Raw genomic sequence first — 56,653 nt, 5'->3', positions numbered from 1 at the left:
TAGGAACGGAGCAGCCGTGGTGCGCGCTGTCTGGGCCGCATGGAGTCCCCGAGCAACCCGGATGCCCCACACGGCGCACCTCGGACCCGCCACCCCGTGCGGACCGGGACGCCTTGTCCGGTACGTCGGCCGCCGCGCCGCGGGCCGCGCGCTCCGCTTCCGGCGGCCCGCTCCGCGGGGCGCCGGGCCGGACGGCTCACCCGGAGGGCAGCGTCGGCTGGACGCGGCGCAGAAACGTCGCGTTGTCGGGGGTCTCCCGCATCCGCTCCAGCAGGGTCTCCACATGCGCAGGCCCGCCGTCCCTGCCCCGCAGGGCCCGGCGCAGGCCGCGTACGGTCGTCAACTCCGCGGGGGGCAGGAGGAGTTCCTCGCGGCGGGTGCCGGAGGCGGGCAGGTCGACGGCCGGGAAGACGCGGCGCGCGGCGAGCTGCCGGTCCAGGCGCAGCTCCATGTTGCCGGTGCTCTTCAGTTCCTCGAAGAAGAACTCGTCGGCGCGGGATCCGGTCTCCACCAGGGCGGTGGCGAGGATGGTGAGCGAGCCGCCCTCCTCGGCCTGGCGGGCGGCGCCGAAGAACCGTTTGGGGCCGAGCAGCGCCGCCGCGTCGACGCCGCCGCTGAGGGTGCGGCCGCTGCCGGCCGCCGCGTTGTTGTGGGCCCGGCACAGCCGGGTCAGCGAGTCGAGCAGGACGACGACGTCCGCGCCGTCCTCGACGAGCCGCTTGGCCCGTTCGATCACGAGTTCCGCCAGCGCGATGTGCTGCTTGGGTGAGCGGTCGAAGGTCGAGGCGTACACCTCGCCGCGCACCGAGCGCCGCATCTCGGTGACCTCCTCGGGGCGCTCGTCGAGGAGGACCACCATGAGGTGGCACTCGGGGTGGTTGCCGGCGACGGCGGCGGCGAGCTGCTGGAGCAGCACGGTCTTGCCGGTCTTGGGCGGGGCCACGAGGAGCCCGCGCTGGCCCTTGCCGACGGGCGTGAACAGATCGACGACCCGGCCGGCCGGACCGGACGCGGGATGCTCGAGCCGGAGCCGTTCGTGCGGGTGCAGGGGGGTGAGGTCGCGGAAGTGAGGCCGACCGCGCAGCTCTTCGGGCGCGCGGGCGTTGACACGACCGACGGCGGTGAGCGCGCGCTGCGGCCCGCGGACCCCTTCGACGAGGTCGCCCTTGCGCAGGCCGTGCCGGCCGATCAGCGCGGCCGGCACCTGCGGGTCGGACGGTGTGGGCAGGCAGTCCCCGGCCCGCAGCCGGCCCTTTCCCTGCGCGTCGATGTCGAGGACACCGGTGACGGACCGGTCGGCCGTGGGCTGTGACGGCACCGGGGGATGGTCGAGTGTGAGGGTCATGTGGGTGGTCCTTTCGCGGACGCGAGGCCCGGCATCGGCCGGGCGAGAAAGGGAGAGAACGGAGAGGGAAGGGAGGGGAGAGGGGGAGGGAGAGAGCCGCGGGGAGGGCGCGTGAGAGCGCCTGGGCGGCGGACAACACCCCGGCGAGGGCAGGGCCACGGCCACTGCCGACGAGGTGTGCGGGACGCCGGGCGCCGACCGGAAGACGGCGGCCGCATCGGCGAACCGAGGAGAGAACCGCGGAGAGAACCGCGGAGAGAACCGCGGAGTGAACTGAGGAGAACCGCACCGGCGCCCACGACGGGGCGTACACAAGTGCTGACGAGACCCTACCACGCGCCGCGAGCCGAGGGGAACTCCCGGCACCCGAGCCCTGGGCGGAGGAACATGGACTCCGCGGCGGCGCGCGCCGGTACGGCACCGGCTGCGGCTGGCCGCCGCCCCATGGCCTCGTTGAGCAGCGCCTCGACGGCGTCGAGGCCGCGCCGCGCGCCTTCACCGCCGAGCCGCCCCACCGGCCCACCGCCCTCCGCGACCAGCCGCTGATCCAGATCCAGGCCATGGACGACGGCGCCCCCGACGGGGCCCGCTCGCCCCTGGAGAGGACTCGGCCCCTGGAGAGGGCGCGCGGTGGTGCGCCGGCCGGCGAGGAGCACCCACGCTGGTGCGCACGCCTGCGGGCGGTGCCGAACCGGCGCCTGCCCCTAGGCTGAGGGCATGTTCCGCCCCGAGGGTCCCAGCCTGCGTGAACTCGCCGCCCAGGCGCTGTCGTCGGTCGAGCACGGCTACGACCTGCTCGCCCCGAAGTTCGACCACACCCCCTTCCGCACCCCGGACGACATCCTGGAGGCCGTGGCCACCGCGCTCGGCCGGCTCGGCCCGTTCGACGACGGGCTCGATCTGTGCTGTGGCACGGGCGCCGGGGCCCAGATGCTGGCGCGGGTGTGCCGGCGCAGCGTCACCGGTGTCGACTTCAGCGCCGGCATGCTGGCCGTGGCCGGCCGGCAGGCCCACCCGGCGGGGCCGCGCCGCCACCTGGTGCGCGGTGACGCGCGTGCCCTGCCGTTCGCCCCCGTCTTCGATCTGGTCGTGAGCTTCGGCGCGTTCGGCCACTTCCTGCCGCGCGAACTGCCGGGGCTGTTCCGGCAGGTCCACTCCGTGCTGCGGCCGGGCGGCGGCTTCGCGTTCCCGGTGCTCGCCCCGCCCCGCCCCACAAGTGCCTGGTTCTGGATCCTGCTGGGCTTCGACACGGTGATGCGGGTGCGCAACGCCGTGTGGCGCCCGCCGTTCGTCATGTACTACCGGGCCTTCCGACTCGGCACCGTGCTCGACGAGTTGGAGCGCGCCGGCTTCGGCACGCGGCTGTACGCCCTGCCCGAGTTCGGCCGGCGCGCCGACGGCAGCCCCCGCGCCCGCCTGGTCGTGGCACGGCGGCTGCCCTGAGCGGCCCGGGCGCCGAAGCGCGGCGCCCCGCGCTCAGGCGTACGGGCGCAGCCAGCGCACCTTCGCCGCGTCCTGGAACGGGCCGCCGCCCTCGTGGTCGTTGAAGTCGTACACCTCGATCGACTTGTCGTCGTGCGCCCAGGCGTTGTACGCGGCGAACACCGTGGACGGCGGGCAGGTCTGGTCCTCCAACGCGGCCGAGAACAGGGCGGGGGCCCGGCCACGGGCCGCGAAGTGCACGCCGTCGAAGTAGGACAGGGTGCGCAGCACGTCCGCGGAGCGCCCGCGGTGCGTCTTGAGGTAGAGGCCTATCTCGCGGTACGGGTGACGGTCCGTCAGCTTCGTCGCCCGCGGGAAGTCGCACAGGAACGGCACGTCCGGGGCGACGGCCACCAGGTCGGGCACCAGTCCGCCCACGGCGAGCGTGATGCCACCGCCCTGGCTGCCGCCGACGGCCACGGTCCTGGAGGCGTCCGTCAGCGGATGCGACCGGGCCGCCTCGACCGCGCGCACCGCGTCCGTGAACACCCGCCGGTAGTAGTAGTTCTCGGGCGCGTCCACGCCCCGGGTCATGAACCCCGGGTACGCGGGCCCCGCCCCCACGGGATCGGCGGTACCGCCCCCGCCGCCCCAGCCGCTGCCCTGCCCGCGGGTGTCCATCACGAAGTGCGCACGGCCCGTCGACGCCCACAGCAGATGCTCGTACGGCAGCCCGCGACCGCCGCCGTAGCCGACGAACTGCACGACCAGCGGCAGGGGTTCGGCGGCGCCGGCGGGCAGCACCAGCCAGCCCTTGACCGGATGGCCGCCGTACCCGGCGAACGTCACATCATGGACACGCAGCGCGGACAGACCCGTGTCGGCCGGTTCGAAGCGGGCGTCGAGGTCGTGCTCGCGCGCCTCCTGAAGCGTCTTGGACCAGAAGGCGTCGAAGTCCTCGGGCTCCGCGGACGCGCTGCGGTACTCACGGAGTTCATCGAGGGGCAGATCGAACAGGGCCATCGGCAGCCGCCTTTGTGAAGGGTGAGTGCGGGCGATCACCGTACGTCGGTGGCCGCGGCGATCGCCAGATCCGTGCGCGTACCGCCGGCCTCGTGACCGCCGTCGAACCGCTGGTCAAGGCGCAGGAAACGCTTGCTGTGGACGGCGGCCGACCGCCCGAAGGGCCCGGTGCGGCCGACGGCCTCAGGTCCGTCCGCGGCTCCAGTTCGGGCCGGTGCGGGCCCACTCCCGTTCCCACTCCAGCAGCCGGCGGCGCAGCGCGATGCGCCGCGCGACCCCGTGGGCGAGGAGGATCACCGCCGCCGCTCCGCCCGCCGTGCACATGCCGATGACGACGCCGTGCTGCCGGACCGCGGTGTCGTCGGGCGGCGCGCCGACGCCGCGTCCGCGGGAGTCGAACCAGACGTCCACCATCTGTCCGGTGCGCGTGCCCGCCGGGACGCGGGCCACGGCCGTGCGCTCCCGGGCACCGGGCTCCGTCCAGCGCACCATGGCCCGGCGGGCGCCCACCTGTCCGTCCTCGGTCACGGGCAGCGGCAGAGCCGTGCCCCCGACCACCCGTGCGCGCACCATGTGCCGGTCGGCCCGCTGTGCCGCGGCGATCGCCGCCGCCTGGTCGTGCGCCCATCGGCCCGCCCACACCCCGGCCAGGGGCACGCCCACGAGCAGCAGCACGGCGACGCCCAGCGCCGTCCACGCCTCCACGACGTCCGACCGGCGCCGCAGCGGATTGCCGCGCCGGCGCCGGCCGCGTACCAGGACCCGCATGTCGACCTCCTCGCCGTCACCGGAGCCGGTCACCCGACGGCACCCTGCCGCCGCCCGCGCACCGCGCACGCCCGCGAGCGTCCACATCGCTCTCGTACCCCGTTCGGCGCAGCTCGCCCACCTCGCGCACATCAGGGACGGTGCGGTCGTGGCGAGGGAGCCCGTCGCGGCGCTCGACGCCCGCGGACGCGCCCCCGAACCGGGCCGCGGGAGCAGACCTCGGGAGGGGCCGCGCACCCCCGGAACGTCAACCCGGGACGGGGCCGAACCGTCCGAGGAGCAGCGGCCCCCGTCCGAGGAGCCGCAATCCCGGCCTCAGCCGAAGCGCTCGATGCGGATGCGATCCACCGGCTGGCCGGCCTCGACGAGCAGCCGCGAGGCGTGCTCGGCGAACCCGTTGGAGCCGCACACATAGGCCTCCCACCCACCAGGCGGCTGCTCGGCCAGGAGTGGCGCCACATGTGCGGCCGCCAGACGTCCGACCGGCACACCCCGCGGTGCGCTCCGGGTGAACACGGGGGTGGTCTCGGCGCCCAGCTCCCGCGCGTAGATCAGCTCCTCGGGACGGCGCGCCGACACCAGCAGCCGCAGCGGCACGGTGAGCCCGCGCGCCCGGTGGTGCCGGACCATCGACATCAGCGGCACCACCCCGGACCCGGCACCGATCAGCAGCGCCGGACGGTCGCCCGGCCAGGCGAAGAAGCCGCTCAGCGGGCCGCGCACCTCCACCGTGTCCCCGGGCCTCGCCACCGTGTGGAACCAGCCGGACACCTCGCCGCCCTCGATGTGGTCCAGGGTCAGCTCGATGTGCCCGGAGTCGTCCGGCGCCGACGCGATCGAGTAGTGGCGCTGCGCCACATAGCCGTCGCCGGCCGTGAGCCGCAGCGTCAGATGCTGGCCCGGCAGATGCCCCGCCCAGTGCGGCACCGCGAGCCGGAAGGTCGCGGCGCGCGGGGTCTCGCGCCGCACCTCCGTGACGGTGGCCCTCTGCCACACCGACGCCGCCTGACGGCCGACGACGATGCGCCCGGGCACCGCGAACCGGGTGCGGGAAGCGAAGGTCTCAGTCACCGGAGTACCGCTGCTCCTCCCAGGGGTTGCCGCGCGCATGGTAGCCGTTGCCCTCCCAGAAACCGGACTCCTCGTGGTCCAGGAGGGTCAGACCGGCGATCCACTTGGCGCTCTTCCAGAAGTACAGGTGCGGCACCAGCAGCCGCGCCGGGCCGCCGTGCTCCCGCGCCAGCGGTGTGCCGTCGTACTCCCAGACGATCCAGGCGCGCCCGCCGCTGAGGTCGGCGAGCGGCAGGTTCGTGGTGTAGCCCGTGTGCGAGTACGCGACGGCATGGGTGGCGGACCCATGGGGCCGGACCACACTGAGGAAGCAGTCCAGTGACACGCCACCGAACCGCACCCCGAACTTCGACCAGCCGGTCACACAGTGAATGTCACCCTCGTATGCGGACGCGGGCAGCGCGTGTGCCGCGTCCCAGTCCCAGGTGTGCGGCTCGGCCACCAGCCCGTCCACGCGGAACGACCAGTCGGCGGGCGCCAGGTCCGGGGTGACCTCCGCGGAGAGCACCGGCCAGTCGTCCCCCGCGTCGTACTGGCCGGGCGGCAGTCCCGGATCGAGGACGCGCGGGCGCCCGGTGAAGCCTCGGGTGACATTCATGAGGCAACCGTAACGCCGCCGCCGGCCGGGCTCCGTCCCAGCTCAGCCCCCCGAACATTGCGGCCTCGTGAACTGCGCGCCGGATGGGGAATAGCCGCCGCACGCCCGTCCTTGGCGCTGAGTGCCGGCACCAGTACACCGGTGACAGCGCAAGGAGAGTGAGGAAACAGATGCCCAAGGCGTACGTCTTCACACGGTACGGGGGACCGGAGACCGAGGCGTTCACGGAGGTCGCCCGGCCCCGGCCCGGCGCCGGGGAGGTACTGGTCGCGGTGCGCGCCGCCGGGGTGAACCCCGTCGACTGGAAGCTGCGCGAGGGCCTGCGCCGCCCCGGCGACGTAGGGGAACGCACGTTCCCGGCCGTGTTCGGCAGCGAGGTCTCCGGTGTCGTGGCGGAGGTCGGCGACGGCGTGACCGGGTTCGCCGTCGGCGACGAGGTCTTCGGCAACACCGTCGCCGGTGGATACGCCGAGTACGCGCTGCTGCCCGCCGCGGTCACCGCGCACAAGCCCGCCGGGCTGTCCTTCACCGACGCGGCGACCCTGCCGGTCGCGGCGGCCACGGCCTACGACGGCATCCGCCAGCTCGACCTGTCCGCCGGAGTGACGCTGCTGGTCACCGGGGCGGGCGGCGGCGTGGGCGCGGCGGCCGTGCAGATCGCCCGGTCCCTCGGGGTGCGCGTGGTGGGCGTGGCGGGCGAGGGCAAGAAGGACTTCGTGGAGTCGCTGGGCGCCGTGCACGTGCCCTCGGGCCCGGACCTGGCCGGCCGGGTGTCGGCCGCCGCGCCCGACGGGATCGACGCCGTCTACGACCTGGTCGGCGGCGAGGTGCTGACCGAGGCGGCCACCCTGCTCACCGACCGGACCCGGCTGATCACCGCGGGCGCCCCGCCCGAGACCGCCGCCGCGCTGGGCGGCGCCCGGGTCGCCCGGGCCCGCACCGCGGCCGTGCTCGACGCGCTGGCTCAGCTCGTGCTGACCGGTGTGCTCGACCCGCACGTCACCCGGACCTTCCCGCTGGAACAGGCCGCGGCGGCCCTGCGCGCCGTCGAGGACGGCCACGCCCGCGGCAAGATCGTGATCGAGGTCGCCCGGTGAGCGAACCGAACCCGCCGGCCGGCGCCGGCCCCGAACACGTCCTCGACCACCCGGCCCTGGCCTCGCTGACCGGCCCGCACGCCCGCTTCGCCGAGCGCCGCGGCCGGGTGCTGCGCTACCCGCTCGACGTGTCCCCATGGCTCGCGCTGCCCGAAGATCCCGACGCCGACGACTGGGCGGACCTCGCGGCGCTCGCCGGACCGGGCGCCGAGGTGCCGCTGGCCGGCTTCGGCGGACAGGTGCCGCGAGGATGGGAGGTCACCTTCCGGATGGCGGGCGTCCAGTTCGTCGACGAGTCACTCGCCGCCGCCCCGGACGCGGAGGCGGTACGCCTCGGGCCCGCCGACGTCCCCGAGATGACCGACCTTGTCGAGCGCACCAAGCCGGGCCCGTTCCTGCCGCGCACCGTCGAACTCGGCACCTATCTCGGCATCCGCCGCGGCGGGGCCCTGGTCGCCATGGCGGGGGAGCGGCTGCACCCGCCCGGCTGGACCGAGATCAGCGCGGTCTGCACCGATCCCCTCTTCCGCGGCGAGGGCCTGGCGACCCGGCTGATCCTCGCCGTGGCGCACGGCATCCGGGCGCGCGGCGAGACACCGTTCCTGCACACGGGCGCGGAGAACACCAACGCCATCCGGCTCTACGAGTCGCTGGGCTTCCGGCTGCGGCGCAGAACCGTGTTCCTCGCGGTCCGGGTACCGCAGCGCCTGGCGGACGGCCGGGAAGCCGTGCCCGTCTGACCGGGACCCGGTCAGACCGGGGCGGCGGGAGCGGAGACAGCCGCGTGGTGGCGCTCCAGATATCCGGCGAACCGCGTCGGATCCTCCTCGGGCCGGTCCGCGAGCCGCTGACGGAAGGCGGCCCGGCGGCGCCGGGTGACCTGGGCGAGGATCTCCCGGCCTGCCGGCGTCAGATGCAGCAGCTGGACCCGGTGGTCCCCCGGGTCCAGCCGGCGCTCGACGAGCCCGGCCCGCTGCAGAGCGGCCACCTGGTGGCTGACCGTGGACTTGTCCAGGGCGTAGTGCGCCGCCAGGTCCGTGGCCCGGCAGCCGTCGCTCTACCCCAGGTGGCCGAGCAGGGTGTACGACACCGGGGACAGCTCGGGGTGCATGCGTCCGGCCGAGGCCCGGGCCCGGCGGGCGAAGACCGTCATCTCGCGCTGGATGGTCTCGATGGCCCTCTCCGCTGCCGTCACGGTGCTCCGTAAGTTGTTGGGCGGCCCGGGGCGTCCCCGGCCGCCTCCGCCCGTCACCGTCCGCCCCGGGACCGCGCCCCTCCGGTTGCACCCGTACAACTTGATCCGGCCGTCGTCCGCCCGTGATCCGGCCGGTGCCGGGGACGCGCTCCGGGCAACGGGGGGGGAGAGACAGCGAGGACGGTGAGGCGGCGAGGAAGACCAGGAGACGAGGAAGGTGACGCGGCGAGGCGGCGGTCGAGACCGCCGAGGGCCCGAAGCGGCAGACGGTGCCCGACCGTTGGTGTCCGACCGTTGGGGTAAGGTGGCCGTCCGGCCCTGGAACGTCCCGGCCGTGACATGAGGGAGGTGAGACCCATTACCGCTGTGTCAGCTCGGGTGCTCACCCCCCACCGCGGCGTGCGTCACCGCTAGCCGGTGCCCGCGGGAGCGCCCTTCGGCCCCAGGTCACCGAAAGGCCCTCGGCTTCCATGCCCCTGCTCACCCCCTCCGCCGTCGTCACCACGCTGCGCGCCGCCGGCTGCGTCTTCGCCGAGGACGAGGCGGAGTTGATCCTCGCCACCGCCCGCACCCCCGACGAACTCACCGCCATGGTGGACCGGCGCGCCGCCGGACTGCCCCTCGAACACGTCCTCGGCTGGGCCGGGTTCCACGGACTGCGGATCACCGTCGAACCCGGCGTCTTCGTGCCGCGCCGCCGCACCGAGTTCCTTGTCGACCAGGCACTCGCCCGCTCACCGGGCGCCCGGGTCGTCGTGGACCTGTGCTGCGGCTCCGGCGCCGTCGGCGCCGCCCTGGCCGCCTCGCTCGGCCGGGTCGAACTGCACGCCGCCGACGTCGACCCGGCCGCCGTGCGCTGCGCCCGCCGCAACCTCGCCGAGTACGGCGGACACGCCCATGCGGGCGACCTGTTCGAGCCGCTGCCCCGCACGATCCGGGGTCGCGTCGACATCCTCGCGGCGAACGTGCCGTACGTCCCGAGCGGCGAGGTGGGGCTGCTGCCCGCGGAGGCCCGTGAGCACGAGCCGCTGCGCGCCCTCGACGGCGGCACGGACGGCCTGGACGTGCTGCGCCGTGTCGCCGGCGCCGCGCCCGACTGGCTCGCCCCCGGTGGCTGCCTCCTCATCGAGACCGGCGAGCAGCAGGCACGAGAAGCCGTCGGGATTTTCGCCCGCGCCGGTCTGACCACCTCCCTCGCCATCTCCGAGGAGCTGTACGCGCACGTGGTGATCGGCGTCGGCCCCTACTAGGCGCGCCCTAGGCGATCGGGACCGGGGGCGGGGCTCGGCGCACCGGCCCGGCGGGCGGTGCTCGGCGGCGGGACCGTGCGTCACCGCTCACCGCTCACCGCTCACCGCTCACCGCTCACCGCTCACCGCTCACCGCTCACCGGCGGTTCCGGGATCCAGGGAGCGTGCGATGAGGAGCGCCACGTCGTCGTGGTTGTCGGGGTGGTGCAGCGTCCGCAGTAGCAGGTCGCAGACCTCTTCCAGCGGGCGGTCCGGGCCCTCCAGCAGGGCCAGCAGCGCGGCCAGCCGTTCGTCCAGCGAGTGCCGGCGGGTCTCCACCAGCCCGTCGGTGTAGAAGACCAGCCGGTCGCCGGGGGCGAAGTCGACGGTGGTGGCGGAGAAGGCGACACCGCCGACGCCGAGCGGCACGCCGGTCGGCAGCGCGAGCAGTTCCGGCGGCCGCCCGGCGCGGACCCGGACCGGGGGCAGATGCCCGGCGTTGGCGATGCGGCACTGGCGCAGCCGGGGGTCGTGGACGGCGTACACACAGGTCGCGATGGTGTGGTCGGGACCCGGGGTGATCTTGTCGAGGTGCTGGAGGAGCACGTCAGGGTCGAGGCCGAGCGAGGCGAGGGTGGTGGTGGCGGTGCGCAGCCGGCCCATGGTGGCCGCCGCGCCGATGCCGCTGCCCATGACGTCCCCCACGACGAGCGCCGTCCTGCCGCCCTCCAGCGGGATCACGTCGAACCAGTCGCCGCCGACCTCGACGGCGGCGCCCGCGGGCTGGTAGCGGGAGGCGACCTCAAGGCCGGTCGTCACGGCCGGCCGGCCGGGCAGCAGGCTGCGCTGCAGGGTGAGGGCGGTGTCACGGGCGTTCTGGTACCAGCGGGCGTTGTCGATCTGCACCGCGGCGCGACCGGCCAGCTCCCGGGCCAGCAGCACGTCGTCCTCGGCGAAGGGCAGCGGATTGCCCACGCGCTTGAGGTCGAGGGCGCCCAGCACCTCGCCGCGTGCGATCAGCGGCACCGCCAGGTAGGAGTGCACACCCGCCCGGCGCAGCTGTGCGGCAGCCTCGGGGGAGCGGGCGATGCGGTCGAGGTCGCCGTCCGTCACCCGCGGCACGACGACCGGGCTCGCGGTGCGTACGCACGCGGTGACCAGCCGGTCGGGGGCGTACCGTACCCGCTCTCCCGGCAGGTCGGCGGCCCGCAGCGCGTCCGTCTCCCGCTCCGCTCGGACCGCGAGGGGCCGGATCACCGCGGACTCGGCCGGCCCCAGGGTGCTGGGGCGGCCCTCGGCGACGGCGTCGAGCAGGTCCACGGCGGCGATGTCGGCCAGTTCCGGCACGGCTACGTCGGCCAGTTCACGGGCGGTGCGGTTCAGGTCCAGGGTGGTGCCGATGCGGACGGAGGCGTCCGCGACGACGGCCAGCCTGCGCCGCGCGGCCTCGGTCTCGACACGGGCCCGGTACTGCTCGGTGATGTCCACGATCGACGCCGCGACGCCGAGCACCCGGCCCATGGCGTCCTCCAGCCGGTACAGCGACACGGACCAGGCGTGCTCATGGCCCGGGTCGGCCGCCGTCCGGCCCACGGCGGCCTGGTCGACCAGCGGGCAGCCGGTCTCCAGGACCTGGCGGAGCGCGTTCTCCAGGGCGGCGGAGTCCAGTTGCGGCAGCACCTCGTGCGGGGTCCGTCCGAGGAGTTCCTCGGCCGGGATGCCGTTGATCCGGGTCAGCGCCGGGTTGACCGAGACGTACCGCAGCTCCGTGTCCAGCACGGCCAGCCCGATCGGTGACTGCTTGACCATCCGCTCCGAGAGGGCCACGTCCTGTTCGAGCCGGCGCACCGTGGAGCGGTCGGCCGCGAGCCCCAGCGCGAACACATCGCCCCGGTCGTCGGTCAGCCGCATGTTGCGGAACTCCACCAGGCGCGTGCCGCCGTCCTTGGTCCGGATGGGAAACGCGCCGGCCCAGCTACGGCCGGTCGCCATCACGTCGGCGAACAGCTTGCGGACCAGCGATATGTGCTCGTCGTCCACCATCAGGCGGGCCGCGTACCGGCCGAGGGCCTCCCGCGCCGAGTAGCCGAACAGTTCCTCCGCCTGGGGGCTCCACAGCACGATGCGCCCCTCGACGTCCAGCACGACCGAGGCCACGCCCAGCACGTCGAGCAGACCGCTCGGCCGGACCGGGCCGCCGCCCTCGGCCACGGGAGCCTCGGCTGCACTCATCGCACGCACCGCCTTAGACCGTCCTTGCGGCACAGCGCCGCCCGCGTCGGCTCCCATGTGTTTCGCGCCCACACCCGACTGTGTTTCGCGCCCACACCCGACTCTCCGACGCCGCCGTTCGCTATCTCCACCATCCCTCAACTCGGGAGCCGGTGTACGGCGAACCGGCCAACCATCGGTCGGGCACCGCTGCCGGCGGTCACCGGTTCCCTCGCTCACCCGTTCAGTCGATCGGGCCGTTCACGGGCCGCCACGCGCGTGTTCACCCCCGCGTTCCTCCATTGGTCTGTACATGCTCATCGCGGCCGGGCCAGACTGTCCGCCGAACGCGCCAGCCACCCCCCACCATCGAGGAGTCGGCCTCCATGCCCGTGTCCGCCCGGCAACGTTGTCACGCAGTCCTGACCGGACTCGTCGCCCTCGCCACCGCCGTCGTCGTGTCCGTGTCCGCCGCCCCGCCCGCCTCCGCCGCCGACACCTGGACCGAGGTCGGCTCCGACCGCGCCGACCCGCTCACCGAGAGCCAGGGCCTGGCCTCCGTCGAGGTCCCGGCCGGCAGCCCCAACCGGTACACCGGCATCGGCACCATCCCGCTCGACCTCGCCGCCCGCGGCTGGAACCACGTGGGTGACCCCGACACCTCCTACGACGGCTACTACATCGAGCCCTACCAGCGGGACTCCGGCACCACCAAGATGTTCCGCGTCCAGGCGCCGGGCGGTGCCCGCTCCGAGTATGTGCACACCCTCGATCCCGGCGAGGCGCTGAACAACTCCTGGGTCGCCGTCTCGCCGGGCGGGCAGTGGATGCTGGCGGGCGAGTACGGCACGATGAGCCGCCTCCTGGTCTTCCCGACCCCGGGCGTCAACCCGGGCACATCGCCCGCCGCGAACCTTCCGCGGGCCACCACCGTCAACCTGGACCATGCCGTGCGCGACGTCCAGGGCTGCGACTTCCTTGCACCCACGACCCTGCTGTGCTCGTCCGACGATCCCGAGGGCAGCCTCTTCGGCGTCACCAAGCCGCTCCTGCGGATCGATCTGTCCGCCGAACCGAACGGCACGTCGGATGTGTCCGGCCATGTCACGGCGCTGCGTCAACTCCCGCTGCGCAGCGCCTGTTCCGGCACCTTCGAGGCGGAGGGCATCGACTACGACCGGCGCACCGGCACCCTGCGTGTGATCGTCGTCTCGCCCGGCTTCTGTGTGCTCACGGACAGCAAGACATACCGGTTCACCCGCGGATGAAGCCGTGCGCCATGTCGCCGCCGGGCACCGGTAGTGCTCGGCGGCGGGTGGTGCTTTGCTGAGGGATGGGCGCGGTTGCGCGGGGTACCCCCGTTCCACCGCAGCGCGGCCACGAGAGGAGCGATCATGAAGAACACGCAGCGGTCGCACCCGGAATCCGTCACGGTGGAGATCAGCGGGTGCTCCAAGGAGGACGCCCGGATCGTGTTCGACGCCCTGAGGGCCTGCTTCACGTCCGACCGCGGTGCCGAGGAGGTGCCGCAGCAGCTCCACGAGACGCGTCCCATGGTGTGGCTCGGCACCTATGACGTGGCGGACGCCCATGGGGTGCCCGCACCGCCCGCCCGGCTCAGGTCGCCCGTCCTCGCGGACGTCCAGGGCGGCTACTGGGCCGTCGACCGGTTCCGCACCACCCTGGGCTCCCTGTTCTCCGTCCAGGAGACCTGCACGGCCTCCGGCGACCAGGAACGGGACCTGCACCTGCGGCTGGAAAGCCGCTGACGTCCCCTCACCCGCACGCCCCGGCCGGCCACCCGCCGACCGGGGCGCGGCCCACCACTCCGTTTGTGCACCTGGTTGCACAAAGCGCGGGCGTCTTCTGGACCGGAGACGACTTTGGACGTGCTGCGCGAAGGCGCCCCGGCGGCGACCGCGTCGCGATCCTCGGTGCGGGCGGCATCGGCTCCGACGTGGCCGCCTGCCGCACTGACGGCGGCGACCGGGCGAGCCAGGACCCGGCGACGTACCTCCGGCCCGGGGGCGTCGACCCGGACCACCGGACGCCCGGCGGACTGACCGCGCCCCGGCGGCCCGCCCCGCCACGCACCGTCCACCCGCTCCAGTGCAGCACCGCGAAGGCCGGCGCCGGCCGCAGTTCCCCACGCCCCTTCGTTTCGGGGCGCTGCCGGACCGAGGCCCCCGGGCACCGCACCGCGTCACGTGGTCGGGCGTGTCCGGGGGCGGGTGGGTTTCAGAGGCGGCGGGGCTTTGACCGGCGTCGCAGATACCAGGCCGTGGCGATCACCCCGCCGCCCACGAGGGTCGCACCGATGCCGAGGGTGAGCGGTCCGTAGTCGTGCACGGTGCCGCCCTCACCGCCCGCGACGCCCCGCTGCGGCGCGGGAGTCGCGGCGCCCTGGGGGGCCTTCGTGGGAGTCGCCGCCTTCGCGGAGGAGACGATGACGGACTGGGAACCGGCGGTGCCGCCGTTCGAGCACACCACGACGACCGTGTAGGTCCCCGGGGCGACGTTCGACCAGGCCGCGGACTGGCTGACGGTCGTGCCGGTGAGCGCCGCCTGGCGCCCCTCGGCGAAGTTCGCCTGGCTGCCGGTGAGCAGGGAGGCGTTGCCCCAACTGCCGTTGATCTGGGTGCAGGCGCTGGTGACCACCGACACGGTGGACCCGTTGGTGCTCACCGAGATGCCGGAGGCCGCGGGGGACGGCCCGGCGAGCCCGATCGGCAGCGCCGCGGCGGCGGCCAGAACCGGGCCGGAGCGGGAGAGGAGTCGAGTAGTGCGCATTGGGCTGCCCTCCGGCGGCACGGTTGGCGGAACGTCCCATGCGCCGCCGAGGGTCGGGAAACGTCCGTGCTGCCTCACCGGCATCCCATGCGGCGCCGGGCCGTCCCGCAGCCGGACCGATACCGTCCGGGTGAGCGGATGCTCCGTCCGGGGCACCTTTTGCGCGTCCAGGGGGCCGCTCCGGATCCCGGGGCCCGTCGTCACCGTCCGCTCCGCCGAGAACCCGCCCCAGGTGCCGTCCCGCAGCCTCGCCCGGATCCGCACCCGGTGTCCGGCCCCGCCCTCCCGGCCGACGTAGAAGCCGCGCGTGGCCCGGCTTGTGGCGCTGCCGGCCTGTGCGGTCACGCCCGTCGGCGCACCGGGCGGCCGTTCGCCTCCGTCGTCCGTCGTCCGTCGCTGCGCCCCAGCCGCAGGCCGTGACCAGCGCGAGTGTCGCCAGGGCCGGCGCACGGCCGGTGCGACCTCATCAAGAGGGCCGTGTTGGTGACCACCCGGGGGCGTTACGTATGCTGAAGCTCCTCATGGTCGAACTCTCCGGAAATGCAGGGGAGTTCGCGCCTGTGGCGCGGAACGCTGTCGTCGCTGATCCCGCGCCGTGCGCGGGTGGTCGGGGGTGGCCGGGGCCCACACGGGCCCGGGCCCCCGACCCCTGTTGGCCCCGGCCATGGGGCGCGACCATATTCCCGTGCCGTGTGCCGTGGTGCGCGCGCCCAGGGGCCCTGGCGGGCGTCAGACCGCCGACCAGCCGTTGTCCACCGGAAGGATCGCGCCGTTGATGTTGCTCGCCGCGTCCGAGGCGAGGAACACGATCGCGGCCGCCTGCTCCTCCGGTTGACTGACGCGGCCGACGTTGCCGAAGTACGGGCCGAGGGCGGCCGGTCCGTGCGCCCCGTCCTGCGCGTCCACGGTGATGGCGGTCCTGGTCCCGCCCGGGGCGATCGCGTTGGCGCGGATGCCCTGCTTGCGGTACATCACCGCGAGGGACTTGGTCAGGCCGATCACCCCGTGCTTCGAGGCCGTGTACGCCGCGCCCGCCGCGCTGCCCCGCAGGCCGGCCTCGGAGGCGGTGTTCACGACGACGCCGTGCCCCGCCGCCAGCATGTGCGGCAGCACCGCCCGGGTGAGCAGGAAGGGGCCGGTCAGATTGACCCGCAGGACCCGCTCCCACTCGGCGTCGCTCACCTCCCCGAGGGCCGACATGCGATCCATGATCCCGGCGTTGTTCACCAGGACGTCCACCCCGCCGAAGTGCTCCGCGGCGGTCGCGACCAGCCGGTCCACCACCGCCTGCTCGCTGAGGTCGCCGGTCACGGCCACGGCCGTGCCCCCCGCCTGGGTGATCTCCTCGACGACCGAGCCCGCCCCTTCGGCGTCGAGGTCCGCCACCACGACCCGGGCGCCCTCCGCCGCGAAGGCCAGCGCCGCGGCCCGCCCGATCCCCGATCCCGCGCCGGTGACGACGACGCTCTGGCCGTCCAGTCCGCTGGCCATGACCCGCTCCCCATCAGTTGGTTCTTCTGACCTGACGCGCCGGACCGAGCGCCCGGCGCACGGCCACCCTACGACTTATTGTCTGTGAGTGACGTAAAGTCGGGGTGCAGAATTCCCGTAGCAGCAGCCCGAGCCGGAGGGACAGATGACCGCAGCCAGCGGACGCACGGGACGGCCACCCCTGACCGAGGAGCGCAAGGCGGAGATCCGGTTGCGGATCGCGCGGGCCGCGGTCGACCTGTTCGTCGGACAGGGGGTCGCCGCGACCACGGGGGAGCAGATCGGGCGGGCCGTCGGCGTCTCCGCGCGCACCGTGTGGCGCTACTTCCCGAGCAAGGAGGCCTGCGTACGGCCGCTGTTCGAGGCCGGGATCGAGGGGATCGCCGCCCGTCTGCGCGCCTGGCGCCCCGGCCGGCCCCTGGAGGACGTCCTCGTCCGCGCGGTACCCGCCGACAGCCCCCCGGCGACGGGACCCGACCGTGCCACCCTCGGCGCACTGGTCCGGCTGACCCGCGACGAGCCGGGGCTGCGGGCGGTCTGGCTCCAGTCGTACGACGCGGCCGAGCCGGCGTTCGCCCGCGCCCTCGCCGAACGCGCCCAGGTCCCCGCCGACGTGCTGGGCCCGACCGTCCAGGCAGCCATGTTCAACGCGGCGCTGCGCGCGGCGATCGAGCACTACGCCTGGCGCATCGACGAGCAGTGCGCCGACGCCACGACGGCGGAGGCCGAGCTGACCGCGACCCTGCGCTCGGCCCTCGCCCTCGTGGCGTCCGGACTCCTGTGAGCGTCACCCACCCCGGGCGGGGGCTCACACTTTCCGGTAGGTGTACGCCTCCTGCGCCGCCGCCTGAACCGCGTCCAGGTCGCCGCCGGCGGACGCGGTGACGACCGCCGCCACGGCGCCCTCCACGAACGGGGCGTCCACGAGCCGCGTGCCGGCCGGGAGTTCGTCGCCCTCCGCGAGCAGCGCCTTCACCGTCAGCACCGCGCTGCCGAGATCCGTGAGGACGGCGACCCCGGCGCCCCGGTCCACGGCCGCCGCGGCGGCGGAGATCAGCTCGGCGCTGGTGCCGAGCCCACCGCCTTCCGTGCCGCCCGCCGACCCGACGGGCACCCCCGCGGCCCCGCCCGCCAGGCCCTTGGCCAGCTCGGCGACCGAGGCGGCCACCTCGGCGCTGTGCGACACCAGCACGATGCCCACCCGCTGCTCGTCACTCATCGGCGGCCTCCGCGAGCCCGGCGATCAGCAGCGCGGACGAGGTGGCCCCGGGGTCCTGGTGCCCGATGCTGCGCTCCCCGAGGTAGCTCGCCCGGCCCTTGCGGGCCAGCAGCGGAACCGTGGCCACGGCTCCCGCCTCGGCGGCGGCCCGCGCCGCGCCGAAGCCGTCGCCGAGCGCGTCGACGGCCGGCCTCAGCGCGTCGATCATGGTCTTGTCGCCCGGCGCCGCCCCGCCGAGCGTCATGACACCCTCCACTCCCGCCCGCAACGCGGCGGCGAGCTGCTCCTCGCTGACCTCGGCCGCGTCCCCGAGCGCCTTGCCCGCGCGCCGCAGCAGCGTCCCGTACAGCGGTCCGGACGCGCCGCCGACCGTGGAGATGAGCTGCCGCCCGGCGAGCGTCAGGACATCGCCCGGTGTCTTGGGCACCGCCTTCTCCAGCGCGGCCGTCACGGCCGTGAACCCGCGTTGCATGTTGGCGCCGTGGTCGGCGTCCCCGATGGCCGAGTCGAGAGCGGTGAGCCGTTCCGCCTCACGGTCGACGGACGCGGCGGTGGCGGCCATCCAGCGGCGGAAGAAATCGGCGTCGAGCACGGGATCTCCTTGCGTCGTAGGTACGTTGGTCGCTGCGAACGCCGGGTCACATCCCCCAGCGCAGGGCCGGCGTCCGCACCGGCGCGTCCCACAGACGCAGCAGTTCCTCGTCGACCTGGCACAGGGTGACCGAGGCGCCCGCCATGTCCAGGGAGGTGACGTAGTTGCCGACGAGGGTGCGGGCCACCGCCACGCCGCGCTCGCCGAGCACCCGCTGCACCTCGGCGTTGAAGCCGTACAGCTCCAGCAGCGGGGTCGCGCCCATGCCGTTGACCAGGACGAGGACCGGGTTGCGCGGGGGCATGTCGTCCAGGATCGCGCCCACCGCGAAGTCGGCGATCTCACCGGAGGTCATCATGGCCCGCCGTTCGCGGCCCGGCTCGCCGTGGATGCCGATGCCCAACTCCAGCTCGCCGGGCGGCAGATCGAAGGTGGGGCTGCCCTTGGCCGGGGTGGTGACCGCACTGAGGGCGACACCGAAGCTGCGGGCGTTCTCGTTGACCTGCCGCGCGAGGGACTCGACCCGCTCCAGCGGCTGCCCCTCGGCGGCGGCGGCGCCCGCGATCTTCTCCACGAACAGGGTGGCTCCCGTACCGCGCCGCCCCGCCGTGTAGAGGCTGTCGGTGACCGCCACATCGTCGTTGACGAGCACCCTCGCCACCTGGATGCCCTCGTCCTCGGCCAGTTCGGCCGCCATGTCGAAGTTGAGGACGTCGCCCGTGTAGTTCTTCACGACGAACAGCACGCCCTGGCCGCTGTCCACGGCGGCGGCGGCGCGCGCCATCTGGTCGGGCACCGGCGAGGTGAACACCTCGCCCGGGCAGGCGGCCGACAGCATCCCGGGCCCCACGAAGCCGCCGTGCAGCGGCTCGTGCCCGGACCCGCCGCCGGAGACGAGCGCGACCTGTCCGGCCACCGGGGCGTCCCGCCGTACGACCACCCGGTTCGCCACGTCCACGGTCAGCTCGGGATGGGCTGCCGCCATTCCCCGCAGCGCGTCCGCCACCACGGTCTCCGGGACGTTGATGAGCATCCTCATGGGTACCTCCAGTTGACGCTAACAGATGGCCCTCTGACCTGCATTTTCAGCGGGTCGGTACGGGTGGGCCCGATGGCCGGCGCGGCGGGCCGCTGCGCTCGGCAGCGGGCCCGGGCGGTGGTGGCGCGGACTCGGTGCTGTCGTGGTGATGGCCTGTCAGGTGGTCGGAGCGGTCGTTCGGGCTTGGCGCAGGTGTTCCCCTGGCAGTATCGGCCTTGGGGCAGCGAAGGTCACGGTGGGCGGCGATACGGGTGGCGGTCAGCGGGCCGCGGGCCCCTGTCGGAGCGCCGGATCGGCCCCGCCGGCCGCGGCCACGGCCCGGAACTCGGCCGGCGACTCGCGCAGCACCTGTGACCGTTCGCGCTCCTCGGCCGCCGCGGTCCAGCGCTCCACACCGACCGCGAAGACGGCCCCCCACCTCGGCGGTCAGGCTCGCGGCGGGCTCCGCGACGCCGCGCCGGCGCAGGGCGTCGGCGAGCACGGCCGACAGCGACGCGAGCTCGATCAGCTCTGCGCCGCTGGACCGGCGGCCCACCGGTCCCGGGCTGCTCGAAGACCTCGGCAAGGGCCACTGCTGCCACACCCCGCCACCGCTCCCCGACCGCAGGGCCCCGGCCGCGCGCGCCGACGGCCCGGCACTCCTGCCACCCCGCCCGGCGGGAGGCCGGTGCCATCCGTTCGCGCGGCCGCAGCCGGCTCCCGGCGGGCGCTCCTGCTCCCCGCCGCGTTCGTCGTGCCCCCCGCGTACCGCGCTCATCGCGGCCGCGTACGGTCTGGGAGCATACGGAGCACAAGAACGCGTACGGTCTGGAGCACACGGAGCACAAGAAGGGGACGCGCCGGAAGGAGGTGGCCTCGTTGATCGACGAACTCGACCGGAACATCGTCCGGTCCCTCACCCGCGACGGACGCACCCCCTACACCACGCTCGCCCGCGAGCTGGGCGTCTCCGAGGCCACGGTGCGTCAGCGGGTGTCACGGCTCCAGGACAGCGGCGCGCTGCGCATCGTCGCGCTGTGCAACCCGCTCACCCTGGGCCACCAGTCCGTCCGGCTGATGATCCGGGTGCGGGACCTCACCCCTCGCGCGGTCGCCAAGAGCCTCGCCGACATACCGATGATCAACCATGTGGCGCTCTGCGCCGGCAGCCAGGACATCTTCCTGGAGGGGACCTGCCGGGACCAGGCCCAGCTGGTGCAGCTGCTCGACGAGATCAGGATGCTGCCCGGGGTGTCCCGGGTCCAGGTGCTGCTGCTCCTGGAGCTGTTCAAGGACTACTCCTGGAACGGGCTCAACAGCGCCGTGGGACAGGCCGTCGCCGACGACTGAACGGCCCGCCGGGCGGCCGCCGCCCGGATCACGGCGGCAGGATGCGCTGGTCGGGCGAGGCGGGCAGATCACGAAAGCCCGCCCACAGATAGCTGTCCTTCACCACTTCGAGCACGGTCAGCGCCTCCGCGTGCGCGACACCGTTCACCCGCCGCACCCGCTCGGTGAGCAACTCGGACAGATGCGCCAGATCGCGGCAGCGGACATCCGTGATCAGATCGTAGGGGCCCACACAGGACGCCACATAGCGCACCTCCGGCATCCGCGACAGCTCCCGGGCGACCAGCGCCACCGGGATGTGCTGCACCCGCACCGCGAGATGGACCTCCACCTCGCCGAGCCGGACCGCGTCCGTCATCCCCACCACCTGAATCGCGCCGCGCCGCTGCAGCCGCTGGAATCGCGCCCGCACCGAGGCCTCCGACAGGCCTATCGACCGGCCGATCTCCCCGAAGGACCGCCGGCCGTCGACGCGTAGCTGGTCGATGATCTGCCGGTCCAGGTCGTCGATCACCGTGGTACCTCCGTTCCCGTGCTTCCCGCCATCATCGCCCTCGGTTGTCGCGCGGCGATTGCGAGATGCGCGGAATTCAGGCTGCGTTTCCACTGGATTCGATGCACATGCCCCTGTTCGGGCCGCACGGGCGGGCGGAAGCTGGTGCGCACACCACGGCCGGGTGATCACTTGGGCCGTGCGGGACCGCTCGCGAGGAGGCACAGCCCATGCAGGAACCCCCGTCCGCCGCGCGGCGTCTGCGGTGACCGTGACCGCCGCGCCGCCGGCGCTCGCCACCGCGCCGCCGACCGCCCCGGCGACCCGCAGCCGCCTGCGGTACCACGGGACGACCCTCGCCCTGCTGGCGCCCGCCGGGGTCACCGTCGTGGCACTGGTGCTGCTGCCGCTGGTCCTGGTGGTGCGCAACAGCTTCGCCGCGCCGGACGCCTACGGCGGCGTACAGGGCGGCTTCACCCTCGCCAACTACCGCGAGCTGATCGACCCGGTGTACCTGAAGGTCTTCGGCTACAGCCTCGGCATGGCCGCCCTGAACACCGCCGTCTGTGTGGTCCTCGGCTATGTGGTGTCCACCTACCTGGCCGGCCGGCCGCCGCGCCGGCAGGGCATCCTGCTTCTGCTGATCATCGTGCCGTTCTGGACGGACTTCCTGGTACGCACCTTCGCCTGGATCAATCTGCTCAGCCCGGGCGGCCCGGTCAACGCGCTCACCGACGCGGTCGGCCTCACCGACGGACCGGCCCGGTGGATCCCCAGCCAGGGCGCCTCGTTCATCGGTCTCGTCTACGCCTTCCTGCCCACCGCCGTCTTCCCCGTCTACGCCACCCTGCGCGGCGTCGACCCGTCGCTGGGCGAGGCCGCCCGGGACCTGGGCTGCGGCTGGTGGCGGGTGCACACCAAGGTGCTGCTGCCCCTCGTACGGCCCGGTCTGCTCGCCGCGGCGCTGCTCACCTTCATCCCGACACTCGGTGTCTTCGTGATCCCGGTGCTGCTCGGCGGCGGCAAGGACCAGCTCGTCGGCAACCTGATCGTCACGCTGTACACCGAGTTCCGCAACCAGCCCATGGGCGCGGCGGCCTCCGTCGTGCTGCTCGCCCTGATGACCGTGTCGGTGGCGGTCCTCGGCACCGCGGCCCGCCGGCTGAGGAGGAAGGCGTCATGAGAAGCCGCGCCGCCCGCACCGGGCGCCTGCCCGACGCCGTGACCGGCTGGCTCGCCCGGGGCGTCATCGTCTTCCTGTACGTGCCGATCGTCGTCGTCGTGGTGCTCTCGTTCAACGACTCCGACCTCACCTACAAATGGGGCGGGTTCAGCACCCGCTGGTACGGCGTGCTCGCGGGGGACACCGATCTGCTCGCCGCGCTGCGCGTCAGCGCGGAGGCCGGGGTGGTCTCGGCGACCCTCGCCACCCTCGGCGGACTGTTCGCCGCGATGGGCATGGCCCGGCTGGGCCCGCGCGGGCGGGCCCTGTTCTCCGGCAGCCTGTTCCTGCCGCTGGTGATCCCGGAGATCGTGCTCGGCGTCGCCCTGCTGTCCGTGTTCGGCACCCTGCGGGCGAGCCTCGGCATGACCTCGCTCGTCCTCGGCCATCTGGTGGTGACCCTGCCCTACGCGGCCCTCATCGTGATCGGCGCGCACCGCGCCCTGGACCCGTCCCTCGACGAGGCCGCCGCCGACCTCGGCTGCGGCGCCTGGCAGCGGTTCCGCCTGATCACCCTGCCGCTGCTGAAACACGCCCTGCTGGCCTCCTGGCTGCTGTGCTTCACCATCTCCTTCGGCAACATCGTGATGTCCACCTTCACCGGAGGTGTCGGCACCACGACCCTGCCGCTTCGGGTGTACTCCCTACTCAAGACGGGACTCACCCCGGAGATCAACGCACTGGGCACCCTCCTCGTGCTGTTCACCTTCCTGATCATCCTCGGCGCCGGGCTGCGACAGATGCGCCGCGTCCTCGTCGACGACCCCACCTGACCGGCCACCGCGGCCCCGCGCCCCTCCGGCACCCCCGCTCCTCCAGCACCACCGTGCTCCTCCGCCCCCCGGTCCTGCACCGTCCGTCCCGCGCTCGTGGGCCGCATCGCGTCGGTCCGCACCATCTGTTCCGCGTCCGGCGCGCCCCACCGCCTCGGCCCGCACCGTTCCCGCCCGCGCCAGCGCCCGCGCCCTTCCCGCACCCCCTCTGCCCCTCCCCGACCCGCCGCGGGCCCGTCCGTCCCACGTCCGTCGCGCCGCATCGCGTCGGTCCTGCACCGTCCGTTCCGCGTCCGGCGCGCCCCACCGCCTCGGCCCGCACCGTTCCTGCCAGCGCCAGCGCCAGCGCCCCGTACGTCCTCGTACACCCCGGCACGTTCCCGAAAGGTCTCGTCATGCCCCGTACCACCGTCCCGAGAACCCTTCTCGCCACCGGCGTGCTCACCGCCACCGCCGTGCTCGCCACCGGCTGCGGCGGCTCCGGCTCCGACGCCGTCTCGTCCACCGGCGGCGGCAAGGAACTGCACGTCTACGCCTGGGCCGGGGAGATCCCCGATTCCGTGGTCAAGGGCTTCGAGAAGGAGACCGGCATCAAGGTCACGATCGACACCTTCGACAGCAACGAGACCATGACCGCCAAGCTCGGCTCCGGCTCCTCCGGGTACGACCTGGTCGAACCCAGCCAGTACACCGTGCAGCAGCTCGTCGGACAGCACCTCATCCAGGAGCTGGACCACTCGAAGATCAAGGGCCTCGGCAACCTGGCGCCCAAGTTCCGCACCGCGTCCTACGACCCGGGCAACAAGTACAGCGTCCCGTGGATCTGGGGCACCACCGGCTTCGCCTACAACGACACCTGTATCAAGTCGGCGACCAGTTGGAAGACGCTCTTCGACGACACGTACAAGGGCAAGCTGTACATGCTCGACAACATGCTCGCGGCGTACATCGCCGGCCTCCAGGTCACCGGACACCGGGCCACCAGCACCGACAAGGACGAGATCGCGCAGGCGACCGAGGCGCTGCAGAAGCAGAAGAAGATCCTCGCCGGCTACAACTCCACCAACTACCCGCAGCTGCTGTCCACGGGCCAGGCGTGCGCCGCCGAGGCGTGGAGCGGCACCGCCATGGCCAAGGTCGTGGCGTCCGACCCGCATGTGCACTACGTCATCCCGGAGGAGGGCGGCTCCATCTGGACGGACGGCCTCGCCATCCCCAAGGGCGCGAAGAACCTGACGTCGGCGTACAAGTTCATCACCTACGCGCTGCGCCCCGAGGTCGCCGCGAAGGCCACCGATGACGGCTCCTCCGCCAGCGCCAACCAGGCCGCCCGCAGGCTGATCAAGGACAAGGCGGCCCTGAAGAACACCGCGATCTACGCGCCCGACGCGGCCATCGCCAAGGCGGACTTCCTGCTCGACCCGGGCACCGCGATGCAGTACTTCCAGCAGGGCTGGACCAAGGTCAAGGCGTCCTGACATGGCATCGCCTCACACTGTGTCCGCCGACCCCAAGACCGTGGCCGTCCGTCTCCTCGGCGTCGGAAAGGCCTTCGGCACCACACACGCCGTGCGCGATGTGACCCTCGACATCCAACGGAACGAGTTCTTCTCCATCCTCGGCCCGTCCGGCTGCGGGAAGACCACCCTGATGCGGATGATCACCGGCTTCGAGGAGCCCACCGAGGGCAGCATCGAACTCGGCGGCACACCGGCGACCGGTCTGCCGGCGCACAAACGCGACCTGAACATGCTCTTCCAGAGCTACGCCCTCTTCCCGCACCTCAGCGTCGCCGACAACGTCGCGTTCGAGCTGAGGGTGCGCAAGCTGCGGCCGAGGGCGCAGCTCTTGGCCGCGGTGGACGAGGCCCTGGCCCTGGTCCGGCTGACGGGCTTCGGCGACCGGGCCGTCGCACAGCTGTCGGGCGGCCAGCGCCAGCGCGTCGCCATCGCCCGCGCGCTCATCGCCCGCCCCTCCCTGCTGCTGCTCGACGAACCGCTCGGCGCCCTCGACAAGAAGCTGCGCGCCGAGATGCAACTGGAGCTGAAGAAGATCCAACGCGAGGTCGGGGTCACCTTCGTGACCGTCACCCACGACCAGGAGGAGGCGCTGACCATGTCCGACCGGATCGCCGTCATGAACGGCGGCCGGGTGGTCCAGGTCGACACCCCCGAGGGCGTCTACGAGCGGCCCGCCACCCGCTTCGTCGCCTCCTTCATCGGCACCTCCAACTTCCTCACCGGCACCACGGACGGCACCCGTCTGGCCGTGCCGGGGCTCGGCACCCTGCCGGTGCCCCGCACGGACCTCACGGGCGAGGCACACCTCGCGGTGCGCCCCGAACACATCCGGGTCTGCCCCGAGGAGAGCGCGATCCCGGCCGGCCGTGCCACGCTGCCGGGCACCCTGCGGCAGTCGGTCTACCTCGGCAGCGCCGTCCGCCACCACCTCACCCTCGACGACGGCAGCGCGTTCGTCGCCGAGACACATCCCACGGACGCGGCCCATCCGGCCCCCGGCAGCCGGGTGTGGGTGCACTGGAACCCGGACGCCTCCCGCGTGCTCGCCGAATGACCGCCCCGCTCCCGGCCCCGCCCGACCACCACCACAGCAAGGAGACACGACCGTGAAGGTCGCCGCCGCCCAGTACGCCCCCACCGCCGACATCGCGGGGAACCTCGCAGTCGTCGAGACCATGGCCGGTGAAGCCGTGGCCGCGGGCGCCGAACTCGTCGTCTTCCCCGAGGAGGCGATGATCCCCGCGGAGGCCGCCGCCGGGCCACTGCACCGCACCGCCGAGGCCCACTGGCCCGTCTTCCTCGGCGAGTTGTCGCGGATCGCCGCCGCCCACGGCATCGCCGTGATCGCCGGCGGCTACGAACCGAGCGGCGACTCCCTGCCGTACAACACCATCGCCGCCGTCTCCGCGGACGGCGAACTCCTCGGCCGCTACCGCAAGATGCACCTCTACGACGCCTTCGACCACCGCGAGTCCCGTCAGGTGCAGCGCGGCGACGAGGGACCCTGCGTGGTGCGGATCGGGGAGTTCAACGTGGGCCTGGTCAACTGCTACGACCTGCGCTTCCCCGAGTTCACCCGGACCCTCGTGGAGATGGGCGCCGATCTGCTGTCCGTGTCCGCGGCCTGGGTGCGCGGCCCGCTGAAGGAGGACCACTGGACGACGCTGCTGCGCACCCGCGCCATCGAGAACACCTGCTGGGTCGTGGCCGCCTCGCTCACCACGCCCGACTGCATCGGCATGAGCATGGCCATCGACCCGCTGGGGGTCGTGCGCGCCGCGCTCGGTGAGGAGGAGCGCGCCCTGTGCGTGGTCGAGGCGGACAAGCACCGCATCGACCGGGCCCGCACCATCCTGCCCGTCCTGCGCAACCGCCGCATCATCATCGGACCGAGGTGACGACCATGCCCCTGGACATTCGCGATCTGGAGCAAGTACCGCCGCTGGACGCCGAGTTGGCGGCGCGCCTCGCCGACGTCGACTTTCCCACCCTCGGCCACTACCTGGAGGAGGGATTCTGTGATCCGGCGCTGCGCCGCCTCGCCGGCCGGGGCAGGCTGGTCGGCCGCGCCGTCACCGTACGGATCACCGCCACCGACTCCACCCTGCTGCACCATGCCGCGTCCCTCGTCGGACCGGGCGACGTCGTGGTCGTGGACTGCGGCGGCGACCGCCGTCATGCCCCGCTCGGCGAGGTCGTGGCGCACGCCCTGGCGGCCCGTGGCGCGGCCGGCGCCGTCGTGGACGGCGTCTGCACCGACATCGGCGCCCTGCGCGAGATCGGCCTGCCCGTCCACGCGTACGGCACCTCGCTGCTCACCACCAAGCTGCACGGCATCGCCGACGGAGCCCTGAACGCGCCCGTCAGCTGCGGCGGCGTACCGGTGCGGGCCGGCGATCTGGTCCTCGGTGACGACAACGGCCTGCTCGTCGCGCCGGCCGCCCGGCTCGCCGCCGTCGTCGACGAGGCCCTCGCCGACGACGCCGAGGAGCCGGATCTCATCGCCGCGCTGCACCGGGGAGAGCGGCTGGGAGCCCTCACCGGGGCCACCCGCACCGTCGAGAACCTGCTGCACCCCGCCTCCACCCCAGCGTGACCACGGCCCGTTCCGGCCACCCACCCCTTCGCAAGGAAGCACCCATGTTCCTCAAGGCAGCCATCAACGGCGGGCGTACCCGCACCGAGCACCCCGCCGTGCCGCTGACCCCCGAGGAGATCGCCGCGGACACCGCCGCGGTGCTCTCCTTCGGCGCCGATGTCGTCCACTTCCACGTCCGCACCGCGGACGGCGGCCAGACGATCGAGCCCGACGCCCTCGCCGACGTCCTGCGCGCCATCCGCTCCGTGGCGCCCGCCGCCGTCGTCGGCACCACCACCGGACTGTGGACCTGCTCCGGACCCCAGGAGCGGTACGACCTCGTCAAAGCCTGGGAGGTACTGCCGGACTTCGCCTCGGTGGCCTTCAGCGAGCAGGGCGCGGCGGAGACCGCCGCGCTCGTCACCGCCCGGGGCATGACGCTGGAGAGCGCCGTGTGGAGCACGGACGACGTGGCCGCGCTGCTCGCCTCGCCGACGCTGGCGGACAACGCGCGCATCCTGATCGAGCCGATGGACGAGGACCCGGACACGGCGGTCGCCCACGCGCGCGAGATGGCCGCCCGTATCCGCGCCGCCGGGGTCGGCTGCCCGCTGCTCTACCACGGCGAGGCGGCCACCACCTGGCCCGTGCTGCGCGCCGCCGTCCACGACGGGCACCAGGCCCGCATCGGCTTCGAGGACGGCATCCACCTCCCGGACGCCACCCCGGCCAGGCGCAACACGGACCTGGTCACGGCCGCCCGCGCCCTCGCCGCGCACTGACCCCGGCCGGGCTGTGGTCCGGCCCCCGGCGGCGGGTCGCCCGGTCGGTTAGGCTCCGCGGCATGCGGATCTCTGTCTCCTCGGACATGGACGAACCCGTCGCCCGGCTCGTCGTCGCGGAGCTGCGCCGGCGCGGGCACGAGGTGCGCGCGCACGGCGCACTGGAGCCCGGCGCCGACCCGCGGTGGGCGGTCTGCTCCGAGGCGGCGGCCCGGGACGTCGCCGCCCGGGCGGCGGACCAGGCCGTCGTGTGCTGCTGGACCGGAACCGGCGCCTCGATCGCCGCGAACAAGGTGCCGGGCGTACGGGCGGCGCTGTGCACGGACGCCTACACCGCCGAGGGCGCCCGCCGCTGGAACGACGCCAATGTCCTGGCCCTCGGACTGCGTCTGACCTCCGAGCCGGTCCTCAAGGAGATCCTCGACGCCTGGTTCACGACGGCTCCCAGCGAGGACAGCGAGGACCGCGACAACATGACCCACATCAACCGCCTCGACGCAACCCGCCCCCCTTCCTGACACCCTCCCCCAAGGGACCCGCCGCTGTGTCGGCCCCCCAAGGCCCAAGGGTCGCGGGGAACTGCGCGCTCAGCCACGACGCCGCCGCACCCGGCCGACGGCGTCCCGTGTCACGGCGAGCGCCCGACCTCGCCGGGTTGGCCCGGGGGGCGCGGGGAACTGCGCGGTCAGCCACAACATTGCCGCACCCGGCGGACGGCATGCCGCGCCTCGGCGAGTCGCCGGCCCCGGCAAAACCACACGGCGCCGAGCGCGAAGACCGCTGCCGAAACGCCGTAGGCGTCAGTGGGCGCCCAGCCCGCCCCCGCCGAACGAACCGCTTGAGCCCTTGCTCCACCGCGGCCGGTCCTTCGACTCGCTCGGGCGGGTCTGCTGGTTGCTCAGCTCGTACGGGGTGAGCGGACGGCCCCCCTCGGGGGTCCTCGGCACCTCTTCGGACTCCCGGTTCTGCCGGACCTCGCGCACCGCGCCGCCCGGAGGCAGGTGCGGCTGCTCCTCGGGGCGCGGCCGGGGCGGTTCGTGGTACTTGACACGGGAGCCCAGCCAGAAGCCCCCGGCGAGCAGCGCCAGGACGGCCACAGCCACCACGAAGAGCCCGAGACTCAGCAGGCCGCTCGGTGCGGCCATCTGCATCGATACGGTACTCATAGCACTGGCGTACCCCTGCCATAACCGGATGAACCAGCCGCTTTCCGTCGTCCGTCGCCCACGTCCGGTGACGCTGCCCCCAACGGTTTTGACCGACCCCCGGCCCGAGCCGACCCGCACCCGAGCCACCCGCACCGGCCCGGGTTTGACCCGTCCCGGCCGGGCTACCCGGGCCATGTGACACCGACGACTTCCGAGCAGGAGCTGTACCGCTTCCTGGAGGACCGCTTCGCGTGTGCGCAGGCGTGCACGGAGTGCGCCCGGGCCTGCGCGGTGCGCGCGAGCCTCCTGGACGCGGACGGGACCGAGGGGCCGGAGCGGGTACGGCGGCAGGGCATCCTGTGCGCGGAGGTGTGCGACACCACCTGCCGCATGCTGTCCGAGCAGAACTGCCAGGACCAGACCGGCGTGCGGATCCAGCTGGAGTGGTGCCGCGCGGTCTGCCTGGACAGTGCCGAGGCCTTCGAGGGGTGGTCCGGCGCGCGGACGGCGGCGGAGGCGTGCCGGGCGTGCGCCCGGGCCTGCACCGACTTCGTCGCGGCACTCGGCTGACGTAAGCGACCGCCCTGACACACCGCGACGGCCCAGCCCCCTCGCGCCCCGTCTGCCCTCTCGCGCCGACTGCCCAGCCCCCTCGCGCCCTCGGCTGCCCAGCCCCCTCGCGCCTCCCGGCAGCGCTCGCACCCGTGCCCTGCCCTCGCGCCTTCCCGCGGTCATCCGGCGAGGCGCGCGACCGTCCGCGGGCTCGCGCGGCCTGTGGGCTTGACGTGACTTCCGCGGGGGCCGCCATTCCCAATTTCTGCAACACGTTCTACGGTGTGCGCCGTCAGGACCGGCCGACGGGAACCTGGAGGCGCCGTGCATCTCGACCACACGCCCGAGCAGCAGCGGCTGCGCACCGAACTGCGCGCCTACTTCGCGGACCTGGTACCGGACAACGCGTACGCCCGCTACGCCGACCCGGCCGCACAGAAGCGGTTCTACCGTGACACGATCAGGCGGCTCGGCGCGGACGGCTGGCTCGGCGTGGGCTGGCCCGAGGAGTACGGCGGGCGCGGCCTGACGGCGATGGAGCAGTTCATCTTCTTCGACGAGGCCGCGCAGGCCGGCGTACCGCTGCCGCTCATGGCGTTGAACACGGTCGGCCCGACCCTGATGCGGTTCGGCAGCGACGAACAGAAGGCGTACTTCCTGCCGCGGATCCTCTCCGGCGAGATCGACTTCGCCATCGGCTACAGCGAGCCGGACGCCGGCACGGACCTCGCGTCCCTGAAGACCCGCGCCGTACGCGACGGCGACGAGTACGTCGTCAACGGGCAGAAGATCTGGACCACCAACGGCGACACCGCGGACTGGGTGTGGCTGGCCGTGCGCACCGATCCGGACGCCCCGCCGCACAAGGGCATCACCATGCTCCTGGTGCCGACCTCCGATCCCGGCTACTCCTGCACCGTCATCACCACCCTCGCCTCGCACGACACGACGGCCAGCTACTACGAGGACATCCGCGTCCCCCTCTCCCGCCGGGTCGGGGCCGAGAACCAGGGCTGGCGGCTGATCACCAACCAGCTCAACCACGAACGCGTCACCCTCGCCGCGCACGGCACGACGGCGATCCGCGCCCTGCACGACGTCCAGCGCTGGGCGCGAGGGACCAAGCTCGCCGACGGCCGCCGCGTGATCGACCTCCCCTGGGTGCGCAACCGGCTGGCCAGGACCCACACCAGGCTCGACGCGATGAAGCTGCTCAACTGGCGGATGGTGAACGCCGTGGAGGACGGCAGCCTCACCCCCCAGGACGCCTCCGCGGTCAAGGTGTACGGATCCGAGGCCCGCCGCGACGCCTACGCCTGGCTCATGGAGATCGTCGCCGCGGCGGGCCCGCTGAAGGAGGGCTCGGCGGGCGCGGTCCTGCACGGCGACCTGGAACGCGGCTACCGCTCAGCGGTGATCTTCACCTTCGGCGGCGGCAACAACGAGATCCAGCGCGAGATCATCTCGTGGATCGGCCTGGGGATGCCACGGGTACGGCGCTGAGGATCGTTTCAAGTAGTCTCACGGACACGCCAGTTGTGGCCTGGGCGTGGTTCGGCACGCGTGGGGTCCGCGCTGCGCCGGATACAGAAGGAGGTGCGGATGGCCACCTGCCGCGGCATGGACGTGTCCGCCTACCAGGGCACCCAGAACTGGGCCGCCCACAAGGCCGACGGCGTCGTGTTCGCCTTCGCCAAAGCCAGTGAGGGCCGGCAGTCCAGGGACGCCAAGTTCGCCGGCCACATCACCGGGATCATCAAAGCCGGGCTGGTGCCCGGCGCCTACCACTTCGCCTGGCCCAACCAGGACGTCGACCAGGAGGCCGCGAACTACATCGGCGCGGTCCGGGCCCACGCGAAGAAGGGGTTCACCCACTGGCTGGACCTCGAACGCTACGCCGACGGCCGCAACTACAGCGGGCGCAGCGCCGCCCAGATCAAGGCCTGGGCCGCCGCCTGGATCGCCGCCGTACGGGCCGCGTTCCCCGGGCAGCGCGTCGGCGTCTACACCAGTGGCGACGACCTCGCCGCCGGCCGCGTGCCCGACGGCGTCCCCCTGTGGTACCCGGCCTACCCCTGGGGCGCCGCCCCGTACAGCAAGGCGGAGGCCGCGGCCCGGCCGAGGCCCAGCGGCAGGGCCCCGCTCATCTGGCAGTTCACCAGCCGGCCCGTCGACCGATCCATCGCCTATCTGTCCGAGGCGGGCCTGCGCGCCTGGGCCGCGGGCGACACCTCCGAGGAGGACGAGATGCCCCAGTACGTGAACCTCGGGCTCGCCAAGCCCTACAAGCTGAGCCCTGGCGCCTGGGACTCGATCGAGTTCACCAAGGAGTGGTCGGACGAGACCGGCGACCACGCCACCGACGGCAGCGTCTGGGCGCGCGGCCCGGCCCGCTTCACCGGCAGCATCAGCCTGTATCTCACCGGGCTGCCAGCCGGCGCGGTCGTCCAGGCCCGGATGTCCGAGTACGAGGGCGACAAGCACGCGGCCGACCACCCCATCCACGAGATCATCGGCACCGCAGGCGGCACCTTCGCCGTGATCCCGTTGACGAAGCGGCTCACGAAGGGACACGGCATGCGGGTCCGTCTGCTCAACCAGTCCCACTCCCCGGTCACCGTCAGCAGTGCCGTACTGACGCTGCTCGTGTGGAAAGAGAGCTGACCCGCGACGCGACAGCGGCACGGAACGGCACGGCACGGAACGGGCCGGGCCGTCGCCGCGCCGGGCGGGGACAATGGTGACCGGAGCAGCACGGCGCATCGGATCTGTGCGCGGGATCGCGGAGGTGGTCGTGGGGCTGCGGACGCGGATCGCGGACGAACTCAGGACGACCGTGCACGGCGGTGACCTCAAACTGGAGCGGTACGAGGGGCCCGCGGGCGATCCCGGGCTGCTCGGGATCGCTCCCGGCGACCCCGCCTGGCACGTGCACGGGCATCCGACGGGCATGCTCACCGGCGGGTTCGCCGCCCTGATGCTCCAGTCACTGCACCCGCTGGCGATGGCCGGGGTCGACCAGCACTCGGACTTCCGCGCCGACCCGGTGGGCCGGCTGACCGGCACCGCGCGGTTCGTCACCACGACGACCTTCGGCTCGGCGCCGGCCGCGCACGAGGCGATCGCCCTGGTACGCCGCATCCACACCCGGGTGCGGGGCACCGCCCCCGACGGCCGGCCCTACCGCGCGGACGACCCCGAGCTGCTGACCTGGGTGCACACCGCGGAGGTGCACAGCTTTCTGGCCGGCTACCAGACGTACGCGCCACAGCGGTGCCGGCTCACGCCCGCCGAGTGCGACACGTACTACCGCCAGGTCGCCCCGGTCGCCGAACTGCTGGGCGCGCGTCAGGTGCCCCGCAGCGTGCGCGACGTCGAACGCTACCTGGATCGTATGCGCCCCCAACTCCGTGCGACACGGGCGGCCTTGGACTCCGTGCAGTTCCTCCGCGGCTTCGGCCGCAGCGGCCGGGAGCGGCTGGTCGTACGCCATCTGATGAACGCCGCGGTGGGGCTCCTGCCTCACTGGGCGCGGGCCGAACTCGGCATCCGCCGCCCGGCGGCGGTCCGCCGCTGCTGGGACCGGCCGACGGCACTGGCGGTCGGCCGCACCATCGAATGGGCGCGCGGCCCGTCCGAGATCCACGCGGCGGCACGGCGCCGCCTGGCCGCCGCGCCGCCACCGGTCGACGCCTGACACCGGCGCGCGGGCCCGGCCGCCGGCGCGCCACGCGGGCGGCGGGGAGCGGGCCGGCCCGCGGCACGGCCGGCCCGGGACACCGCACCGTCAGCCCTCGCGCCCCGGCACGCCTCTGGCCGACGCAGATGAGCACGTGTTACCAAGAACCATGCCTGCACACGAGGGATCCCGCGCGTACGACGCCGTCATCGTCGGCGGCGGCCACAACGGGCTGGTCGCGGCCGCCTATCTGGCCAGGTCCGGACGGTCCGTGCTGGTCCTGGAACGGCTCGGCCGCACCGGGGGCGCGGCCGTGTCGACCCGCCCGTTCACCGGCGTCGACGCCCGGCTGTCCCGCTACTCCTACCTGGTCAGCCTGCTGCCCCGGAAGATCGTGCGGGACCTGGGCCTCACCTTCCGCGTCCGCGGCCGCACCATCTCCTCCTACACCCCGGCGGTGCGCGCCGGACGCCCCACCGGGCTGCTGGTCGGCGGCGGCGAGCGGCGCACCCGGGAGGCCTTCGCCCGGCTGACCGGCGGCACGCGCGAGTTCGCGGCCTGGCAGCGGTTCTACGGCATGACCGGCAAGGTCGCCCAGCGGGTCTTCCCGACCCTGACCGAACCGCTGCCCACCCGCGACGAGTTGCGCCGCCGCGTCGACGACGAGGACGCCTGGCGCACCCTGTTCGAGGAGCCCATCGGGGTCGCGATCGAGCGGGAGTTCGAGGACGACCTGGTGCGGGGCGTCGTTCTCACCGACGCCCTCATCGGCACCTTCGCCGACGCCCACGACCCCGCGCTGCCGCAGAACCGCTGCTTCCTCTACCACGTCATCGGGGGCGGCACCGGCGCCTGGGACGTGCCAGTCGGCGGCATGGGCGCCCTCACCGACGCGCTGGCCGCCGCCGCGCGCACGGCGGGCGCGACCCTCGCCACCGGGCACGAGGCCGTCCGCATCGACACCGACGGACACCACGCCGAGATCGCCTACCGCACGGCCGACGGCGAGGGCGTCGTGGCCGCCCGGCACGTCCTCGTGGGCGCCTCGCCGCAGGAGCTGGCCGACCTCACCGGCGACCCGCGGCCCGCCCCCGCCGAGGGCGCCCAGCTGAAGGTCAACATGCTGCTCAAGCGGCTGCCCGCGCTGCGCGACCCCACCGTCGACCCGCGGGAGGCGTTCGCCGGCACGTTCCACATCGCGGAGGGCTACGAGCAGCTGGCCGCCGCCCACGCCGAGGCCGCCGCCGGCAGGCTCCCCGCCGCACCGCCCAGCGAGATCTACTGCCACTCCCTGACCGACCCCTCGATCCTCGGCCGCGACCTGGTCGCCCGCGGCTACCAGACCCTCACCCTGTTCGGCCTGCACACCCCCGCCCGGCTGTTCGCGGGCGACAACGACGCCGTACGCCGTCAACTGCTGAAGGCGACGCTCGCGCAGCTCGACGCCCACCTCGCCGAACCCCTGGTCGACTGCCTGGCGACCGACGCCGACGGCCGCCCGTGCATCGAGGCGAGGACCCCGCTCGACCTGGAGCGCGATCTGCGCCTGCCCGGCGGCAACATCTTCCACCGTGCGCTGGCCTGGCCGCACACCCAGGAGGGCACCGGCCGCTGGGGCGTGGAGACCCGGCACGCCAACGTCCTGCTGTGCGGGGCGGGAGCGGTGCGCGGCGGCGGGGTGAGCGGAGTGCCGGGGCACAACGCGGCGATGGCGGTGCTGGAGCGGGACTGATGAGAGGGGGAAAGAGACGGCGGGACGCGGCGGACCGGGCCGCGAGACCCGGCCCCGCCCGTCAGTCGGCCGACGGCCGCCAGCCCGCCGCGGTGACGCGGGCCGCGTCCGCCGGGCGCGCCCCGTCGAAGACCACGGCATCACCGGCCTCGACGCGCAGCGCGTCGACGTAGGCGCCGCGGCCCACATAGAGCCGGTCGGTGGTGTACCGCCAGCGCAGGACGAGCCGCCGGTCGGCCGGGAGGTCCGCGGTCAGCCGGTGCCAGACGCGGCCCGACCAGCCGGCGGCCGTACCGTCCGGGTGCTCCCGGGACTCCTCGCCGCCCCGCCATGTGGTGAACGGCAGCGGACGCCAGGAGCCGCCGCCGTCCGTTAAGGCCTCCAAGACCAGCGCGTCCGAGGGTTCGGTGTCCCACCACAGGGCACAGCGCAGCCGCGCACCGCCGGACGAGGTGTCGAGCGGGGGCAGGGCGAGCGTGGCGGTCGTGGCGTTCGCCAGGCCCGAGAACCAGGCCGTGCGGCCCTCGGCGGGACGGACCGCGACGGCCCGCGCCAGATGTGTGCCGGCGGCGACCCGGGGAGCGGAACCGGATCGCCAGGTACGCACGGGATGCACCGAGTTGCCGAGCACCACGAGGAAGGAGTCGGTGGTCGGGTCGAGCACCAGGCAGGTGCCGGTGAAGCCGGTGTGCCCGGCGGTGCGCGGAGTGGCCATCGCCCCCATGTACCAGTGCTGGTACAGCTCGAAGCCGAGGCCGTGCTCGTCGCCCGGGAAGCCGGTGTTGAAGTCGGTGAACATCAGCTCCACGGACCGCGGCCGCAGGATGCGGGTGCGCCCGTACGCGCCGCCGTTGAGCAGCGTGCGGGCGAGCACCGCCAGGTCCCAGGCGCAGGAGAACACCCCCGCGTGGCCCGCGACACCGCCCAGGCTGTAGGCGTTCTCGTCGTGCACCTCGCCCCACACGAGTCCCCGGTCGAGGCCGGACCACGGCCTGCGCGCGTCCTCCGTCGCCGCGATCCGCGGCTTCCAGGAGGCGGGCGGGTTGTAGCGGGTGCGGCGCAGGCCGAGCGGGGCGGTGATCTGCTCGCGCAGGAGGACGTCCAGCGGGCGGCCGGTGACCCGTTCGAGGACGAGCTGGAGGGAGATCAGGTTCAGGTCCGAGTAGAGGTAGGCGGTGCCCGGCGGGCTGAGGGGCGCCTCGTTCCAGATGAGCCGGAGCTTGTCCTCGTACGCGGGGGCGTCGTACAGCGGGATCCAGGCGCGCAGTCCCGAGGTGTGCGTGAGCAGCTGACGTATCGTCACCTCCTGTTTGCCGGCGGCGCCGAACTCCGGGAGGTACGAGGCGACGGGCCGCTCCAGCTCGACGGTGCCCCGCTCCAGCTGCTGGACGGCGAGCAGCGAGGTGAAGAGCTTGGAGACGGAGGCCAGGTCGAAGACCGTGTCCTCGGCCATCGGCAGCTGCCGGCCGGCCGGGAACTCCACGCCGGTGTCGGTCTTCTCGTCGTAGGCCGCGTAGCGCACCGCCATCCCGATGGGCCGGTGCAGGGCCACGGTGCCGCCGCGCCCGGCGAGCAGTACGGCGCCCGCGTACCAGGGGTGCGCGGGGGAGGGGCCGAGGAACGTCTCGGCGTCGGCGACGAGCAGGCCGAGATGCTCGGGAAGCAGACCGGCGCGTTCGGCCGAGCCGTACCGCAGCGTGGTCCGGCCGGCCGCCGGGGCGGCGGCGGCCGGATTCGCGGGCAGCGGGCCGAGCGCCAGCGCGCCGCCCAGCGCCATGGCGCCGATGCCGAGGCGGCGCCGGGTCAGCCCCGCCGCCGTTGTACCCGGCACGTCGTCGGTCATGTGGGGCCTCCCGTCTGGAAGTATCTTTCGGGGCTTGCCGTGCGCGGTGAAACTTTCCTGTCAGGCGCGGAGCGTGTCAACGGTGCGCGCGGCCCCGGAAGAATCTGACGCTGTATCAGAAAAGGGCTTCCGTCGTTCCGAGGACTGCGGCATCCTGCGCCCATGCAGACGGAGCTGAGCAAGCAACTGGGAGTCGAGCACGCCGTCTTCGGCTTCACGCCGTTCCCCGCCGTCGCCGCGGCCATCAGCCGGGCCGGCGGATTCGGCGTGCTCGGCGCGGTCCGCTACACCGCCCCCGACGACCTCAGAGGCGACCTCGACTGGATCGATGCGCACACCGACGGCCGGCCCTACGGACTCGACGTCGTCATGCCCGCCAAGAAGGTCGAGAACGTCACCGAGGCCGACGTCGAGGCCATGATCCCCGAGGGACACCGCCGGTTCGTCACGGACACCCTCGCCAAGTACGGCGTGCCCGAACTCGCCGCGGGTGAGCCCTCCGGCTGGCGCATCACCGGCTGGATGGAGCAGGTCGCCCGCAGCCAGCTCGACGTCGCCTTCGACTACCCCATCCGGCTCCTCGCCAACGCCCTCGGCTCCCCGCCCGCCGACGTCGTGGCCCGCGCCCACGACCGGGGCGTGCTCGTCGCCGCGCTCGCCGGCAGCGCCCGGCACGCCCGCAAGCACCGCGACACGGGCATCGACATCGTCGTGGCACAGGGCTACGAGGCGGGCGGACACACCGGGGAGATCGCCTCCATGGTGCTGACCCCCGACGTCGTCGACGCCGTCGACCCACTGCCCGTACTGGCGGCCGGCGGCATCGGCAGCGGCCAGCAGGTGGCGGCGGCACTGAGCCTGGGCGCCCAAGGAGTGTGGCTGGGCTCCATATGGCTGACCACCACAGAGGCGGAGCTGCAATCCCCCGCCCTCACCCGCAAACTCCTCGCCGCCGGGTCCGGCGACACCGTCCGCTCGCGCGCCCTCACCGGGAAGCCCGCCCGGCAGCTGCGCACCGAGTGGACCGACGCCTGGGACGGCCCGGACGGGCCCGGCACCCTCCCCATGCCTCTGCAGGGCCTGCTGGTCGCCGAGGCGGTCTCCCGCATCCAGAAGTACGAGGTCGAGCCGCTGCTCGGCACCCCCGTCGGCCAGATCGTCGGCCGGATGACCACCAGGCGCGACGTCCAGGCCGTCCTCGACGACCTCACCCGCGGCTTCGAGCGGGCCGTCGACCGCATCAACCGCATCGCCGGAAGGAGCGGCCGGTCGTGAACACACCCCCCACCGGCTTCTGGGCCCAGGCCACCCGACACCCCGACCGCACCGCCCTCGTCGCCCCCGACGGCGAGCGCTGGACCGCCGGGCGGCTGCACGCCGCCGCCAACCGGCTCGTGCACGGCCTGCGCGCCGCGGGCCTGGAGCGCGGCGACGCCCTCGCCGTCGTGCTCCCCAACGGCGTCGAGTTCCTCACCGCTTATCTCGCCGCCACCCAGGCCGGGTTCTACCTCGTGCCCGTCAACCACCACCTCGTCGGCCCCGAGATCGCCTGGATCGTCGCCGACTCGGGCGCCAAGGTGCTCATCGCGCACGAGCGGTTCGCCGGCCCCGCCCGCCGCGCCGCCGACGAGGCCGGCCTCCCGGCCACCCACCGGTACGCGGCCGGCACTGTCGAGGGCTTCAGGCCGTACGCCGAACTCCTCGACGGACACAGCGAGTCGGCGCCCGCCGAGCGCACCCTCGGCTGGGTGATGAACTACACCTCGGGCACCACAGGCCGACCCCGCGGCATCCGGCGCCCGCTGCCCGGCAAGCCCCCAGAGGAGGCCTACCTCGGCGGTTTCCTCGGCATCTTCGGCATCAAGCCGTTCGACGACAACGTCCACCTGGTCTGCTCGCCGTTCTACCACACGGCCGTGCTCCAGTTCGCCGGCGCGTCCCTGCACATCGGGCACCGACTGGTCCTGATGGACAAGTGGACGCCCGAGGAGATGCTGCGCCTCATCGACACCCACCGGTGCACCCACACCCATATGGTCCCCACACAGTTCCACCGCCTTCTGGCGCTCCCCGAGCACATACGGCAGTCGTACGACGTCTCCTCCATGCGGCACGCCATCCACGGCGCCGCGCCCTGCCCCGACCATGTGAAACGGGCCATGATCGACTGGTGGGGGCACGCCGTCGAGGAGTACTACGCGGCCAGCGAGGGCGGCGGCGCCTTCGCGACCGCCGAGGACTGGCTGAAGAAGCCCGGCACGGTCGGCCGGGCCTGGCCGATCAGCGAACTCGCGATCTTCGACGACGACGGCAACCGGCTGCCGCCCGGCGAACTCGGCACCGTCTACCTGAAGATGAACACCGGCGGCTTCGCCTACCACAAGGACGAGACCAAGACCCGCAAGAACCGCATCGGCGACTTCTTCACCGTCGGCGACCTCGGTCACCTCGACGAGGACGGCTATCTCTTCCTGCGCGACCGCAAGATCGACCTGATCATCTCGGGCGGCGTCAACATCTACCCCGCCGAGATCGAGTCCGCGCTGCTCGCCCACCCCGCCGTCGCCGACGCCGCCGCCTTCGGCGTCCCGCACGACGACTGGGGCGAGGAGGTCAAGGCCGTGGTGGAACCGGCCCCCGGGCACCAGCCAGGACCCGAACTGGCCGCCGCCCTGCTCGCCCACTGCGCCGAACGGCTCGCCGGCTACAAACGGCCGAAGAGCGTCGACTTCGTCGCCGAACTGCCCCGCGACCCCAACGGCAAGCTGTACAAGCGGCGGCTGCGTGACCCCCACTGGCAGGGCCGGGACCGCCCGGTGTGACCAGGGGCGGCCCGGTGAACGGGCCGCGGATTCTTGACCTTCCCGCGCGCCGGCCCGAGGATCGGGTGCCATGACGCAGGGACACGGCAGCACGGTCGACGGGGTGCTGCGGCGCAGCGCCCGGCGCACACCCACGCGGATCGCGGTGGAGTACGGCGAGCGCCGCTGGACCTACGCGGAACTGGACGACGCCGTCTCCCGCGCCGCCGGCCTGCTGCGCGCCCGGGGCCTCGCCCCCGGCGACCGGGTCGGCGCCTACGGCCACAACTCCGACGCCTATCTCATCGCCTTCCTCGCCTGCGCCCGCGCCGGACTGGTCCATGTGCCGGTCAACCACCAGCTGACCGGCGACGACCTCGCCTATATCGTCCGTCAGTCGGGCAGTTCCCTGGTGCTCACCGACCCGGCCCTGGCCGGACGGCTCCCGGACGGCGTCCCCGCGCTGCCGCTGCGCGACACCGACGCCTCGCTCCTCGCCTCGCTCCCGGCGACACCCCCGTACGAGGGCCCGGAACCGCGCGCCGAGGACCTGGTGCAACTGCTGTACACCTCCGGCACCACCGCCCTGCCCAAGGGCGCGATGATGACCCACCGGGCCCTGGTGCACGCGTACCTGAGCGCGATCACCGCCCTCGACCTGAGCGCCGGCGACCGGCCCGCGCAACGCCAGCGGCAAGATCCTCAAGCGGGAACTGCGGGAACGGTTCGGCGGCGGGCACCACGGGAACTGACCGGGCCGGGCGAGGCCCCCGCGGCTCGGCAGCGGCCCGAAGCGGCGCGGGGAACGGCGCGGCCGACCACGATCCCACCGCCGCCGGCCGACGGCCCGGCCCGGTGCGGCCGACGGCCCGGTGCGGCGCGGCCGGCGGGGCGTTCAGCGCGGGCGCAGGTCCACGATCCGGCGGATCTTGCCCACCGACCGCTCCAGCTGAAGGGCTCGCAGGGCTGTCGCGTCGAGCCGTTCCCCCGCGTCGAACAGCTCCTTCGCCTCTGTCATCCGGCACCTCTCCCTCACCGTCCGCGTCAATTCGGGCGACCGATCATTCGGTTGCCGTGCCCGGATCGGTAATTCAGCCCGGCACGGCCCCCGGCAAGGGGTCTGCCTGCACTTTCTCGCACATCCGGGCGCGACCGGACGGCCGACGACGGGGAGGCTTTGCGCGACCACATAGGGCCCGACCACATGGGGCCTGACCACATGGGGCCTGACCATATGAGGCTCGACCCCATGGATCTGCTCGCGCGCGACGGGCGGGAGCCTCGTTCGGTTTCGGTGTGCCGGCTATCGGTTCGCGGTCGTCGCCACCTGCCGGGCCCAGCGGTAGTCCGCCTTGCCGCTCGGGGAGCGCTGGACGGTGTCCGTGAGCACGAGCTGGCGGGGGATCTTGTAGCCGGCCAGTTGGGTACGGCAATGGCGCTGCACGTCCGCCAGGGACAAGGTGTCGGCGCCCTCCCGCAGCTGCACCACCGCCGCCACACGGTTGCCCCAGGTGGCGTCCGGCACCCCGGCCACGAGCGCGTCGTACACGTCGGGATGCGACTTGAGCGCCTGCTCGACCTCCTCCGGGTAGACCTTCTCGCCGCCCGTGTTGATGCACTGCGAGCCGCGGCCGAGCACGGTGACGACGCCGTCCTCGTCCACGGTCGCCATGTCGCCCAGCAGCACCCAGCGCTCGCCGTCCTTCTCGAAGAAGGTCTCGGCGGTTCTCCCCGGGTCGTTGTAGTAGCCGAGCGGCACATGTCCGCACTGCGCGACCCGCCCCACCGCACCGGCCGCGACCGGCTCATGGGTCGCCGGGTCCACCACCCGGGTACGGGAGTTGACCTGGATGCGGAACCCGCGCCGTTGCCCAGAGTCCTCCGTCGCCGTGCCGTTGAACCCGGACTCGGAGGACCCGAAGTTGTTCAACAGCATCGCGTTCGGGACGAGTTCGCGGAACTGCCGGCGCACCGTCTCCGACATGATTGCCCCCGACGAGGAGACACTGAACACCGAGGAGCAGTCCGTGCCCTTCATGGGGCCCCGCAGCGCGTCGATCAACGGCCGCAGCATCGCGTCCCCGACCAGCGACACGCTGGTGACCTTCTCCTGCTCGACGGTCCGCAGCACCTCCTCGGGCACGAACTTGCGGTGGATCACCACACGCTGCCCGAAGTCGAAGCCGATGAACGCCGTCAGGGTGGAGGTGCCGTGCATCAGCGGGGCAGTGGGGAAGAAGGTGATCCCCGCACCGCCGGCCGCGACCCGCTCCGCCAGCTCCTCCGGTGTCCGCACCGGCTCTCCGGTCGGCGCGCCACCCCCGAGGCCCGCGAAGAACAGGTCCTCCTGACGCCACATCACGCCCTTGGGCATCCCCGTCGTGCCGCCGGTGTAGATGATGAACTGGTCGTCGCCCGAGCGTGCCGGAAAGCCACGCTCCGGGGAACCGGCGGCCTCCGCGTCCGCGAACGCGACGGCGGGCACGTCGGCGGCGCCCGGCGCCGGCTCGCCCACCCGCACCAGGTGCCGCAGCCCCCCGGCCCGCGGCAGCGCCGCCGCCACCCGGCCCGTGAACTCCGTGTCGAAGACCAGCGCCACCAGGTCGGCGTCCCGGTAGAGATAGACCAACTCTTCCTCGACATAACGGTAGTTGACATTGACGGGGACGATCCGTGCCTTCAGGCAGCCGAGCACCGTCTGGAGGTATTCGACGCCGTTGTAGAGATGCAGCCCCAGATGCTCGCCCGGACGTATCCCGCTGTCGAGCAGATGGTGCCCGACGCGGTTCGCCGCCGCGTCCAGTTCCGCATACGTCAGCCGGCGCTCGGCGCCCGTGCCCGGGTGGTCGACGTACACGAGCGCCTCGCGGTCCGCGACCGCGTCGACGACCGACTCGAACAGGTCGGCAAGGTTGTACTCCACGGTTCCTCCTGACCCGGGCGTACCTGACATCCGACGGTTCGCCGGTCATCAGAGCAAAGGGCGCCACAACTGTGAAGGCCTCGCACCAAGAAATCTGACTGACTGTCAGAAAACCCTTGAAGTGCCCTCCCGCCTACTGCAACCTGTTCTCGTTCCGGCAGAGGGGAGATGGGTCATGGCTGGCACGGAACACCTCACCGTGCGGCGCGAAGGCGCCACACTGGTCCTCACGCTCAACCGGCCCGAGGCGAAGAACGCGCTCTCGCTGCCCATGCTCGTCGGCCTGTACGACGGCTGGCTCCAGGCCGACGCCGACGACACCGTCCGCTCGATCGTGCTCACCGGGGCCGGCGGCGCCTTCTGCGCCGGGATGGACCTCAAGGCCCTGGCCGGCCGGGGCATGGCGGGGGAGCACTACCGGGACCGGCTCAAGGCCGATCCCGACCTGCACTGGAAGGCGATGCTGCGCCACCACCGGCCGCGCAAACCGGTGATCGCCGCGGTCGAGGGGCACTGCGTCGCCGGCGGCACGGAGATCCTCCAGGGCACCGACATCCGGGTGGCCGGCGAGTCCGCGACCTTCGGGCTGTTCGAGGTCCGGCACGCACTGTTCCCCATCGGCGGCTCCACCGTCCGGCTGCAACGCCAGATCCCGCGCACCCACGCCCTGGAGATGCTGCTCACCGGACGGCCGTACAGCGCCCGCGAGGCCGCCGGCATCGGACTCGTCGGACATGTCGTCCCCGACGGCACCGCGCTCGCCCGCGCCCTGGAGATCGCCGAACGGATCAACGCCTGCGGCCCGCTCGCCGTCGAGGCCGTCAAGGCGTCCGTGTACGAGACCGCCGAGATGACCGAGACCGACGGCCTCGCCGCCGAACTCGCACGCGGCCGGCCGCTCTTCGAGACCGCCGACGCCAAGGAGGGCGCCCGCGCCTTCGCCGAGAAGCGGCCCCCCCTCTACAAGCGCGCCTGACCCCGTGCCGGCCCGCCCCACCCGCGAAGGAGACAGCCGCCGATGCCCGACGTCCTCAAGGCCCCCCTCGTCCTGGAGTTCCCCTTCACCCGCTCCCTCGGCCCCGTCCAGAGCGCCTTCCTGACCGGCCTGCGCGAACGCGTCGTGCTCGGGGTGCGCACGGACGACGGCCGTACCCTCGTCCCGCCCGTCGAGTACGACCCCGTGACCGCCGAGGAGATCCGCGACCTCGTCGAGGTCGCCCCCACCGGCACGGTCACCACCTGGGCCTGGAACCACCGCCCCCGGCCCGGCCAGCCCCTCGGCACCCCCTTCGCCTGGGCCCTGGTCCGCCTCGACGGCGCCGACACCGCCCTGCTGCACGCCCTGGACACGCCCGGCCCCGACACCGTGCACACCGGCATGCGGGTCCGGATCCGCTGGGCGAAGGAGCGCACCGGCGCCATCACCGACATCGCCTGCTTCGAACCGTACGACGGGCCCGCCGCCCGGCCCGCCGGGCACAGCGGCGCGTTCGCGGACCCCGTCACCGGCATCGTCGCGCCCGCCCGCCTCGAGTACACCTACACGCCCGGCCGCGCCCAGTCCGCCCACATCCGGGCGCTCGCCGAACGGCGCACCGTCGGCGAACGCTGCCCGTCCTGCCGCAAGGTGTACGTGCCGCCCCGGGGCGCCTGCCCCACCTGCGGCGTCGCCACCGCCGAACAGGTCGAGGTGGGGCCCCGGGGCACGGTCACCACCTTCTGCATCGTCAACATCAAGGCCAAGAACCTCGACATCGACGTGCCCTATGTGTACGCGCACATCGCCCTCGACGGCGCCGGCCTCGCCCTGCACGGCCGTATCGGCGGCATCCCCTACGACCGGGTGCGCATGGGCCTGCGTGTCGAACCGGTGTGGACCGAGGGCGCCCGCCACCCCGACCACTACCGGCCCACCGGTGAGGCCGACGCGGACTACGACACCTACAAGGAGCTGCTGTGACCCGCGCACAGGTGCCGGACCCCGGCCGGATCGCCGTCGTCGCCTTCGCCCAGACCGACCACCGCGCCGCCGCCGAGGAGAACTCCGAGGTGGAGATGCTCATGCCGGTGCTGCACGAGGTACTGGACCGCACCGGCCTGAAGACCGCCGACATCGGCTTCACCTGCTCCGGATCAAGCGACTACCTGGCCGGCCGCGCCTTCTCCTTCACCCTCGCCCTGGACGGCGTCGGCGCCTGGCCGCCGATCTCCGAGTCACACGTCGAGACGGACGGCGCCTGGGCGCTGTACGAGGCCTGGACCAAACTGCTCACCGGCGAGGCCGACACCGCCCTCGTCTACTCCTACGGGAAATCCTCGCCCGGCTCCGTCCGGGACGTACTGACCCGCCAGCTCGACCCGTACTACCTCGCCCCGCTGTGGCCGGACGCCGTGGCCCTCGCTGCGCTCCAGGCGCAGGCCCTCATCGACGCGGGGGAGACCGACGAGGAGGCGCTGGCCGCGATCGCCGCCCGCAACCGGGCCGCGGCCACCGCCAACCCCCACGCCCGGCTGCGGGGTCCCGTCCCGCACGGGGAGTACGTCGTACGGCCGCTGCGCACCGGCGACTGCCCGCCCGTCACGGACGGCGCCGCCGCCGTGATCCTCGCCGCGGGCGACCGGGCCCGCCGGCTGTGTCCGCGGCCCGCCTGGATCCGGGGCATCGACCACCGCGTCGAAGCCCACGCCCTCGGCCTGCGCGACCTGACCGACTCGCCCTCCGCGCGGCTCGCCGCCGAGCGGGCCGGCGCCTTCGAACGACCCGTCGACACCGCCGAGTTGCACGCGCCGTTCAGCGCGCAGGAGGTCGTGCTGCGCAAGGCGCTGCGGCTCGGCGACGACGTGTGCGTCAACCCGTCCGGCGGCGCACTCGCCGCCAACCCCGTCATGGCCGCCGGGCTCATCCGCATCGGCGAGGCCGCCGCCCGCATCGGACGCGGGGCGTCCGACCGGGCGCTCGCCCACGCCACCTCCGGCCCCTGCCTGCAACAGAACCTGGTCGCCGTCCTCGAAGGGGATCCCCGATGAGCAAGGAGCCCGTGGCCGTCGTAGGGATCGGCCAGACCAAGCATGTGGCGGCCCGCCGGGACGTGTCGATCGCCGGCCTGGTCCGCGAGGCGGCCCGCCGCGCCCTGGACGACGCCGAACTGACCTGGTCCGACGTCGACGCCGTGGTCATCGGCAAGGCACCGGACTTCTTCGAGGGCGTGATGATGCCGGAGCTGTACCTGGCCGACGCGCTCGGCGCCGTGGGCAAGCCGCTGCTGCGGGTGCACACCGCGGGCTCCGTCGGCGGCTCCACCGCCCTGGTCGCGGCCGGACTCGTCGCCGCCCGCGTGCACACCACCGTGCTCACCCTCGCCTTCGAGAAACAGTCCGAGTCCAACGCCATGTGGGGACTGTCCCTGCCGATCCCCTTCCAGCAGCCGCTGCTGGCCGGCGCGGGCGGCTTCTTCGCCCCGCACGTACGCGCCTATATGCGGCGCACCGGGGCCCCCGACACCATCGGCTCCCTGGTCGCCTACAAGGACCGGCGCAACGCGCTGAAGAACCCGTACGCGCATCTGCACGAACACGACATCACCCTGGAGAAGGTCCAGGCGTCCCCGATGCTGTGGGACCCCATCCGCTACTCGGAGACCTGCCCCTCCTCCGACGGCGCCTGCGCGATGGTCCTCACCGACCGGGCCGGCGCGGGCCGCGCGCCCCGGCCGCCCGCCTGGATGCTCGGCGGCGCCATGCGCAGCGAACCCACCCTCTTCGCCGGCAAGGACTTCGTCTCCCCGCGGGCCGGCCAGGACTGCGCCGCCGACGTCTACCGGCAGGCCGGCATCGCCGACCCGCGCCGGGACATCGACGCCGTCGAGATGTACGTGCCGTTCTCCTGGTACGAGCCCATGTGGCTGGAGAACCTCGGCTTCGCCGAGGAGGGCGAGGGCTGGAAGCTCACCGAGTCCGGCGTGACCGCGCTCGACGGCGACCTGCCCGTCAACATGTCGGGCGGCGTGCTGTCCACCAACCCGATCGGCGCCTCCGGCATGATCCGCTTCGCGGAGGCCGCGCTCCAGGTACGCGGACAGGCCGGGGAACACCAGGTGGAGCGGGCCAGGAGAGTGCTCGGCCACGCCTACGGCGGCGGCTCGCAGTTCTTCTCCATGTGGCTGGTGGGTTCACGGCCCCCCGACTCCTGAAAGGTCCCCCGGACGTGGCCTGTTGGCGGTCGGAACCGGTCGCTAGGCTGGCCGCGGACGACGAATCGGGAGGAGCACGGACGTGGCCGAGAGCACCATCCAGCAGCAGCCGCGCATGGGCTGGGACAAGCCGGATCTGGACCTCAGCAAGGCGCAGTGGCAGTCCAGCAGCCGAGGCCTCGGCGATGTCCAGATCGCCTTCGTCGAGGGGTTCATCGCGATGCGCAACAGCGGCAGTCCCGGGAGCCCTTCCCTGATCTTCACGCCCGCCGAGTGGGGCGCCTTCGTGTCCGGCGCGCGGGAAGGCGAGTTCGACCTGACCTGAGCCGCGCGGCGGCGAGCCGATCCGGGGGTGTTCCGCGCCGATTCGCGGACACGCGACCGACAGGACCTTCCGGGACCGGGGCCTGAGTGAGGCTGACCCCGGAAGGCAAGGTCACATCCCGGAGGTGAGGACGACGAACACCCAGCCGGTCATCGCCGCGGTCGACGGCTCGCAGGACAGCCTGCGCGCCCTGGACTGGGCCCTGGACGCCGCCCGGCGGCGGGCGGCACCGCTGCGCGTGGTGCATGTGCGGCAGTACGCGCCATGGGGCCGGCCCGAGGCCCTGGCCGCGGGCCCGCCCGAACCGGACGACGACCGGGTCCTCGCCGAGGTGCGCACCCGGCTGCGCGGGCCCGCGGCGGCACAGCCCGTCGAGTACGTCACCCTGCGCGGCGCGCCCGCCGCGGTGCTGCCCGCACTGGGCGCCGAGGCACAACTGCTGGTGCTCGGCTCCCGGGGGCGGGGCGGCTTCGCCAGCCTGCTGCTCGGCTCCAACGGCATGGCCGCCGCACGCGACGCGGCGTGCCCGGTCGTCGTCGTGCCCCGGCCCGGCCGCGGTGGAGGCACCTTTGACGCCTCTCCGGCCGTGGGGGAGCCCGGCGAGCCGCCGGCCGGGCCGGGGTCCCGGGTGGTCGTCGGCGTGGACGTCGACAACCCCGATGACATCACGCTCACGTTCGCCTTCACCGAGGCCGATCTGCGCGGTGCGCTCCTCCAGGTGATCGCCGCCTACCGGTGGCCCGCGCAACCGCTGATGGCGCCCGGCGAACTCGTGCCGCCCCTCATCGACCAGGACGCCGTGGAGAACGAGACCCGGGCCCTCGCCGAGGGCCTCCTCGCCCCGCACCGCGCCCGGCACCCGGCCGTCCGCGCCGAGGCCCAGGCACTGCCCGGAGACGCCGCGGGCAGCCTCGTCGCGGCTTCCGGGGGCGCTGGGCTGGTGGTGGTGGGGCGGCATCGGCGGCGGTTGTCGGCGCCGGCTCGGATGATGGGTTCGGTGACGCATGCGGTGCTGTTGCATGCGGCTTGTCCGATCGCCGTAGTGGCGCCGTCTCCACGGGAGGACGCGACCCCGCCCGAGGAGTGACCGGGGCCCGTGTGGGGGCCCTTCCGTCGGTCGGGTGCCGGCTGGGGGTGCTGTGTGACGCATGCGGTTGTGCGGCCTGTCCGATCGCCGTCATGGAGTCGTCCGGGCACGAGGACCCGGGGCCACCGCAGGAATGAACCGGGCCTGTGTTCCGGCCCCGCACGCCCGTCGGGTGCCGCCCGGCACGGTCCGCGGAGCGGGGCACGGCTTCCCTGAGGGGACGCCGCCCGGGCGTCATCGACCGGGGCCGGGCACGTACCATGGCCGCATGTCGTTCCTCCGCCGCCGCAGCGCCACTCCCGCCGGGCCCGACTTCGACGTGCTGGCCATGGACCCGGGCGACTGGCCCGGCAATCTGGGCGCGGGCCTGCTGCCCGCCCCCGACGGCACCTGCCAGGGCGTCTTCCTGCGCTACGACCTGTTCGGCGGCCGCGGCCCCGCCATGATCATCGGCAATCTCCCGGAGGGATCCCCGGCCCGCGACACCGCCGACGGGGAGATCCCCTTCGAGGTCGCCCAGCTGCTGCTGGCGCTGGAGAACGACGAGGAGGTCACCGTCACCGGCAGCGAGGACATGCCGGTGCTCCAGGGCGACAACCTGCTGATCGTGCGCCGGCTTAAGCTCTCCGAGACCCGCATCTCATGTGTCCAGTTCGACCGCAGCGACGGCGTCCTGGTCACCATCGCCGCCTGGGACCGCCCCATCACCGACGACCTGTACGCCCTGCTGAAGCCGCTCCCGGCGGAGCTTTTCCAGCAGGGCTGACGGGCGGCCCCCACCCGGCAGAGCGGCTATCCGGCCGACGACCGCACGTCCACGTCGGCGGCCCGCACATACGCCACCCGGTGGCCGTACTGGATCTGGTAGTACAGGTCCTTGCCGACCACGACCCGGTGCGAGTCGGCGGTGAACGTGACCGCGTAGTAGTACTCGCCGGGCAGTTCGTCCCCGACGACATACCTCTGGCCCGCCGGGATCGTGTACGGCAACGGGGACACCGCCTGCGCGGGCACGTCCGCCGGATAGGCGTCCTTCTCCGGGTACGCCCTGCCGTACACCGGAACGCTCGCGAGCCCCGCCCTGGGTGTGATCACACGTCCGGCGGCGGCCACGGCCGTGGGCTGTCCGACCGGGTTCCTGAACCAGGCCTTCTGGCCCAGGTACCAGATCGCCGTCCACTCGCCCCAGCGGTCGGCCACGGCGTACTGCTGCCCGGTCGAGACCCGCGAGGACAGGTCGTTCACCCCGGTGGTCGGCGCCGTACCGAGGCCGATGTCCCTGATCAGCGCGGAGTTCTCGGCGTGGTCGGAGTACAGCCGCACCTCGCTGGAGCCGTGCGCCGCACACGGCACGCCCGCGGTGGCGCACCCCGTGTACACCGGCCGGTTGCGCGCGTAGTCGGGCAGGATCGTGACCAGACCGCCCTTCGCGTCGGCCGTGCGCTTGAACGGCCGGTGCAGCAGCTCGAAGTAGTGCCGCCAGTCCCAGTACGGACCCGGGTCCGTGTGCATGCCCGGCACGGTGGAGGTGGTGGGGCCCGGCACATTGTCATGGCCGAGGATGTGCTGCCGGTCCAGCGGGATGCCGTACCGCGCGGCGAGGTACCCCACCAGCCGGGCCGAGGACCGGTACATCGCCTCCGTGTACCAGGCGTCCGGCGAGGCGAGGAACCCCTCGTGCTCGATGCCGACCGACTTGGCGTTGACGTACCAGTTGCCCGCGTGCCACGCCACGTCCTTGGCCTTGACGTGCTGGGCGATCAGCCCGTCCGTGGAGCGGATGGTGTAGTTCCACGACACATAGGTCGGGTCCTTGATCAGGTCGAGTACGCCGTCCCAGGCGCCCTCGGTGTCGTGGATGACGATGTACTTGATGCTCTGCGCGGCCGGCCGGTTCCCCAGGTCGTGGTTGCCGTAGTTGCCGTCCCCGAACTCCTCGTACGGTGCCGGCACCCAGGTGCAGGACACTGAGGCGGGGCACTCCGTGCCGTCCTTGGCGGCCGGGGCCGCACCGGCCTGCTTCAGCTGCCGGGTGTCCGCGGCCAGGCCCGGCCGCGCGGCCAGCGCGACCGTCTGCCCGTCGTCCGTGGTGCGCTGCGCGCCGGCGCGCAGCACGTCGTACACGTCGTTCGCGTACGCCGCCGCGGTCGCGGTGTCGTCGGCGCCGGAGAACCGGGCCACCGCGCCGTACCAGTCGGCCGGGTCCGCGCTGAGGGGGCGGTGCAGCTCCTGCTGGGCGGCGGCGAGCAGCGCGGCGCCGCCGGCCACGTTGGCGGCCGGGTCGGTGCGCAGCTCGGCCGCCGGGAGCCCGGTCAGCCGGGCCGCCCGCGGCAGCGTTTCCAGACGGGCCGGGATCGCGGACGCGTCGGGCACGCCCGCCTCCGGGTGCCGGGCGGGGCGGGCGCTGTCGCCGCGGGCGTCCTCGGTGCCCTCGCTGTGGTGGCCCACGGCGGTGAGCGCGGTGCGCGCGTCGGTGAGGTGCATCGGGCCGTAGCCGCCGGTCACGCTGGGCGCCCCGGCGTGCGTGTCCCAGCGGGACTGGAGATAGGAGACGGCCAGCAGGACGCTCTGCGGTACGTGGTAGTCGGCGGCGGCCGAGGCGAAGGCGCGCTGGAGTCCGCCCGTGGCGGAGCCGGCCACGGACGGGGATGGGGACGGGGCGGCGCCGAGCAGCGGCAGCAGCAGCGCCGCGGCGGCGATGCCTCCGGCCGTCCTGCGCGTGCGTCTGCCGCCGGGCGCGGACGTGGGGTCGGTGGCGGATCCTCGCAATGCGGCCTCCTGGGATGGACGGTCGAGCGCGGTGGGGCGTGCGGGGCTGAGCGTTGCTCAGTGGTACCGGCTTGCCGACGATCCGTCAATCATGCCCAGTAGGGCGCGAATTCCCACGTCAGACGGGGCGCGCGGGAGTTTCGTGTCGATGGTGCTCGGGCCTGCGGGGCGTCAGTGGCGTACACCAATGACCGGGCCTCGCACGGCGGTAAGACCCGCGATGCCCGACGCACCTCGCGCCGCGTCGTTCGGCCCGCCACGGTGTGTCCGGTGCGCGGGGCCGACCCTTCGTCCGGCGCTGCACGACATCGGATCGCTGGGCGCTGCACGGCACCGGGTCGCCCGGTTCTGCGCGCATCCGATCGCCTTGCGCTGCACGGCATCGGACGCCGCGGGCCGAACCGACGCGCATGGTCGGATCGGCCCGCGGCCTTGGGCGTGTTTCGAAAGTCCCGTTACGGTGTGGCACGAGGGCCTCTCTGGTCGCCGGTGCAGATGTCGCAATCCACACCAGGTCAGAAGGCCCTCACCCACTTCAAGATTTCTCAGCCGGGACCTGCGTCACCAACCTCCGTGGACAGAACACCTAGGGCGCACCGTGGCCCGCTGCTTCGTCAGCGGGTGCCGACCGCCGCGCGCACGGCCCGGCGGGCCAGTTGGCCGTCGTCGTGCAGCCTCCTGAGGAGCAGCCGCTGTTCCTCGCCGCACGGGGTGCCACCCGGCTGGGCCGGGCCCGCCGGCACCGGCGCCGCGTCGTTGATCGAACGCTGCACGGCCGTCTCGTACGTAAGGATCTCCCGGGTCAGCACGAGCATCAGGTTCACCAGGAACGCGTCCCGCGAGACGGGGCCCGCCGACTGGGCGATCTGGCTGATCTGCCGCCGGGCCGCCGGGGCGTCACCGAGCACCGACCAGAGCACGGCCAGGTCGTACCCCGGCAGATACCAGCCCGCGTGCTCCCAGTCCACCAGCACGGGTCCCGTGGGCGACAGCAGGATGTTGGAGAGCAGGGCGTCGCCGTGACAGAACTGGCCCATGCCCTGCCGGCCCGCCGCCTGCGCGATGCCGTGCAGCAGCTTCTGCAGGTCTCCCAGGTCCCGGTCGGTGAGCAGCCCCAGCTCGTGGTACCGGGCGATACGGGCCGCGTAGTCGAGGGGCGCGTCGAACGTGCCCGCCGGGGGCCGCCAGGCGTTGAGCCGGCAGATCGTGCCGAGCGCCGCGCGGATGTCGGCCCGGGGCGGGGCCTGCGCGGGATGCCGTTGCAGCGCCGCCACCCGGCCCGGCATCCGCTCGATCACCAGGGTGCAGTTGTCCGGGTCCGCCGCGATCAGCCTGGGCACCCGGACCGGCGGCCGGTGCCGGACGAACGAGCGGTAGGCCGCTATTTCGTGGCGGGTGCGCTCCGCCCAGGCCGGTGAGTGGTCCAGCAGACACTTGGCGACGGCCGTGCTGCGCCCCGTCGTGCCGACGAGGAGCACGGACCGCCCGCTGCGGCGCAGCACCTGCACCGGAGCGAACTCCGGACAGATCCGGTGCACCGAGGCGATCGCCGCGCGGAGCTGCGCGCCCTGGGGGCCGGACAGGTCGAGTCTCCCGCTGAGCGGTTGGCCGGCCGGCCCCATGGCGCGCGGTGGCCGCCCCATGCCCGGCACGGCGGCCCCCGGATGCGCGGGAGCGAGGTAGGGGCCCCCGCCCGCCGGGCGGGGGCGCGGTGGCCGGGGCGGGGCGGACACGGAGGACGATGCTGCGTACATGGGCGATACAGATCCCTTCGTGTACCTGCGGTGTCTGCCTGGTGCGCGCGCCCTCCCGGCCCGGTCGCCCGGGAGCATCCTGGGGAATGCGCCCGTTGACCGAGCGGCCACCGGGTCGGGGTGGCGCGTTCCTACCCGACACCCGCTGCCCGCTGGCACACCATCTGGCGCACCCTGGCGAACCCTGGCGAATAGTCGCCCGGCAACCTCACGCGGGCTACTGTCAACTCAGCCGAGAACCTGGGGGCTTGACGTGAGCGGACAACCCAACACCCGGCTCGCGGACCTGTTCGGCCTGGCCGGCTGGTCCAAGGGCGAACTCGCGAGGCTGGTCAACCGGCAGGCGGCGGCCATGGGCCACCCCCAGCTGGCGACCGACACCTCCCGGGTGCGGCGGTGGATCGACACGGGGGAGATCCCGCGCGATCCGGTGCCGCGGGTGCTGGCTGCCCTGTTCACCGAGCGTCTCGGCCGTGTCGTGACCATCGAGGACCTCGGTCTGGTGCGGCACGGGCGTGCGGGGAAACGGCCCGACGGCGGGAAGACACAACATCCCGACGGTGTGCCGTGGGCGCCCGAACGGACTGCCGCGGTCCTCACCGAATTCACGGGAATGGACCTCATGCTCAACCGACGCGGCTTGGTGGGCGCGGGTGCAGCGCTCGCCGCGGGATCCGCACTCAGCAGTGCCATGCACGACTGGCTGCACACCGACCCCACACTCAGGGCCCACGCCCCCGCTTTCGACGACTCCCTGCACGCCGACCCCGTTGGGTTCGACCGTTACGAGGCCGCCCCCATCGGGTCGCAGGAGATCGAGGAACTGGAGCGTTCGGTCGAGGTGTTCCGGGCGTGGGACGCGGCCCGCGGCGGCGGGTTGCAACGCAAGGCGGTGGTGGGCCAGCTCAACGAGGTGGGCGGCATGCTCGCCTACCGTCACCCCGACCATCTCCAGCGGCGCCTGTGGGGTGTCGCTGCCAATCTCGCCGTCCTCGCGGGCTGGATGTCGCACGACGTCGGCCTGGAGCCCACGGCCCAGAAGTACTTCGTCATCGCCGCCCACGCGGCCCGGGAGGGCGGCGACCGGCCCCGCGCCGGGGAGGCGCTCTCCCGAGCGGCTCGCCAGATGGTGCATCTGGGCCGGCCCGACGACGCGCTCGATCTGATGAAGCTCGCCCGGTCCGGCTCGGGCCCCGAGGTGCTGCCGCGCACCCAGGCCATGCTCCACACCATCGAGGCCTGGGCACAGGCGTCGATGGGCAAGGGGCAGGCGATGCGCCGCACCCTCGGCCAGGCGGAGGACCTCTTCGTCTCGGACCGCGGGGACGTGCCGCCGCCGAGCTGGATGCAGACGTTCAAGGAGGAGGACCTGTACGGCATGCAGGCCCTGGCCTACCGCACGCTGGCCGAGTTCGAGCCGGGCGCGGCCGTGCACGCCCAGCACTTCGCGGAGAAGGCCCTGGCCCTGCGGGTCGACGGCCGGCAGCGGTCGAAGATCTTCGACTTTCTGTCCATGGCGTCCGCGTGCTTCATCGCGCACGACCCCGAACAGGCGGACCGGTACGCCCGGTTGGCGCTGATGTCGATGGGAGCAAACTCCTCCCATCGCACCTGGGACCGGCTGCGCCAGATGTACCGCCTGACCGCCGGGTACGCCGACTATCCGAAGATCAATGAACTGCGGGAGGAGATCAAACTGGCCCTGCCGAAGCAGAAGAACAAGCGTGGCAACACCGCGCAGGCTTGAGGACGGGGACGGCTTCTGGTTCTTCCTTGCCGTCCGTGCTCTGTTGTCGGTGTTCTTTGCCCGTGCTCCCTAGGAAGACAGTTTGGCGATGAGCAGGCAGGCGTCGTCCTCGCGGTCGGCCACGCCGAACTCCTCCACCACCACCCGCACGCAGTCCTGTGCGGTGCGCGCCGCGGCGAGCCGCGGGGCCAGGCCGAGGAGGCGGTCCACGGCGTCCGTTCCGCTGGGCCCACCGGTCAGACCGTCGGTCCGCAGCAGGAGCAGATCGCCCGGTTCGAGGGTCGTGACGGCCTGTCCGTAGGCGGCTGTCGGTGTCGCGCCGAGCAGGACTCCCTCGGGTGCGTCCAGCAGGCGTCCCGTCCCGTCGCGGTACAGCAGCGGGGCGGGGTGTCCTGCTTGTGCCCATTCCAGGGTGCGGTCGGCGGGTCGGTAGCGGCAGCAGACGGCACTGCCCAGCGCGGGTTGCGCGGTGGTCTCCAGCAACTGGTTCAGCCAGCTCAGCAGCGGGCCGGGCCGGGTGCCGGCCATCGCCATCCCGCGCACGGCGCCCATCAGCATCGCCTTGCCCGAGCCGACGGTGACACCGTGTCCGGTGAGGTCGCCGACGCCCAGCACGGTGTCGCCGTCGGGCAGTTGGAGCGCGTCGTACCAGTCGCCGCCGGTCGGCGCGGTCGCCGCGGCGGGCAGCCGGTGGGCCGCGACGTCCAGGGACCCCGGTCCCCGGCGCCCGGGTCCCGGCAGGCCGTGCCACGGGGGCAGTACGGCCTCCTGCAGTTCGGCCGCGAGCCGGTGCTCGGTCTGCGCCCGCTGACGGTGGCTCTGCAACGAGTCCCGGGTCTCCCGCACCGTCCGCTGGCTGCGGCGCAGTTCGCTGACATCGCGCAGTACGGCCCACATCGAGGTGGTACCGCCGTCGGCGTCCAGCACGGGCTCGCCCATCATGTGCACGGTCCGCTCGGACCCGTCGGGCCGTACGACGTGGAACTCCCCGTCGATCGGCTTGGCGTCGACCAGGCAGTCGGTGACCATCCCCGTGAGCTTCGGGCGGTCCTCTTCGAGGACCAGGGACGGCAGCTCGTCCAGGGTGGGCGCGGGCGTGGACGGGTCACGGCCGAGGATCCGGTACAGCTCCCCGGACCAACTGACCTCGTCCGTCAGCAGGTTCCACTCGGCGCTGCCGACCCGGCTGAGCAGCGAGCCGGTCGGTGCCGGGGCGGGCACCGCCGGTTCGGCGGGGCGGGGCGCGGGCTCGGCCGGGGCGGGGGGCACCGGCGGCGGGCCGTCCCGCAGCTGCGCCAAGTGCCCGTCCAGGTCGTCGAGTTGGTGCAGCGCCAGGTCGTACAGCGCGCGCTGCCAGCGCTCCTGCGGGTCCGTGCCGTCGCCGTGCGTGTCTCTGCGTACGGCGTCCACCTCGCCCTTCAGGCGCCGCGTCTGCGATATCAGTGCCTCGACCGAGCCGCGCCCCGGCGGTTGGGCGGCTGGGCGATCCGCAGAGAGGTGGGACGGCATGACGCACTCCGATGCGGGGACGGTACGGCCAAGGAGGGCCCGGGGACCGGTTACGACTGTTGCACAGCCCGCGACGCGCTGTAAGGGATTTGGCAACACACGATACGGTGGTGCTTCTGGCATATGCCAGAGTCTTCATGTCGTGGTCGGCCGGTGTCATCGGCGTACCCGGCGGGTACAGGAAGTCGTAGCTCGACTACGCATGTTGACGGGTCATCAGAGGCATCGGTGCCGCGTCCGGCCACGTGTTCGACCTGGGCGCGCTCCGTCGTTCTCATGCCTGTTTCGCACAGTGATGCACGTCACGTCGCATGGTGCCCCGCGACGTGTCATACAGCCGGGTCCGTCGCGCTCGTACCTACATGGACACCAGCATCCGGCAGCCCGCCCGCGCCCGACTGATCACGGCCGAGGACCGGGAGGTTCCCGTGTCCGCCACGCTTCGGTACACCGTGCGGGACCCGCTCGCGGTGTTCGTCGACTTCCCACCGGAGGTGGCCCTCGACGGCGAAGGCGTCACCTGGACCTTCGCCCGTTCCCTGCTCGACGCGGGGCTTGCCGCCCCCGCCGGGGACGGGGACGTGCGCGTGCGGCCGTGCGGCGCCTCGTGCACGCTGCTGGAGTTCCGCGCGCCGCACGGCGTCGCCCTGCTCGGTTTCGGCACCGGCGCGCTGCGCCGTTTCCTGCGGCGCAGCTACGCCGTGGTGGCGGCGGGGGAGGAGGACGTCGTGACGGCCGTCGAACGCGGGCTCGGCACGCTGTTCGGCGGCGTATGACGACGCCCCGCCCCACGCCCCGAGGCCCGCG

At 73.3% G+C, this 56,653-nt stretch carries 51 protein-coding genes and 3 pseudogenes; 34 read left to right on the top strand and 20 right to left on the bottom strand.

What is annotated here, in order from left to right; translation table 11 throughout:
- Positions 1-196: 196 nt before the first annotated feature.
- The gene (gene rho, locus ABT245_RS32290; RefSeq protein WP_351740484.1) at positions 197-1,345 is read right to left on the bottom strand and encodes a transcription termination factor Rho; all 1,149 of its coding nucleotides are present in this window, start codon (positions 1,343-1,345) and stop codon (positions 197-199) included.
- A 717-nt stretch (positions 1,346-2,062) separates the two neighbouring features.
- On the opposite strand from rho, the gene ABT245_RS32285 reads away from it, so the two are divergent.
- Positions 2,063-2,788 (top strand): class I SAM-dependent methyltransferase, encoded by a 726-nt coding sequence (locus tag ABT245_RS32285; RefSeq protein WP_351740481.1) that lies wholly within the window; start codon positions 2,063-2,065, stop codon positions 2,786-2,788.
- Between the two features lie 33 nt (positions 2,789-2,821).
- Here ABT245_RS32285 and ABT245_RS32280 read toward each other — a convergent pair whose 3' ends face one another.
- The 4 genes from ABT245_RS32280 to ABT245_RS32265 form a co-directional block, all read right to left on the bottom strand.
- Positions 2,822-3,790 carry an acetylxylan esterase gene (locus ABT245_RS32280; protein ID WP_351740478.1) on the bottom strand — a complete coding sequence of 323 codons (969 nt, stop codon included), beginning with the start codon at positions 3,788-3,790 and terminating at the stop codon, positions 2,822-2,824.
- A gap of 183 nt (positions 3,791-3,973) precedes the next feature.
- On the bottom strand, positions 3,974-4,558 hold the full coding sequence (locus tag ABT245_RS32275) for an Rv1733c family protein (RefSeq protein WP_502982240.1): 585 nt from the start codon (positions 4,556-4,558) through the stop codon (positions 3,974-3,976).
- A gap of 315 nt (positions 4,559-4,873) precedes the next feature.
- Positions 4,874-5,629 (bottom strand): ferredoxin reductase, encoded by a 756-nt coding sequence (locus ABT245_RS32270; RefSeq protein ID WP_351740474.1) that lies wholly within the window; start codon positions 5,627-5,629, stop codon positions 4,874-4,876.
- Complete coding sequence (locus ABT245_RS32265; protein WP_351740471.1) at positions 5,622-6,227, bottom strand: sulfite oxidase-like oxidoreductase; 606 nt, start codon at positions 6,225-6,227, stop codon at positions 5,622-5,624. The genes ABT245_RS32270 and ABT245_RS32265 overlap by 8 nt, the downstream gene beginning before the upstream one ends.
- A gap of 170 nt (positions 6,228-6,397) precedes the next feature.
- Between ABT245_RS32265 and ABT245_RS32260 the strand changes: the two genes are divergently transcribed.
- Both ABT245_RS32260 and ABT245_RS32255 read left to right on the top strand, forming a co-directional pair.
- Positions 6,398-7,324, top strand: a complete 927-nt coding sequence (locus ABT245_RS32260; RefSeq protein WP_351740469.1) for an NADP-dependent oxidoreductase — start codon at positions 6,398-6,400, stop codon at positions 7,322-7,324.
- On the top strand, positions 7,321-8,064 hold the full coding sequence (locus ABT245_RS32255; protein WP_351740466.1) for a GNAT family N-acetyltransferase: 744 nt from the start codon (positions 7,321-7,323) through the stop codon (positions 8,062-8,064). Before ABT245_RS32260 ends, ABT245_RS32255 begins: the two co-directional genes overlap by 4 nt.
- Before the next feature lie 11 nt (positions 8,065-8,075).
- On the opposite strand, the pseudogene ABT245_RS32250 reads toward ABT245_RS32255, so the two are convergent.
- Positions 8,076-8,477, bottom strand: a pseudogene (locus ABT245_RS32250) (MarR family winged helix-turn-helix transcriptional regulator).
- Between the two features lie 512 nt (positions 8,478-8,989).
- On the opposite strand from ABT245_RS32250, the gene ABT245_RS32245 reads away from it, so the two are divergent.
- A complete protein-coding gene (locus ABT245_RS32245) occupies positions 8,990-9,769 on the top strand; it encodes a putative protein N(5)-glutamine methyltransferase (protein ID WP_351740463.1) in 780 nt (259 codons plus the stop codon).
- 129 nt (positions 9,770-9,898) lie between these two features.
- Here the strand turns inward: ABT245_RS32245 and ABT245_RS32240 are convergent, their stop codons facing one another.
- Entirely contained in the window at positions 9,899-11,980 is a 2,082-nt protein-coding gene (locus ABT245_RS32240; protein ID WP_351740460.1) for a SpoIIE family protein phosphatase, read from the bottom strand.
- Positions 11,981-12,345: 365 nt separating this feature from the next.
- On the opposite strand from ABT245_RS32240, the gene ABT245_RS32235 reads away from it, so the two are divergent.
- From ABT245_RS32235 to fadH, 3 genes and pseudogenes are all read left to right on the top strand, one after another.
- The gene (locus ABT245_RS32235; protein ID WP_351740457.1) at positions 12,346-13,227 is read left to right on the top strand and encodes a hypothetical protein; all 882 of its coding nucleotides are present in this window, start codon (positions 12,346-12,348) and stop codon (positions 13,225-13,227) included.
- 126 nt (positions 13,228-13,353) lie between these two features.
- Positions 13,354-13,728 carry a hypothetical protein gene (locus ABT245_RS32230; protein WP_351740454.1) on the top strand — a complete coding sequence of 125 codons (375 nt, stop codon included), beginning with the start codon at positions 13,354-13,356 and terminating at the stop codon, positions 13,726-13,728.
- A gap of 114 nt (positions 13,729-13,842) precedes the next feature.
- Positions 13,843-14,096: pseudogene (gene fadH / locus ABT245_RS32225) on the top strand (NADPH-dependent 2,4-dienoyl-CoA reductase); the annotation flags it as partial.
- Positions 14,097-14,197: 101 nt separating this feature from the next.
- Here the strand turns inward: fadH and ABT245_RS46260 are convergent.
- Positions 14,198-15,094 carry a hypothetical protein gene (locus tag ABT245_RS46260; RefSeq protein ID WP_502982239.1) on the bottom strand — a complete coding sequence of 299 codons (897 nt, stop codon included), beginning with the start codon at positions 15,092-15,094 and terminating at the stop codon, positions 14,198-14,200.
- A 384-nt stretch (positions 15,095-15,478) separates the two neighbouring features.
- On the bottom strand, positions 15,479-16,240 hold the full coding sequence (locus ABT245_RS32215; protein ID WP_351740451.1) for an SDR family NAD(P)-dependent oxidoreductase: 762 nt from the start codon (positions 16,238-16,240) through the stop codon (positions 15,479-15,481).
- Positions 16,241-16,385: 145 nt separating this feature from the next.
- Here ABT245_RS32215 and ABT245_RS32210 point away from each other — a divergent pair, with 145 nt between their 5' ends.
- Positions 16,386-17,024, top strand: coding sequence for a TetR/AcrR family transcriptional regulator (locus ABT245_RS32210; RefSeq protein WP_351740449.1), 639 nt, complete (start codon positions 16,386-16,388; stop codon positions 17,022-17,024).
- Between the two features lie 24 nt (positions 17,025-17,048).
- Here ABT245_RS32210 and ABT245_RS32205 read toward each other — a convergent pair whose 3' ends face one another.
- From ABT245_RS32205 to ABT245_RS32190, 4 genes are all read right to left on the bottom strand, one after another.
- Positions 17,049-17,459 carry a PTS-dependent dihydroxyacetone kinase phosphotransferase subunit DhaM gene (locus ABT245_RS32205; RefSeq protein ID WP_351740447.1) on the bottom strand — a complete coding sequence of 137 codons (411 nt, stop codon included), beginning with the start codon at positions 17,457-17,459 and terminating at the stop codon, positions 17,049-17,051.
- Positions 17,452-18,051: a dihydroxyacetone kinase subunit DhaL gene (gene dhaL, locus ABT245_RS32200; protein ID WP_351740444.1), complete on the bottom strand. Its 600-nt coding sequence runs from the start codon at positions 18,049-18,051 to the stop codon at positions 17,452-17,454. Before dhaL ends, ABT245_RS32205 begins: the two co-directional genes overlap by 8 nt.
- A gap of 46 nt (positions 18,052-18,097) precedes the next feature.
- Complete coding sequence (gene dhaK / locus ABT245_RS32195) at positions 18,098-19,090, bottom strand: dihydroxyacetone kinase subunit DhaK (RefSeq protein WP_351740442.1); 993 nt, start codon at positions 19,088-19,090, stop codon at positions 18,098-18,100.
- Between the two features lie 258 nt (positions 19,091-19,348).
- Entirely contained in the window at positions 19,349-19,483 is a 135-nt protein-coding gene (locus tag ABT245_RS32190) for a hypothetical protein (RefSeq protein WP_351740439.1), read from the bottom strand.
- A 465-nt stretch (positions 19,484-19,948) separates the two neighbouring features.
- Between ABT245_RS32190 and ABT245_RS32185 the strand changes: the two genes are divergently transcribed.
- Positions 19,949-20,419 carry an Lrp/AsnC family transcriptional regulator gene (locus ABT245_RS32185; RefSeq protein ID WP_351740436.1) on the top strand — a complete coding sequence of 157 codons (471 nt, stop codon included), beginning with the start codon at positions 19,949-19,951 and terminating at the stop codon, positions 20,417-20,419.
- Between the two features lie 28 nt (positions 20,420-20,447).
- On the opposite strand, the gene ABT245_RS32180 is transcribed toward ABT245_RS32185, so the two are convergent.
- Positions 20,448-20,933 (bottom strand): Lrp/AsnC family transcriptional regulator, encoded by a 486-nt coding sequence (locus ABT245_RS32180; RefSeq protein WP_351740433.1) that lies wholly within the window; start codon positions 20,931-20,933, stop codon positions 20,448-20,450.
- Positions 20,934-21,177: 244 nt separating this feature from the next.
- On the opposite strand from ABT245_RS32180, the gene ABT245_RS32175 reads away from it, so the two are divergent.
- From ABT245_RS32175 to ABT245_RS32140, 8 genes are all read left to right on the top strand, one after another.
- Complete coding sequence (locus ABT245_RS32175; protein WP_351740430.1) at positions 21,178-22,095, top strand: ABC transporter permease; 918 nt, start codon at positions 21,178-21,180, stop codon at positions 22,093-22,095.
- Entirely contained in the window at positions 22,092-22,907 is an 816-nt protein-coding gene (locus tag ABT245_RS32170) for an ABC transporter permease (protein ID WP_351740427.1), read from the top strand. Before ABT245_RS32175 ends, ABT245_RS32170 begins: the two co-directional genes overlap by 4 nt.
- Positions 22,908-23,302: 395 nt before the next feature.
- Entirely contained in the window at positions 23,303-24,385 is a 1,083-nt protein-coding gene (locus ABT245_RS32165) for an ABC transporter substrate-binding protein (protein WP_351740425.1), read from the top strand.
- 1 nt (position 24,386) lies between these two features.
- Positions 24,387-25,481, top strand: a complete 1,095-nt coding sequence (locus ABT245_RS32160) for an ABC transporter ATP-binding protein (RefSeq protein WP_351740422.1) — start codon at positions 24,387-24,389, stop codon at positions 25,479-25,481.
- 52 nt (positions 25,482-25,533) lie between these two features.
- Positions 25,534-26,325, top strand: coding sequence for a carbon-nitrogen hydrolase family protein (locus tag ABT245_RS32155; RefSeq protein WP_351740420.1), 792 nt, complete (start codon positions 25,534-25,536; stop codon positions 26,323-26,325).
- Positions 26,326-26,330: 5 nt separating this feature from the next.
- Complete coding sequence (locus tag ABT245_RS32150) at positions 26,331-27,023, top strand: RraA family protein (protein WP_351740417.1); 693 nt, start codon at positions 26,331-26,333, stop codon at positions 27,021-27,023.
- A gap of 44 nt (positions 27,024-27,067) precedes the next feature.
- A complete protein-coding gene (locus ABT245_RS32145) occupies positions 27,068-27,787 on the top strand; it encodes a 3-keto-5-aminohexanoate cleavage protein (RefSeq protein WP_351740414.1) in 720 nt (239 codons plus the stop codon).
- 62 nt (positions 27,788-27,849) lie between these two features.
- A complete protein-coding gene (locus tag ABT245_RS32140) occupies positions 27,850-28,305 on the top strand; it encodes an RpiB/LacA/LacB family sugar-phosphate isomerase (RefSeq protein ID WP_351740411.1) in 456 nt (151 codons plus the stop codon).
- A gap of 282 nt (positions 28,306-28,587) precedes the next feature.
- On the opposite strand, the gene ABT245_RS32135 is transcribed toward ABT245_RS32140, so the two are convergent.
- Complete coding sequence (locus ABT245_RS32135) at positions 28,588-28,953, bottom strand: DUF6479 family protein (RefSeq protein ID WP_351740409.1); 366 nt, start codon at positions 28,951-28,953, stop codon at positions 28,588-28,590.
- A 177-nt stretch (positions 28,954-29,130) separates the two neighbouring features.
- On the opposite strand from ABT245_RS32135, the gene ABT245_RS32130 reads away from it, so the two are divergent.
- The 5 genes from ABT245_RS32130 (at position 29,131) to ABT245_RS32110 (ending at position 34,898) form a co-directional block, all read left to right on the top strand.
- On the top strand, positions 29,131-29,505 hold the full coding sequence (locus tag ABT245_RS32130) for a four-helix bundle copper-binding protein (RefSeq protein ID WP_351740407.1): 375 nt from the start codon (positions 29,131-29,133) through the stop codon (positions 29,503-29,505).
- 306 nt (positions 29,506-29,811) lie between these two features.
- Positions 29,812-30,990 (top strand): acyl-CoA dehydrogenase family protein, encoded by a 1,179-nt coding sequence (locus ABT245_RS32125; protein ID WP_351740404.1) that lies wholly within the window; start codon positions 29,812-29,814, stop codon positions 30,988-30,990.
- Positions 30,991-31,089: 99 nt separating this feature from the next.
- The gene (locus ABT245_RS32120) at positions 31,090-32,151 is read left to right on the top strand and encodes a glycoside hydrolase family 25 protein (protein WP_351740401.1); all 1,062 of its coding nucleotides are present in this window, start codon (positions 31,090-31,092) and stop codon (positions 32,149-32,151) included.
- A gap of 106 nt (positions 32,152-32,257) precedes the next feature.
- The gene (locus ABT245_RS32115) at positions 32,258-33,184 is read left to right on the top strand and encodes an oxygenase MpaB family protein (RefSeq protein ID WP_351740399.1); all 927 of its coding nucleotides are present in this window, start codon (positions 32,258-32,260) and stop codon (positions 33,182-33,184) included.
- 151 nt (positions 33,185-33,335) lie between these two features.
- Positions 33,336-34,898: a phytoene desaturase family protein gene (locus ABT245_RS32110; RefSeq protein ID WP_351740397.1), complete on the top strand. Its 1,563-nt coding sequence runs from the start codon at positions 33,336-33,338 to the stop codon at positions 34,896-34,898.
- Positions 34,899-34,959: 61 nt separating this feature from the next.
- On the opposite strand, the gene ABT245_RS32105 is transcribed toward ABT245_RS32110, so the two are convergent.
- On the bottom strand, positions 34,960-36,741 hold the full coding sequence (locus ABT245_RS32105) for a serine hydrolase domain-containing protein (RefSeq protein ID WP_351740394.1): 1,782 nt from the start codon (positions 36,739-36,741) through the stop codon (positions 34,960-34,962).
- A 162-nt stretch (positions 36,742-36,903) separates the two neighbouring features.
- Here ABT245_RS32105 and ABT245_RS32100 point away from each other — a divergent pair, with 162 nt between their 5' ends.
- The 3 genes and pseudogenes from ABT245_RS32100 to ABT245_RS32090 all read left to right on the top strand — a co-directional run.
- Positions 36,904-38,016 (top strand): nitronate monooxygenase, encoded by a 1,113-nt coding sequence (locus ABT245_RS32100; RefSeq protein WP_351740392.1) that lies wholly within the window; start codon positions 36,904-36,906, stop codon positions 38,014-38,016.
- Entirely contained in the window at positions 38,013-39,563 is a 1,551-nt protein-coding gene (locus ABT245_RS32095) for an acyl-CoA synthetase (protein WP_351740389.1), read from the top strand. Before ABT245_RS32100 ends, ABT245_RS32095 begins: the two co-directional genes overlap by 4 nt.
- Positions 39,564-39,633: 70 nt before the next feature.
- Positions 39,634-40,221: pseudogene (locus ABT245_RS32090) on the top strand (AMP-binding protein); the annotation flags it as partial.
- Positions 40,222-40,845: 624 nt separating this feature from the next.
- Here the strand turns inward: ABT245_RS32090 and ABT245_RS32085 are convergent.
- Positions 40,846-42,465 carry an acyl-CoA synthetase gene (locus ABT245_RS32085; protein ID WP_351740386.1) on the bottom strand — a complete coding sequence of 540 codons (1,620 nt, stop codon included), beginning with the start codon at positions 42,463-42,465 and terminating at the stop codon, positions 40,846-40,848.
- A gap of 175 nt (positions 42,466-42,640) precedes the next feature.
- Here ABT245_RS32085 and ABT245_RS32080 point away from each other — a divergent pair, with 175 nt between their 5' ends.
- The 7 genes from ABT245_RS32080 to ABT245_RS32050 all read left to right on the top strand — a co-directional run bounded on the left by ABT245_RS32080 (position 42,641) and on the right by ABT245_RS32050 (position 48,833).
- Complete coding sequence (locus tag ABT245_RS32080) at positions 42,641-43,441, top strand: crotonase/enoyl-CoA hydratase family protein (RefSeq protein WP_351740384.1); 801 nt, start codon at positions 42,641-42,643, stop codon at positions 43,439-43,441.
- Positions 43,442-43,483: 42 nt separating this feature from the next.
- Positions 43,484-44,425 carry a Zn-ribbon domain-containing OB-fold protein gene (locus ABT245_RS32075; RefSeq protein ID WP_351740382.1) on the top strand — a complete coding sequence of 314 codons (942 nt, stop codon included), beginning with the start codon at positions 43,484-43,486 and terminating at the stop codon, positions 44,423-44,425.
- On the top strand, positions 44,422-45,492 hold the full coding sequence (locus ABT245_RS32070) for a thiolase family protein (protein WP_351740379.1): 1,071 nt from the start codon (positions 44,422-44,424) through the stop codon (positions 45,490-45,492). Before ABT245_RS32075 ends, ABT245_RS32070 begins: the two co-directional genes overlap by 4 nt.
- Positions 45,489-46,655 carry a thiolase family protein gene (locus tag ABT245_RS32065; protein ID WP_351740376.1) on the top strand — a complete coding sequence of 389 codons (1,167 nt, stop codon included), beginning with the start codon at positions 45,489-45,491 and terminating at the stop codon, positions 46,653-46,655. The genes ABT245_RS32070 and ABT245_RS32065 overlap by 4 nt, the downstream gene beginning before the upstream one ends.
- An 82-nt stretch (positions 46,656-46,737) precedes the next feature.
- Entirely contained in the window at positions 46,738-46,980 is a 243-nt protein-coding gene (locus ABT245_RS32060; protein ID WP_351740374.1) for a DUF397 domain-containing protein, read from the top strand.
- Between the two features lie 124 nt (positions 46,981-47,104).
- The gene (locus ABT245_RS32055; RefSeq protein ID WP_351740371.1) at positions 47,105-48,067 is read left to right on the top strand and encodes a universal stress protein; all 963 of its coding nucleotides are present in this window, start codon (positions 47,105-47,107) and stop codon (positions 48,065-48,067) included.
- Between the two features lie 268 nt (positions 48,068-48,335).
- A complete protein-coding gene (locus tag ABT245_RS32050) occupies positions 48,336-48,833 on the top strand; it encodes a hypothetical protein (RefSeq protein WP_351740368.1) in 498 nt (165 codons plus the stop codon).
- A 26-nt stretch (positions 48,834-48,859) separates the two neighbouring features.
- On the opposite strand, the gene ABT245_RS32045 is transcribed toward ABT245_RS32050, so the two are convergent.
- Together ABT245_RS32045 and ABT245_RS32040 are read right to left on the bottom strand one after the other, a co-directional pair.
- Positions 48,860-50,836 (bottom strand): N-acetylmuramoyl-L-alanine amidase, encoded by a 1,977-nt coding sequence (locus ABT245_RS32045; RefSeq protein WP_351740365.1) that lies wholly within the window; start codon positions 50,834-50,836, stop codon positions 48,860-48,862.
- A 614-nt stretch (positions 50,837-51,450) separates the two neighbouring features.
- Positions 51,451-52,590, bottom strand: coding sequence for an aminoglycoside phosphotransferase family protein (locus tag ABT245_RS32040; RefSeq protein ID WP_351740362.1), 1,140 nt, complete (start codon positions 52,588-52,590; stop codon positions 51,451-51,453).
- Positions 52,591-52,843: 253 nt separating this feature from the next.
- On the opposite strand from ABT245_RS32040, the gene ABT245_RS32035 reads away from it, so the two are divergent.
- Entirely contained in the window at positions 52,844-54,337 is a 1,494-nt protein-coding gene (locus tag ABT245_RS32035; protein WP_351740359.1) for a DNA-binding protein NsdB, read from the top strand.
- Between the two features lie 69 nt (positions 54,338-54,406).
- On the opposite strand, the gene ABT245_RS32030 is transcribed toward ABT245_RS32035, so the two are convergent.
- Complete coding sequence (locus tag ABT245_RS32030; RefSeq protein WP_351740356.1) at positions 54,407-55,846, bottom strand: PP2C family protein-serine/threonine phosphatase; 1,440 nt, start codon at positions 55,844-55,846, stop codon at positions 54,407-54,409.
- Between the two features lie 362 nt (positions 55,847-56,208).
- Here ABT245_RS32030 and ABT245_RS32025 point away from each other — a divergent pair, with 362 nt between their 5' ends.
- Complete coding sequence (locus ABT245_RS32025) at positions 56,209-56,622, top strand: SsgA family sporulation/cell division regulator (protein ID WP_351740353.1); 414 nt, start codon at positions 56,209-56,211, stop codon at positions 56,620-56,622.
- Positions 56,623-56,653 lie beyond the last annotated feature (31 nt).

Source organism: Streptomyces sp. NPDC001508, from assembly GCF_040298665.1.
Classification (GTDB): Bacteria; Actinomycetota; Actinomycetes; order Streptomycetales; family Streptomycetaceae; genus Streptomyces.
This window is presented reverse-complemented; position numbering and strand designations above follow the sequence as displayed.

Coding starts and splice junctions, on each gene's coding strand:
- rho (WP_351740484.1), bottom strand. CDS start 1,345: ATGACCCTCACACTCGACCATCCCCCGGTGCCGTCACAGCCCACGGCC.
- ABT245_RS32285 (WP_351740481.1), top strand. CDS start 2,063: ATGTTCCGCCCCGAGGGTCCCAGCCTGCGTGAACTCGCCGCCCAGGCG.
- ABT245_RS32280 (WP_351740478.1), bottom strand. CDS start 3,790: ATGGCCCTGTTCGATCTGCCCCTCGATGAACTCCGTGAGTACCGCAGC.
- ABT245_RS32275 (WP_502982240.1), bottom strand. CDS start 4,558: ATGCGGGTCCTGGTACGCGGCCGGCGCCGGCGCGGCAATCCGCTGCGG.
- ABT245_RS32265 (WP_351740471.1), bottom strand. CDS start 6,227: ATGAATGTCACCCGAGGCTTCACCGGGCGCCCGCGCGTCCTCGATCCG.
- ABT245_RS32260 (WP_351740469.1), top strand. CDS start 6,398: ATGCCCAAGGCGTACGTCTTCACACGGTACGGGGGACCGGAGACCGAG.
- ABT245_RS32245 (WP_351740463.1), top strand. CDS start 8,990: ATGCCCCTGCTCACCCCCTCCGCCGTCGTCACCACGCTGCGCGCCGCC.
- ABT245_RS32240 (WP_351740460.1), bottom strand. CDS start 11,980: ATGAGTGCAGCCGAGGCTCCCGTGGCCGAGGGCGGCGGCCCGGTCCGG.
- ABT245_RS32235 (WP_351740457.1), top strand. CDS start 12,346: ATGCCCGTGTCCGCCCGGCAACGTTGTCACGCAGTCCTGACCGGACTC.
- ABT245_RS32230 (WP_351740454.1), top strand. CDS start 13,354: ATGAAGAACACGCAGCGGTCGCACCCGGAATCCGTCACGGTGGAGATC.
- ABT245_RS32215 (WP_351740451.1), bottom strand. CDS start 16,240: ATGGCCAGCGGACTGGACGGCCAGAGCGTCGTCGTCACCGGCGCGGGA.
- ABT245_RS32210 (WP_351740449.1), top strand. CDS start 16,386: ATGACCGCAGCCAGCGGACGCACGGGACGGCCACCCCTGACCGAGGAG.
- ABT245_RS32205 (WP_351740447.1), bottom strand. CDS start 17,459: ATGAGTGACGAGCAGCGGGTGGGCATCGTGCTGGTGTCGCACAGCGCC.
- dhaK (WP_351740442.1), bottom strand. CDS start 19,090: ATGAGGATGCTCATCAACGTCCCGGAGACCGTGGTGGCGGACGCGCTG.
- ABT245_RS32170 (WP_351740427.1), top strand. CDS start 22,092: ATGAGAAGCCGCGCCGCCCGCACCGGGCGCCTGCCCGACGCCGTGACC.
- ABT245_RS32165 (WP_351740425.1), top strand. CDS start 23,303: ATGCCCCGTACCACCGTCCCGAGAACCCTTCTCGCCACCGGCGTGCTC.
- ABT245_RS32160 (WP_351740422.1), top strand. CDS start 24,387: ATGGCATCGCCTCACACTGTGTCCGCCGACCCCAAGACCGTGGCCGTC.
- ABT245_RS32150 (WP_351740417.1), top strand. CDS start 26,331: ATGCCCCTGGACATTCGCGATCTGGAGCAAGTACCGCCGCTGGACGCC.
- ABT245_RS32145 (WP_351740414.1), top strand. CDS start 27,068: ATGTTCCTCAAGGCAGCCATCAACGGCGGGCGTACCCGCACCGAGCAC.
- ABT245_RS32140 (WP_351740411.1), top strand. CDS start 27,850: ATGCGGATCTCTGTCTCCTCGGACATGGACGAACCCGTCGCCCGGCTC.
- ABT245_RS32135 (WP_351740409.1), bottom strand. CDS start 28,953: ATGAGTACCGTATCGATGCAGATGGCCGCACCGAGCGGCCTGCTGAGT.
- ABT245_RS32120 (WP_351740401.1), top strand. CDS start 31,090: ATGGCCACCTGCCGCGGCATGGACGTGTCCGCCTACCAGGGCACCCAG.
- ABT245_RS32110 (WP_351740397.1), top strand. CDS start 33,336: ATGCCTGCACACGAGGGATCCCGCGCGTACGACGCCGTCATCGTCGGC.
- ABT245_RS32105 (WP_351740394.1), bottom strand. CDS start 36,741: ATGACCGACGACGTGCCGGGTACAACGGCGGCGGGGCTGACCCGGCGC.
- ABT245_RS32100 (WP_351740392.1), top strand. CDS start 36,904: ATGCAGACGGAGCTGAGCAAGCAACTGGGAGTCGAGCACGCCGTCTTC.
- ABT245_RS32080 (WP_351740384.1), top strand. CDS start 42,641: ATGGCTGGCACGGAACACCTCACCGTGCGGCGCGAAGGCGCCACACTG.
- ABT245_RS32075 (WP_351740382.1), top strand. CDS start 43,484: ATGCCCGACGTCCTCAAGGCCCCCCTCGTCCTGGAGTTCCCCTTCACC.
- ABT245_RS32065 (WP_351740376.1), top strand. CDS start 45,489: ATGAGCAAGGAGCCCGTGGCCGTCGTAGGGATCGGCCAGACCAAGCAT.
- ABT245_RS32050 (WP_351740368.1), top strand. CDS start 48,336: ATGTCGTTCCTCCGCCGCCGCAGCGCCACTCCCGCCGGGCCCGACTTC.
- ABT245_RS32040 (WP_351740362.1), bottom strand. CDS start 52,590: ATGTACGCAGCATCGTCCTCCGTGTCCGCCCCGCCCCGGCCACCGCGC.
- ABT245_RS32030 (WP_351740356.1), bottom strand. CDS start 55,846: ATGCCGTCCCACCTCTCTGCGGATCGCCCAGCCGCCCAACCGCCGGGG.
- ABT245_RS32025 (WP_351740353.1), top strand. CDS start 56,209: ATGGACACCAGCATCCGGCAGCCCGCCCGCGCCCGACTGATCACGGCC.